The organism is Acetobacterium sp. (genome assembly GCF_030652775.1).
Lineage (GTDB): Bacteria > Bacillota > Clostridia > Eubacteriales > Eubacteriaceae > Acetobacterium.
This window is the reverse complement of sequence record NZ_JAUSPS010000083.1, coordinates 1-57,671: the sequence shown is the minus strand read 5'-3', so window position 1 is coordinate 57,671 and position 57,671 is coordinate 1. Positions and strand designations below refer to the sequence as shown.

The window sequence follows — 57,671 nt, the reverse complement described above, 5'->3', positions numbered from 1 at the left end:
GGATTGAATACGGTCGGGGTTCGCTTTCCGGATCACCCCATTGCCCAGGCATTTATTAAAATGGCGGGACGCCCGATCGCTGCACCCAGTGCCAATCGATCGGGCCGCCCCAGTCCCACCCAGGGAAAACATGTGCTTGAAGATCTGGACGGACGGGTCGACGGGATGATTTTATCGTCGGATGCCGAACTGGGTTTGGAGTCGACCGTTATTGACATGACGGTCGAACCGCCAGTGGTGTTAAGACCTGGAGACATCACGCTGGCCGAGCTGCGGGAGGTTTTGGGCAGGGTGGAGGTTTCTTCTAATGTAACTCAGAATGTGGTGCCGGAGAAGGTTTCGTCTCCGGGGATGAAATACACCCACTATTCACCAAAGGGTGAACTGGTGGTGGTTAAGGGAACGCCTGAAGAGATCCGTGAGAAAATCATCAGAGCGCTGTCTCATCACAAAGGTAAACCGATGACAATTGGGGTATTAGTCAGTGATGAAACGATGGACTTTTATCGGGAAGGCTTTATCATTTCGCTGGGAAGCCGGAATGATCCCAAAGAAATGTCGAAAAATCTCTTTTCCCGGCTGCGCACCTTTGATGAGCTTGGCGTTGAGAAAATATATGCAGAAGATATTCCGCTGAATAATGAAACATTAGCCTTAATCAACCGGCTCTATAAAGCAGCTGGTTATGCCTTTATATAAATAGGAAGGAAAACAAAGATGAAAATTGCGATTGGATCAGATCATGGTGGATTAGCATTAAAAGAAGTAATTAAGCCATTTTTGATAGAACAAGGACACGAGGTGGTTGACTTCGGAACCGGAACTACAGATTCCTGCGACTATCCCATTTATGGCCAACGGGTTGGGGAAGCGGTTAGCTTTGGCGACTGTGATCGGGGTATCGCTATTTGCGGAACGGGTTTGGGGATTTCGATGGCGGTTAACAAGGTGCCGGGAATCCGGGGGGCTTTGTGTACCAATGAATTTATGGCCGAAATGTCAAGAGAACATAACGATGCCAATGTATTGGTATTGGGCGCCCGAGTTTTAGGAGAGGGTCTGGCGATGCGGATTGTTGCGATCTGGCTGCAAACGGAGTTTGCTGGAGACCGCCACCAACGGCGTATTGATGGGATTACAGCGATCGAAAAAAAATATTCAAAATAGCAAAAAAACAGAATTGCTGTATATACAAGTCTATAGAATTGTGATACTATATGTAAAAGATTTCACGAGAAAAGATAAATATTAGTTTTTTCGTTTAGATTGTAGATTAATTAACAACATGGGTGACAAAAAAATATCGATTTACAACAAAAAAATATCAGAACAAAGGAGCATTAGATGAAACACTCAAAAGAGAATCCTTACAAATACCTGGCGATGATCTCTCAGATTGGAATTTCGGTGCTCATTCCGGTGGGGGCAATGATTTTCATCGGCAAAGTTCTGGATTACTATTTTCATACGGGAAACATGGTGGTGATTATTTTAGCCGTGCTGGGTGTCCTGGCGGGTTTGCGAAACATGTATGTGATCCCCCTGCGGATGAGTGAAAGAGCTCAGAAAATAGCGGCTGAAAATAAGACTGATGAAGAGCGAGCAGCTGAAAAAAAGCGGGCTCAAGAATATCGAGATCAGATCAAAAAGGAAAATGAAGATGATGAAAACGATGCAGATTTATAAGAAACTTTCTTTGGAAACCAGAATAATGATTGATGGTGGGCTTGTCAGCCTGGGTCTGATGCTGTTTAGTTTCCTGGCCAAAGATCCCCTGGCATTTGCGCTGGGTGTTATTTTTGGCGGCGCTTACAGTATCCTCAATTTCAGATTAATGCAATTAACCTTTGACAAAGCAATGAAAATGCCATCGGCGAGGGCTCAAAAATATGTTCAGACCAGATATTTTTTGAGATACTTAATAACCGGTGTTGTTATATATGTGGCAATTATTAATCCCTGGGTGAACATCATAGGTGTTTTGCTTGGGTTGGTTGCTGTAAAAATTTCAGTTTTAATCAATACAACAGTATCAAAAAAAAACGTCTTGATCAATGAGGCGTAAAAATTCAAAAACACAATAGGCGATTTAAAAATTTTAAAGCGCCTGGACAATGAGGTGAAAAAACAATGGAAGGCCCAAAAATTTATGGGGAACTCTTCGGACTCCCAATCACACAGACACTTGTGAACACCTGGATCATCATGGTGATGATTCTGGTTGTGTGTGCTATTTTAACAAAAAATATGCAAAAGCGTCCAGGAAAAGCCCAAGTCATTGCTGAAACCATTGTCACGGTAATGGATAATTTAGTCGCACAAACGATGGGAAAAGATAAGATGAGGTTTGCACCATACATGCTTGCTTTAATTATGTTTCTTGCGTTTGCGAACACTGCTGGAATCTACGGTCTGAGATCTCCGACAGCCGATTTAAATTGTACCGTTGGCCTGGCTTTGATGACATTTTTTATGACCCAGTTCTTTGGTTTGAAATCAAAGGGATTGGGAGGCTACCTCAAGGGTTACCTTGAGCCAATGCCGTTCTTGCTTCCAATTAATATAATTGGAGAATTGGCCAATCCGGTTTCCCTGTCTTTCCGTCTTTTCGGAAACTTATTGGGAGGCGGTATCATTATGGCACTACTGTATTCGGCGTTAGCAGGACTGTATTTCTTTCCTATCCTAATTCCAATTCCATTCCATTTCTACTTTGATATCTTCTCAGGATTATTGCAAAGCTTTATCTTTACAATGCTAACCATGGTGTTTGTTTCAATGGCTATGGATTAATGAGAGAGAAAGGGAGGAAACGGTATGATTGGTGATGCGAATATTGTAGATTTTTTATTGCAGTTTCTCGGTCAGTTTGATGGTATTGATGTAATTAAAGCATTTTCAGCCATTGGAGCGGGCACCGCAATGATCGCTGGAGTAGGACCTGGGATTGGCCAGGGATTTGCCGCCGGTAAAGGCGCAGAAGCTGTGGGAATTCGGCCCGATTCTCAAAGTGATATTATTCGAACAATGCTACTTGGGGCAGCAGTTGCTGAAACCACCGGTATTTATGGGCTAATCGTCGCATTGATTTTGCTCTTTGCGAATCCCTTTATGGGCTAGTCGTCGTATTGATTTATTCTTTACGAATCCCTTTTAAGGGAAGGAAATTTTTAGGAGGAACGTTTAATTATGGAAGGTTTAGATTTTATTAAAGCGTGTTCAGCCATTGGTGCTGGTATTGCGATGATCGCTGGGGTAGGACCTGGTATTGGTCAGGGTTTTGCTGCCGGTAAAGGTGCAGAAGCGGTTGGTCGTCAGCCTGAAGCACAAAGTGACATTGTTAGAACCATGCTTCTTGGTGCAGCGGTTGCTGAAACCACTGGTATTTATGGGTTGATTGTTGCATTGATCTTATTATTTGCAAACCCATTTCTTGGTTAATTAAAAATCAATTATAAATTTCGGTTGAAATTAGGAGGAACGTTTAATTATGGAAGGTTTAGATTTTATTAAAGCATGCTCAGCTATTGGCGCCGGTATTGCGATGATCGCTGGGGTAGGACCTGGTATTGGTCAGGGTTTTGCAGCTGGTAAAGGTGCAGAAGCGGTTGGTCGTCAGCCTGAAGCACAAAGTGACATCGTCAGAACCATGCTTTTAGGTGCAGCGGTTGCTGAAACCACTGGTATCTACGGTTTGATTGTTGCACTGATTTTACTCTTTGCCAATCCTTTTCTCGGTTAATAGGTGATTTTGTAATGAAATACGTTTATGCTTATGAATTAGAAAGGGGGCTATAACATTATGTTTGAATACGCAGGCTTAGTTGGTATTGACTTAAAACTCTTACTGGCAACAATCGTTAACTTTATTATTTTCTTTTTAATATTAAAACATTTCTTTTATGAAAAAGTTAAAGATATGATTGCAAAAAGACAAGAGGATGTTTCGGCTGAAATAGTAGGTGCTACCGAAAAAAATGCCGCAGCAGCAAAACTGAAACAGGAATATGAAACAATGTTGGCTGACATCCGTTCCAAAGAACGGGAGATCATTCGCGATGCAAATGTGGAAGCACAGGCTCAAAAACATGAAATTGTTGAAAAAGCTCATGCTGATGCAAAACTGGTTATGGAAAAAGCCATGGCTGAAATTGAAGTTGAAAAACGCAAAGCGATGAACGAAGTTAAATCCAATATCGTTGATCTGTCACTCTTTGCAGCTGAAAAAATTATTCACAAATCCATGGATCAAAAACAACATGAAGCCATGATTTTAGACTTTATCGATAAGGTAGGGGATGCTAAATGAGTTTAGTAGCGAAAAGATATGCCCAGGCCTTATTCGACACAGCCGTTGATAACAATCTTGTTGATGGAATGTACGATGAGTTTTCTTCGGTCATTGATCTTTTCAAGTCTGAAGCCAGATTAATGAATCTGATGTTAACCCCTTCAATGAACACTTCTGAAAAGAAGGGCGTTCTTGGCCGGGTTTTTGGAGACTCATATAATCAGTACTTGAGAAATTTTTTAAACATTCTTTTGGATAAAAATCGTTTTGAATTTCTGTTAGAAATTCATGAAACATTCAAACAATTGGTGTTGCCCTACAAAAATACCGTGGAAGCCCGGGTATTAACCGTGGTGCCCCTGGACGAAGCCCTGCGGGTCGCTTTGGAAGCAAAACTGGCCAAGCGTTTTGAGAAAAAGGTGATTCTTGAAAACGTCATCGATGAATCAATTCTTGGCGGTGCTGTCGTTTATGTAGGGGATCAGATTATTGATGGGAGCATCAAAAATCAGTTAAATCAAATGAAAACACAAATGAACAGTTTAAGACTACATTAAAAAGAGGTGAGTAAAGTTGAATCTCCGACCAGAGGAAATAAGTCAAATTATTAAAAATGAAATAGAGCGTTATGAAGATAAGCTTGAAGTCGTCGATGTCGGTACGGTCATTCAAGTTGGAGACGGGGTTGCCCGTGTTCATGGTCTTGAAAATGCTATGGCAGGCGAGCTTTTAGCTTTCCCTAACGAGGTTTACGGGATGGTACTTAATCTTGAAGAAGATAACGTTGGTTGTGTTCTTTTAGGTTATGATGATGACATCGTTGAAGGTGACATCGTTCGTTGTACCGGTCGTATTGTTGAAGTGCCAGTTGGCGAAGCCATGATTGGCCGTGTTGTCAATGCTTTGGGTTTCCCAATTGATGGAAAAGGCCCAATTGTTACGGATCACCGTCGTCCAGTTGAAGTTAAAGCACCTGGTGTTATCGAACGTGAATCGGTTAATCAACCAATTCAAACCGGTTATAAAGCGATTGACTCGATGATTCCGATTGGCCGTGGCCAACGTGAATTAATCATTGGCGACAGACAAACCGGGAAAACGGCATTAGCGATTGATACCATCATCAACCAAAAAGGTGAAGATGTTATCTGTATCTATGTAGCCATTGGCCAGAAAGAATCAACCGTTGCCCAGATCGTTGGACAATTGGAAGAAAACAATGCCATGGACTATACCATTATTCTTTCAGCTGGAGCTGCCCAATTGGCACCACTCCAATATTTAGCACCATACGCTGGGGTTACAATGGCTGAATATTTCATGAATGAACAACAAAAAGATGTATTAATCATTTATGATGATTTATCAAAACATGCGGTGGCTTACCGAGCCATGTCCCTGATCCTTCGTCGTCCGCCAGGACGTGAAGCTTACCCAGGCGACGTTTTCTACCTGCATTCACGGCTGTTAGAACGTGCCGCCAAGCTTAAAGCGGGTGGATCCATCACTGCTCTGCCAATCATTGAAACGCAGGCGGGTGACGTTTCGGCGTATATTCCAACCAATGTAATTTCGATTACAGATGGTCAGATCTTCCTTGAAGCCGAACTTTTCCGTTCAGGTATTCGTCCAGCGGTTAACCCCGGGATCTCGGTATCTCGAGTTGGGGGTTCTGCCCAGATCAAATCGATGAAAAAAGTCGCCGGACCACTTCGTATTGAGTACGCTCAGTATCGTGAGTTGGCATCTTTTGCTCAGTTTGGATCAGATCTTGATGATGCAACCAAGGCACAGTTGGCTAAAGGGGAACGGATCGTTGAAATCCTCAAACAGGATCAATATGATCCGATGAAGGTTGAAGAACAGGTTCTGATTCTTTTTGCGGCAACAAACGGCTTCCTGCTTGACATTGAAGTAAAAAATATCCGCGAATTCGAAAAAGGTCTAATGAAGTATGCTCAAAAGAATTACCCTGAAATCATGATTAAGGTTAAAGGGAAGGACGGCCTTTCAGATGAGGTTGTCGCAGCTTTTGCTGAATGTATTGAGGCTTATAAAAAAGTTTTCAGTAAATCTGTATAGATTGTCAGCGGAGGTGATTCTGAGTGGCAGAAAACGTACAAGATATTAAACGTCGGATAAAAAGTGTAAACAGTACAAAGCAAATCACCCATGCCATGGAACTGGTGGCTTCGGCCAAGCTGCGAAAAAGTCGTGAGCTGGCCGAAGGTCGTCGCCCTTATTTTGAGGCCATGATTGAAAGTATGGGACGCATTGTTGAAAAAAGTGGAAGCACCCGAAATGTTTTCATGAACCAGCGTGAAGTCAAAAAAGTAGCCTATATCATCATAACAGGTGATAAAGGCTTGGCTGGGGGCTACAATGTGAATGTTGCTAAACTGGTTGAGGATCACGTAGCGAATAAAGAAGATGCTGTAATTTATGCCGTGGGGTCTCGTGGTCGAGATCATTTCAGAAATCGCGACTACAATATCCAGGGTGAATATCTCGGTATTTCCGAACGACCAAACTTTTTTAATGCCAGAGAAGTGACATCAGTAGTGATGGAAGGGTTTAAAAATGGCGAATATGACGAAGTTTATATTGCCTATACCAAATTTATCTCAACCATTTCGCAACATGCTCACTTAATGAAACTGCTTCCCTTGAGTGTGGAAGATCTCAAACCAGCTAAAAAAGTAGAAGTTGTCGAAAACGAAGCAAAAAGCAAAGATTTGACGGTCATGCTTTATGAGCCTGAGCCGGAAGAACTGCTGGATTACCTGGTTCCGAACTTCGTCAGCAGCACCGTATATGGTTCGATGATTGAAAGTGCCGCCAGTGAACAAGGGGCCCGTCGTACCGCCATGGAATCGGCAACTACCAACGCCAATGAAATGATTGATGCGTTAACACTCAAGTTCAACCGGGTACGTCAAGCGGCAATTACCCAGGAAATTTCGGAAATTGTCAGCGGTGCTGAAGCATTAAAATAAACAAGTAAAAACTGGCGGCGTAGCCGGCCAGGACAGAATACTGACTAAATAATAGCGTGCAAATTAATTTGCACAAGGAGGTTATAGGGAATGGCCCAAAATATAGGGAAGGTTGTTCAGGTTATTGGACCAGTTGTCGATGTTAAATTTCAAAAAGACCAGCTGCCAAAATTGAACAACGCTGTTAATATTGAACTCAATGGACACACCCTGGTAATTGAGGTAGCTCAACAACTAGGGGATGACATTGTCAGATGTATTGCGATGGACTCCACAGACGGTCTGGTGCGAAACCAGGAAGCAGTGGATACCGGAGCATCGATTCAAGTGCCAGTAGGGAAAGCAACCCTTGGCAGAATGTTTAACGTTTTGGGTGAACCCATTGATGGAAAACCCTTTGATACAACCGGGGTGGTTATGCACCCGATCCATCGTCATCCACCATCTTTTGAAGAACAACAAACCCAACCAGAAATGTTTGAAACCGGAATCAAGGTTGTTGACCTGATCTGTCCTTACGTTCGAGGTGGTAAAATTGGTCTGTTCGGTGGTGCCGGTGTTGGTAAAACCGTACTGATCCAGGAATTAATTAATAATATCGCAACCCAGCATGGTGGTTTATCCGTTTTCGCTGGCGTTGGCGAACGGACCCGTGAAGGAAATGATCTTTACTACGAAATGATGGAGTCTGGGGTTATTGATAAAACATCCCTTTGCTTTGGTCAGATGAATGAACCCCCAGGAGCCAGAATGCGGATTGCGCTGACTGGACTGACCATGGCTGAATATTTCCGTGATCAGGAAGGCCAGGACGTGCTTCTTTTCATCGATAATATTTTCCGATTCACCCAGGCTGGTTCAGAAGTTTCTGCGCTATTGGGACGTATGCCTAGTGCGGTTGGTTACCAGCCAACACTGGCTACCGAAATGGGTGCCTTACAGGAACGTATTACGTCTACTAGTAAGGGTTCAATTACATCGGTTCAGGCTGTTTACGTACCTGCCGATGACTTAACTGACCCTGCTCCGGCGACTACTTTTGCCCATCTGGATGCCACTACAGTACTTAACCGTGCCATCACAGAAAAAGGTATTTACCCAGCGGTAGATCCACTGGATTCTACTTCTCGTATTCTTGATCCTAAAATTGTTGGACAGGAACATTACGAAACAGCCCGTGAAGTGCAGGAAATGTTACAGCGTTACAAGGAATTACAGGATATTATCGCAATTTTAGGGATGGACGAACTGTCTGATGCCGATAAAATTACAGTATCCCGAGCCCGTAAAATTGAACGTTTCCTTTCCCAACCATTTTTCGTTGCGGAACAATTTACCGGTACCGGTGGGGTTTATGTAACCATTGGCGAAACCATTAAGGGCTTCAAAGAAATCCTTGAAGGAAAACATGATGATTTACCAGAAAGTGCCTTCCTGATGGTCGGAACGATCGAAGACGCAGTTGCTAAAGCAAAAAAAATAAAAGGTTAGTTGAGGTGAGTTTTAATGGCTGAAACTTTCAGATTAAAAATCATTGCTCCAACCGGCATCTTTTTCGATGAAGATATTGAGCGCATTGTCATCCGGGGAACAGAAGGGGAGTTTGCTGTGCTTGCAGAGCATACACCGCTGACGACCACAGTAGCCATTGGTACCTTTAATATAATTTTTGGCGATAAAAAAAGTAAATGTGGCACCCTTTTAGGAGGCGTTGCCACCATTAATCCCAGAGAGACCATTATTTTAACCGATGCCGCTGAATGGCCGGAAGAAATTGATCTTAAACGAGCTCAAGAAGCAAAAGAGCGGGCTCTGCAGCGTATTAAGGATGAAAAATACGATACAGCCCGAGCTCAAGCAGCTTTGGAAAGAGCGATTGCGCGTATCAATTCAAAAGAAGGTTTATAATTCAAAGATTTATAGCTAATAATTTATAGTTGTAAATTTATATTTAATAAAAGAAAGCCGAGATTCATTATGAGTCGTGGCTTTCTTTTTTTATTGCGCTTTTTTGGGGCAAGTGTTTTAAAGACCCTTTTTCTGTGCTATAATTTAGGTTGAAAGTTAGGGACATTGTGTGTCAATCGATGAAGGATAAAATAAAGAGTGAACAGCGATGCGATGGGAATAAATTACAAAACCATTGCAAATGGAGGATAAGGAATGAATATTTGTATTATCGGACTGGGTATTCTAGGAATTACCTATGGTTCTATTTTGTCAGATTCGGATGTGAATGTCATCTGTGTCGACACTGACGAAGAAACAATCAATATGCTCACTGAGGGCGAATTGCCTATTTATGAGCCGGGTTTAAAAGCATTGGTCTCGACTTCAGTATCAACCGGCCGGTTATGCTTTAGTTCAAATATTCAAAATGCCATTAAAAAAAGTGAAATTATCTTTATTACCTGTGAAGTACCGACCAATGATGATGATTTTCCGGATCTTCGGTTTATGAAGCCGATTGCCCAAAGCATTGGCAATCATATCGAAGCCTATGTAACAGTGGTGATTAAATCCACCGTGCCGCCGGGAACCTGCCAGATCATCAGGCAAACGATCCAAACAACGCTCGATGATCGGGAGGTGGATATTCCCTTTGATGTCATCAGCAACCCGGATTTTGCCCGCAAAGGCTCAATGATCAAAGATTGTCTGGTGCCGGATATGGTGGTGATCGGCTCGGATTCGGTGGCAGCGGTGGAGCGCTTGAAAAGTGTTTATGACAGCCTTCATGTCCGCGAAGAAAACTATGTGATCACCGATCCGCAGAGTGCCGAAATGATCAAATATGGAGTGAATGCCTTTCTGGCCACGAAGCTTTCCTTTATCAACGAGATGGCTTTGCTTTGTGAAAATGCTAATGCTAACATCCTCGATGTTTCTAATGGTATGGGTCGTGACGAACGGATTGGGAAAGGCTATCTGGATGCCGGCCCAGGTTACGGTGGCAGTGACCTGCCCAAGGATTCCAAGGCCCTGGTGGAGATTGCCAAAGCCTATGGCGAGGATTTTATGGTGCTCAAAGGTGCAATCCAGGCCAATGAGAAACAAAAGAACAAAATGGTAGAAAAAATCAAACGGATTATGGGTAATCTGGAAGGGAAAACCATCGCCGTTTTAGGGCTGTCCTACAAACCGGAAACCACTGATATGCGGGAAGCCCCTTCGATCAATATTGTTAAGGGACTGGTAGCCGACGGCGCCAGAATCCAGATTTATTGTCCGGAAGGAACTCAGGAAGCCAAGTGGCGCTTGCACAATGAAAAGGATGAAATTAGCTACTGTCATGATGTCTATGAGGCGGCCCAGGATGCCGATGCCCTGGTGCTGATTACCAGCTGGCGGGAATTTAAGGGGATGGATCAGGAGCGGGTTCGCACTGCCATGAAGGATCGTTTTTTCTTTGATTTTAGAAATCTGTTTGGCGATGAACCACCAAAGGGCTTTATTTATTCAGGCCTGGGGATTCCAGAAAAGGAGATAAAATAAAATGAAAAAAGTTCGCAAAGCAGTTATTCCAGCGGCCGGGCTGGGCACCCGGTTTTTACCAATTACCAAGTCGACACCCAAAGAAATGCTGCCGATTGTTGATAAACCGACGATCCAATATATTATCGAAGAAATTGTGGCATCAGGGATCGAAGAGATACTCATTATCAATGGCCGCAACAAAGAAAGTATCATCAATCACTTTGATCGGGTGCCGGAACTGGAAGCCCTATTAAAAGCCGCTGGCAAAACTGAGGCGCTGGAGCAAGTGGAGGCCATCACAAAGATGGCGAAAATCTTCTCAGTGCGACAGAAAGAAGCCAAAGGTCTGGGACATGCAGTGCTTTGTGCCAAAGAATTTGTTGGTGATGAACCCTTTGCCGTGGTGCTGGGGGATGACATTGTTTATAATGATGAAAATCCGGCGCTGAAACAAATGATCGAGGTCTATGATACCTACGGGGCTTCTGTTATTGGGGTTCAGCAGGTTGCCCCGGATCAGGTCAATAAGTATGGCATCGTTTCCGGGGATGCGGTTGGCGAACGGGTGTATCAGGTCAATGATCTGGTTGAGAAGCCAGCTATCGGTACCGCCCCATCGACGATGGCAATTTTAGGCCGATATATCATTACCCCGGGAATATTTGAGGTGCTTGAGCATACCGGCAAGGGTTCCGGCGGGGAGATTCAACTCACCGATGGGCTCAAAACGCTAGCGGCCAGGGAAAAGATGTTTGCCTATGACTTTGTCGGTAAACGTTATGATGTGGGAGACAAGCTGGGCTTTCTCCAAGCCACCGTGGAGTATGGTTTAAGAGATAATAAGTTGGGTGCCGATTTTAAACGGTATTTAGAGACCTTATTCAATGATAAATAGTTTAGTCCGACTCGTTTGGGCAAGGGACTGACGCCGGCATGATTACCCTGAAAGGTTTGGAGAAAGGAACTATAATGGATTATAAAAAAGGATATCAAAACTGGCTAAATCAGCCGAAACTGGATGGAGTGCTCCGTCAGGAGTTGCTAGCCATCACCGATGAAAAAGAAATTGAAGACCGCTTTTATACCGACCTTGAGTTTGGAACCGGGGGAATGCGGGGGAAAATGGGTGCTGGCAACAACCGCATGAACATTTACACGGTGGCCAAGGTCACCTACGGTTTGGGAAAATATCTGCTGCGACAGGACATTCAGAACTGGGAAAAAGGTGTGGTCATTGCCTATGACTCCCGCCATAACTCCAGAAAATTTGCTGAAACGGCTGCTGGGGTGCTGGGCAAAATGGGGGTTGCGGCCTACCTGTTTGAAGAGTTACGGCCAACCCCGGAACTGTCTTTTGCGGTGCGGGAGCTGAAAGCTGCTGGCGGCATTGTTATTACCGCATCCCATAACCCCAAGGAATATAATGGCTACAAGGTTTATGGTCCGGATGGCGGCCAGATGGTGACAGCCTCGGCCGATGCCTTGATTGCCGAAATCGCCAGAATAACGGATATATTTGATATTCCGATTATGACATTAGCGGAAGGCCGCAATCAAAAAATCATTAAGATGGTCGGCGAAAAAATGGATAATGCCTTTACAGCAGCGGTGACATCCATTTGCATTCCCAATCCCAACAGTGAAGTGAAGGTGGTTTATACCCCGCTTCATGGTTCGGGCAATCAACCGGTACGTCGAGTCTTGGCAGAATTGGGTTATCAGCATGTGACAGTAGTAGCGGAACAGGAATTGCCGGATGGTGATTTTACCACGGCTCCCTATCCTAATCCAGAAGATCGTTCGGTATTTACCTTAGCCATGGCTCTGGCCGATGAATGCGGAGCGGATATTATTATCGGAACCGATCCGGATTGCGATCGGGTTGGGGTGGTTGGACGAAATAAAAAAGGTGATTTTGAAGTCTTTACCGGGAATCAAACCGGGGCGCTGCTGGTTGATTATTACCTGAAAACGCGAACTGATCTGCCGAAAAATAAGGTCGTTATTAAAACAATTGTCACCAGTGAACTGGGGGGGATTGTGGCAAAATCGCATGGCGCTAAAGTTTTAGATGTGTTGACGGGCTTTAAATATATCGGTGAATGCATGACTGATTTTGATAAAACCGGCGATTATACCTTTGCCTTTGGTTATGAAGAGAGTTATGGTTATCTGGCGGGCAACTACGCCCGTGATAAGGACGCCGTGGTGGCGTCAGCCCTGATTTGTGAGATGACCGACTATTATAAAAAACAGGGGATGAGTCTCTATGAAGCCCTGCAAAGCCTGTATGAAAAACATGGTTATTTTATTGAAGATGTGGTTGCCTTGACCCTTGAAGGCATTGCGGGAAAAACTAAAATCACCGCCATCATGGAAAAATTCAGAACGGTCAACTTCCCCGGTTTTGCCGATGCCAAACTGATTTGTTTCAATGACTATGAAGCAGGCATAAGTAATGATGTAACCGCTGGAACGAAAACAAAAATTGATCTGCCCAAATCAAATGTCCTGAAATTTGTTTTTGACGACTATTCCTGGTTTGCCTTGCGCCCCTCGGGGACAGAACCCAAGCTGAAGATATATTTCTCGGTAACCGGAAAAACCTGGGAAGAAGCAACGGCGAAAAAGGAACTGCTGAAAAAGCAGGTAACTGATTTAATCTAAGCTTTGACATTATCGGCAAAAGATAATAAGAACGAATTAATAAAAGGCGTTATCCCGTGAATTGGGATAACGCCTTTTTAGCGCAACGCATTAAAATCGAAGTGCTAATTAGTCGTTTCCGTGGAAGTGCCACCACCGGAGCTACTTTCTCCACTGGAACCAGAATCAGTAGTGGAACCGGAATCGGATGAGCCAGAATCACTTCCAGAATTAGAACCAGTACCGGAACCAGAGTCAGTTGAACCCGAACTGGAGTCAGAACCGGAAGAACTGTCCCCCGAACTGGAGGAGCCAGAACCAGAGGTGCCAGAGCTTTCTGAACTGGTACCAGATGATTCCGTATTTGAATCGGAAGAACCAGAATCATTGGAATAAGAACTATCGTTGCTGCTGTCACTCGGACTGGATTCGGTATAGGATGAGGATGAACCGGTACCAGCATAGTAGGCGATGGCATCACTGATTTCCTTCACACGGGCGGATGGAACGTAAGCCGTATAGGTGCTTGAACCAGCGCTGGTTCCCGAGGATATACTGGTGTTTGAACTGGTGGTTGGACTGCTGACATTGGTTCGATTCCCAGTGCTGGCAGTCGTACTGTCGGTACTGCTGCTATCTGTTGCCGTGGACGAACTTCCGCTGGCAGTGGTGGTGTCGGTGGTGGTTGTCTGAACCGGTCCGTAGATAAAGGCATGAAGGGCAACGACATTATCGGCAAGACTTTTAGGCACCACATAAGAAACGCTGTTGATCATGGCCGTTGTTACATAAGCATCGGTAGGAAGCCGGTACTCCAGAAACTGCTTGTCCGGAGATTCTAAAAACGCCTTGGCGTAGGTTGTCAGCTGATTGATCGATAGGGTGGTTTTAATATAGGGATAAACCTTGCTCAACAGGCTGATGCCGGTGGCCATATCGATGTTAAAAGCTTTGTCAGCGATTTGACCGACGACCTCCCGCTGCCGTTCGGTTCGATAAAAGTCATCATCACTAAAGCGGTTTCGGGCATAGGCCAGAGCCTGAACCCCGGTGATGGTTTGCACACCGGTTGTTTGCAGATAAGGATCAGATTTCTTGACTTTGTCATTCACGTCATCGATGTACTTATTCGTCCATTCCAGAACATCTTCATTTTGAACATTGACTTCAACTCCGCCCAGGGCATCAACCGTATCGACCATGGCGTCAAAATTGACGATCACATAGTCTTTAATGTTTAAATCAAAATTTTCGTTCAGGGTTTTAACGGCTAGTTCCGGTCCACCGTAAGAATAGGCCGCATTGATTTTATCAAGACTTTCATAGGTATCTTTGGTTTCAGGAATCTGGACCAATAAGTCACGCATCACCGAGGTAACCTTGATGTTTCCGTTTCTGAAGTCCATAGAGACAATCATAATGGTATCGGTACGATCACCCTCAATGTCGCTACGTCCGTCGACTCCAAAAACAGCGATATTGATGGTATCAATATCAAGATTATTATTAACTTTTAATTCAGCCTCATCCATTTTTGGTTCAGCAACCATTTCATTTATCTGGCTGATGGTATTAAAGCCATATACGAGTCCGGTGCCTATTAGAGAGACGATCAGAAATAGGATGACCAAAATTATTTTCTTTTTCATAAAGGTTCCTTTCGATTTACGATCTAAAATCATATCAACCAATAATAACATAAATATGCTTAAAAAAACATTGAATTATTGCGAATGATCAAATATAACAAGAGAAAAGATCTTTTCTGGCCGTTTGATAATCTTAAAAACCTGAAGGAATCTAGAAAAAAATAGACTTTTATAAGGATTTAAAGTATAATGACAATGAATTTTTATGGCTAAACAGCTTAAAAACAGCGAAAAACCAGGAAATAAAAACACAACAAGAACGATGAAATAAGGTGAAATATGAAAGTTTTATTAACCGGTTCAAACGGTCAGCTGGGTCGGGAATTAACCCGTCAGCTGCAGAAAAAAAAGATTGACTATGTGGGATATGACATTCCCGAATTTGACATTACCGATAAAGACAAAATGGTGGCAATTATTGCTAAAGAGCGGCCAACCGTGATCATCAATTGCGGAGCGCTGACCAATGTGGATGGCTGCGAAACCCAGAAAGAGTTGGCGATGGCGATTAATGCCGCAGGTCCAAAATATTTAGCGGAAATCGCCTGCGATCAAGATATTGTTTTAGTTCAGGTTTCTACTGATTATGTTTTTGACGGTGCCGGGATTACAATCGATGGAGCATTGCGGCCTTATCTGGAAACGGATCCCGTCGCTCCTAAAACAGTCTATGGTGAAAGTAAAGCGGCGGGGGAAAAAGCCGTTTCAGAGACAGTACCCAAGTATTTTATAGTCCGAACCGCCTGGCTGTATGGGGACGGTAATAACTTTGTTAAAACCATGCTGGAGCTGGCCTCAAAACATCCCAAACTGACGGTTGTCAATGATCAGGTGGGTTCGCCAACCAGTACCGTCGACCTGGCGGCAGCGATTATCGATTTGATCCAGACCGATCATTACGGATATTATCATGGCACCTGTGAAGGACAATGCAGCTGGTATGATTTTGCCGTCGAGATCTTCCGCTTATCAGGAATTGATATCCCCGTGGAACCGGTAACCTCAGAGCAATTTGTCAGACCGGCACCACGACCTAAATACTCAGTGCTTGAAAACAAAGCGTTAAACGATTTGAAGATGAACCATTTCAGACCCTGGCAGGCTTCCCTGGTAGAATATCTGGAAAATTTAAAATAAAAATAAAGAACTAAAAAGTAAGCAGGTCATGGCTTTGAGGCGAATCAGCGTTAAAGCCGACAACACTTTTGAAATGAGTAAACAATTTACAAGAGAAGAGGCAATTATGAAAGGTATTATTTTAGCCGGAGGTTCCGGCACACGGCTTTATCCGATCACCCGGGCGGTGTCCAAACAATTACTGCCCATTTATGACAAACCGATGATTTACTACCCGCTGGCAACCTTGATGCTGGCCGGGATTAAAGATATTCTAATTATTTCCACACCCCACGATCTTCCCATGTTTGAACGACTTTTTGGTTCAGGAGAAGAATTGGGGTTGAATTTTGTCTACGAAGAACAGGCAGCCCCCAATGGACTGGCAGAAGCTTTTATTATTGGCGAAAAATTTATTGGCGATGACAATGTTGCCCTAGTGTTAGGGGATAATATTTTCTACGGCCATGGCTTTACCGAGACCATCAGAAAAGCGGCTGAACTGCAAAGCGGGGCGGTTATTTTCGGCTACCCGGTGACGGATCCGGAACGATATGGAGTGGTTGAGTTTGCCAAAGATGGAACCGTGCTTTCGATCGAAGAAAAACCAGAAGTTCCAAAATCCAACTTTGCGGTACCAGGACTTTATTTTTATGATAATTCGGTGGTAGAAATTGCTAAAAATATCAAACCGTCGGAACGGGGAGAACTGGAAATTACCACTGTTAATGAAACCTATTTAGAACAGGGCAATTTAAAGGTAGAGTTGTTTGGTCGGGGAATGGCCTGGCTTGATACCGGAACCCATGATAGTTTAATAGAAGCCTCCAATTTTGTGGAGACGATCCAGAAAAGACAGGGTCTTTATGTCGCCTGCATTGAAGAAATTGCGTATTTGCGGGATTTCATCGATCAAGAGCAGCTTATAAAATTGGCGGAACCGCTGAAGAAAACAGCTTATGGCCAGTATCTGATCCAATGTGCTAAAGGCAAGTAGGTGGTATTATGGCAAAGATAAATGTAATCAAAACAAAAATTGACGGATTAGTAATCATTGAACCATCCGTTTTTGGCGACCATCGTGGTTATTTCATGGAAACCTACAATGAGGAAGAATTCCACAAAGCTGGTTTAACGATGCGGTTTGTGCAGGACAATGAGTCCAAATCTTGTAAGGGTGTTTTGCGAGGGCTTCATTTCCAGACCAAGTTTTCCCAGGGGAAATTGGTTCGGGCAACAAAGGGCGAGGTTTATGATGTCGCCGTAGATCTGCGAAATGGCTCACCGACTTATGGACAATGGGCCGGGGTGTTGTTAACGGAAGAAAACAAGACCATGTTTTATATTCCGGAAGGTTTTGCCCACGGCTTTTTAGTCGTTTCCGAGGAAGCGGTGTTTAACTACAAGTGCACCAATTTATACGCCCCGGAATATGATGGTGGAATTCGCTGGAATGACCCGGAAGTCGGGATTAAGTGGCCGCTTGAGACAATTGAAGAGGTTCTGCTTTCAGAAAAAGACGGACAACTGCCCTTTTTAAGTGAGATCAGCGAGACCTTAAGATTTGAATAGATCGTATTTATAGAGATAGAAGGAGTAATCATGAAAACAGTATTAGTCACCGGTGGTGCCGGATTTATTGGCTCAAACTTTGTAAAATATATGCTAAATCAGCACCCGGATTATAAAATAGTTAATGTCGATGTGTTAACCTACGCTGGAAATCTGGAAAATTTAACGGATATTGAAGACAATCCCAATTATGTTTTTGCTAAAGGGGATATTGTTGACCGTCCGTTTGTCAAAGATCTTTTTGATCAATACAATTTTGATACGGTGGTTAACTTTGCCGCTGAATCTCATGTCGATCGCAGCATTGAAGATCCAGAGATTTTTGTGCAAACTAATGTGATGGGAACCCTGGTTCTTTTGGATGAGGCGAAAAATCACTGGCAGACCGGAAAAGATGAAAGTGGCTACCCGACCTACCGAGCCGGGGTTCGATATCACCAGGTATCCACCGATGAGGTTTATGGTGCCCTGGGAAAAACCGGACTGTTTACCGAAGCGACGTTGATCGCTCCCAACAGCCCTTACTCTGCATCCAAGGCCAGTGCCGATCTGGTAGTTCGATCTTATGGACAAACCTTTAAACTGCCGGTGACGATCAGCCGCTGTTCCAATAATTACGGACCTTATCATTTCCCGGAAAAACTGATTCCGCTGATGATCTCCAATGTGGTGGCCTTAAAGAGCTTGCCAGTTTATGGCGATGGGATGCAGATCAGAGACTGGTTGCATGTTAAAGATCATTGCAGCGGCATTGATACCATCCTTGAAAAAGGGGTGGCTGGCGAAGTCTATAATATTGGTGGAAATAATGAAAAAGCCAATCTTGAGATTGTCAATTTAATTATTGAGGACGTCGGTGAAATGCTGCGCTCCGGTAAATATCAAATTGATAATGATGGCTCAAAAATCAGCAAAGATCTAATTATCTATGTCGAAGATCGACTGGGACATGACCGCCGTTACGCCATCGATAATACCAAAATAACCACCGAATTGGGTTGGGAACCAGCTTACACCTTCGAACAGGGGATTGCGGAAACCATTGAATGGTATCTTAACAATCAGGAATGGCTGGAGCAGGTAAAATCTGGTGATTATCAGCAGTATTATGAGAATATGTACGGAAAAAAATAAAACAGAAAAAGTAGAATAGATGTAAAAGAAAAAGCACAGTTTTTGTGCTTTTTCATTTAAGAATAAGAATGAGGTGTCAGTTTGTACTTGTTTAAAGATTTAATGGATTATATCAGAGATTTGTATACAAATCGGAAATTGATCCAGAAATTTTCGATCAATGATTTTAAGTCCCGGTACGCCGGGTCATTTTTGGGTGTTATGTGGGCGTTTATTCAGCCGACGGTAACCATTGCAGTATATTGGTTTGTGTTTGGTGTGGGATTAAAATCACCTCCCACAGGGGGTGTTCCTTTTATTTTATATCTCATCACCGGTATCATTGTCTGGTTTTTCTTTTCAGAGTCCCTTGTGAATGGAACGAATTGTTTTCGTGAATACAGCTACCTGGTTAAAAAGGTAACCTTTAATATTAAGATTTTGCCAACGGTAAAAATCATATCCTCTTTATACACCCATATTTTTTTCATTGGTTTTGCTTTAGTGATGTTATTTATTTACGGTCATTCATTGACACCTCACTTTTTACAAATTGGGTATTATTTATTCTGTTTAATTGTTTTTTTAACAGGAGTAACCTGGATAACTGCTTCACTACAACCATTTTTTACAGATATCCTACAATTTATTAATGTCGGGATGCAGGTTTTGTTCTGGGGAACACCAATTGTAGTACCCGTTGAAACATACCCGGAGAATCTATTATGGATTATGAAATTAAACCCTTTATATTACATTGTTCAGGGATATCGGGAAAGCTTTTTTGGAACCGGCTGGTTTTGGGAACATCCAGTCATGACAGCATACTTCTGGGGATTTTCATTTGTATTGCTATTAATCGGAATTGCAGTCTATCGAAAATTAAGACCGCATTTTGCTGATGTCTTATAGAAAAATGTTGATCACGGATCAGTGGAGGAAATTATGTCAGATGTGGCAATAAAAATAGAAGACGTTACAAAAATATATCAGCTTTATAAACGGCCGATGGATCGCTTGAAAGAATCCATGAGCCTGATACGAAAAAGAGAATACCATCAAAAGTTTTATGCCCTTAATAATATCAATCTGGAAATAAAAAAAGGTGAATCGATCGGCATTGTGGGTAAAAATGGATCAGGGAAGTCAACCTTGCTCAAGATCATTTCTGGTGTGCTAACCCAAAGCAAAGGCGATGTTTATGTCGATGGGAAAGTATCGGCTCTTCTGGAATTGGGAACCGGGTTCAACCCGGAATACACCGGAATCGAAAATATTTATGCCAATGGTCTGATCATGGGCTATAGTAAGGAAGAAATGGACGAACGGCTGGATGATATCGTCAATTTTGCTCAAATTGGCGAATATATTTATCAGCCGGTCAAAACCTATTCAAGTGGGATGTTTGCCCGACTGGCCTTTGCAACGGCCATTAATGTGGATCCAGAAATACTCATTGTCGATGAGGTTCTGGCCGTTGGTGATGCAAAATTCCAGATTAAATGTATCAATAAAATGGAAGAATTCAAAGCTTCGGGAAAAACCGTGCTCTTTGTTTCTCACACGCTGGAACAAATCAAACGGTTTTGTACCAAAGGGGTCTGGATCGATCATGGTGAAATGCGGATGTTTGATGAGGTTACCCATGTCATAGATATGTACGAAAGTGAAATGCTTAAAGAATCGATGGAACAGAAAGCCCTTGAGGAAGGAAATCCTGAGGCCCCAAAAATGGAAGTTGATGCCCATCTGGGAAAAATCATCGCCATGAGCTGTAATGCGGAAACATTAAATACGTTTGATGATTTCAGTGTTGATATTGAGTATGAGCTGTACGATGATCTTTCCAGCGAACCATTGGTAGGGGTGGCCTTTTATACCATCGACCGCCAGTATATCTTTGGACCAAATACCCATTTGGATGGTTTTAAGATTCCTAAAACAAAAGGAATCCATCGTGTCCGTTATGTGGTACCAAAGTTACCCTTACTGGGTGGAAAATATGAAGTGGACATCGGGCTTTTTGCAAATAAAAGCATTGTCAATCTGGACTACGAAACAGCGGCCTTTGTGATCTCGGTTGTGGCCGATTATTTCACCGAAGGTCTGGTTCATATGGAACATCAATGGGAAATAATAAAGGATTAGAGAAAGGTTATTGGGATGGAAAAGAAATCAGTTATTGAACAGGAAGAAATTAAATATTTCATCGACAAAATTGTCAAGGATGAAGCGAGTCAATGTGCCACTGTTCAGGGGTGGGCATTTAATACAAAAACCAAAGAGCCAGTCGATTTATTTTTATTGGGAAGAGAAGCAGCTGGGATTCAATTCAAACGGGATTTCAGAATTGACGTCAATAACAAGTATGCTTTGCCGGATGATGCCAAGATTGGCTTTATTATTGAGTTTGATGAAAAAACCTATGGCGAAAAGTTGAAGCTTAAATTAAAGGATAAAAACAATACTCGCATTGTGCCCATTAATTTAAAAAAGAACTATGATTATCTGAAACAGCCCAATCTGTTTAATGCCAAACGACTGGTCGGCATTACAACCCGAACCGTCGGGTATCTCGGTCGCAACGGACTGAAGAATACCATCCGCAAAATAAAGTTTGAACTCAAGTATAAAAACCAGGAAAACTATGATTTCTGGATTGATGTTCATGAAGATTTTGATGTCAAAACGGTCATGGAAGAAATAAAAAGTTTTTCCTATAATCCTAAGGTATCGATTGTTATGCCGGTGTATAATGTAGAAGAACAATGGCTCAGAGCCTGCATCGCTTCGGTTCGTAGTCAATATTACCAAAACTGGGAATTATGTATCGCCGATGATTGTTCCAGTGATACCCATATTAAACCCTTGCTGGAAGAGTTCAAAATGCTGGATTCGCGGATCAAGGTGGTCTATCGGGAAGAAAATGGTCATATTTCAGAGGCTTCCAATTCGGCTTTAGCCATTGCCACTGGGGAATTTGTGGGGCTATTGGATAATGATGATACCCTGGCAGATTTTGCTCTGTATGAAGTGGTCAAATTATTAAACGAACATCCGGAAGCGGATTTGATTTACAGCGATGAAGATAAGTTAAGCGAAGACAATAAACGCAGCCAACCATTTTTTAAAACCGACTGGGCGCCGGATATTCTCCTGGCAACCAATTATATCTGCCATTTTGGCGTTTATCGTAAAGCTATTATGGACGAAATCGGCGGCATCAGAAAAGGCTATGAAGGTGCTCAGGATTATGATCTGGTGCTTCGATTCACTGAGAAAACAGATCGAATTTTCCATATCCAGAAGATTTTGTATCACTGGCGGATGATTAGCAATTCTACTGCGGTCAATCCGGAGTCAAAAGGTTATGCTTTTGAAGCTGGGCTTAGGTCGCTTGAAGATGCCCTGGAAAGACGGGGGATCGAAGGTGCAGTTACCCACGGCGCCTTTCCTGGCGTTTATAATATTGAGTATGAAATTGTAAATAATGGTTTAGTCTCAGTGATTATTCCTACCCGGGATAATGCCACCGATCTAAAAGCCTGTATTGATTCGATTTTTGAGAAAACTATTTACGAAAAGTTTGAAATCATCGTCGCTGATAATGGTAGCGAAAAAGAAGAAACATTCAAATTATTTGAATACTATACTAAAAAATATCCGAATCAGTTTAAGGTAGTGCGGATTGATATCCCCTTCAATTTTTCAAAAATAAACAATTTGGCTGCTGAGGAATCAAAAGGCGAGTATCTACTTTTCCTGAATAATGATATCACCGTTATCACTAAAGGCTGGATGAAACGGATGGTCAGTTATGCTCAGCAGGAACATGTTGGCGCAGTCGGAGCAAAATTGTATTATTTCGATAACACCATCCAGCATGCTGGTGTTTTGTTGGGGATGGGCGGCGTCGCCGGACATGGACATGTCGGATATCCGCGCGGTGATTACGGTTATTTTGGTAAATTGGTCACAACGAATAACTATACCTCGGTTACGGCGGCCTGTATGATGGTGAAACGGGCAGATTTTGATCGGGTTAATGGGTTTGAAGAAAAATTGACGGTGGCTTTTAATGACGTCGATTTCTGTCTTAAACTCTACGAAGCGGGAAAATTCAATGTCTGGCTTCACAATGTGGAACTTTATCATTATGAATCAAAGTCACGGGGAGCCGAGGATACTTATTCCAAATATAAGCGTTTTAACAGCGAAATCAAATACATGAAGGATCATTGGTTGAAATACATCAAGAATGATCCCTACTATAACCGAAACCTAACGCGCGTTGATGGAAATTACGCAATTTGTGTGGATATCGTAGGTTATGTAAAAGGAAAAACCAAGGAAGATGAAGAGAATGAGATTTAACTTAATTAAGCAAGAGATGTAACGAAAAAATTGACGATGTAAAATATTTGTGATATTATCGCTACAACTATAAGTGTAATGACATCGGGATAAAATTTTAAAGAAAGGAGGAAAATAATGGAACATATTAAGAACAGAAGAAAGCAGATCGCTTTAGGGGTGATCGTAATCCTTACGCTATTTACTTTCTTTTCATATTTCAGTCAGACGGTTGATGCCGCCAGCACCACCGTCGTGGTTAATCCGGGACATTTGGATGGTGTTGATACCGGTGCAGTGAACAGCAGCAATGGGATTCGGGAGGTTGATCTTAATAATGCGCTGGCGATAAAGATTGTTTCGACGCTTAGAGCCAGTGGTTATAATGCAATGCTAAGCCACCCTGTTCCGGGCAATCCCGGATTACCAACGTTGCTACCAACCAGTCCGGTTTATTCGTCGTTTTCGACAACAATTTGTAATAAGGCAAATGAAATTGGCGCTGACTTACTAATCAGCGTCCATCACAATTCAGGCGGAGCGGCAGCAACTGGTTACGAACTTTATTGGAGCAGTTATCATCCGACGGTTGATAACAATGGGATTTACCAAAAATCCGGATTATGGGGCGATGGATCGACGGCTGATTTAGATGCGACACCGCCAACGATTGCCTTAAAATCTATGGAATTGGCCAATCTTTTCAATGAAAACTTTAAAAACCTGGGCTATGTCCCCAGCCGGAACAGAGTGATTGAACGGGATGATGCTTTCACCCGAAAAACGAGCATGCCTTCGGTGCTAATTGAAGCAGGTTTTGTTTCAAATTCAACTGAAGCAGAAAAGATGGCAGATGGATCCAATCAGCAAAAAATGGCCGAACAGGTTTTGGCAAGTGTTAACCAGCTTTTTGGTGCATCAACATCACCGATGACAGCCACCGGTTTTACCGCCACAGTTGATGGTGATAAAATTACGGCAACGGTTAAAGGGGTTTCGGCACCCAACGGATTACAGGCTATTTATATTCCAATATGGAGTGATGACTGTGGCCAGGATGATCTGAAGTGGTATACAGCAACTAAACAAAGTGATGGTAATTACAGTGTTACCATTGATGTTAAAGACCACGGCTATACCAACGGAGATTATCAATTACATTGTTACGGGGTGGATTCTTACGGTAAGTATACGTTCCTAGGCAATTCAACTGTAACTGTCACGGCATCATCACAGGAAAAAATGACAGCTGCGAGTGTAACCGGAACAGTAGTTGGAAACACAATTACGGCATCCATAAAAGGAATAGTAGCACCAAACGGAGTCACATCGATAACGGTACCAATTTGGAGTGAAACAGGCGAACAGGATGATCTGAAGTGGTATACTGCCACGAAAGAAAGTGATGGAAGTTACAAAGTAAGCGTTGATATCAAGGATCACAACTATGATGGTGGCGAATATAACATTCATGCTTATGGTAAAGACGATAATGGTGTAATGACATTACTTGGCGCAACAACGGCTACCGTAAAAATTGATACAATGAAAGCGACCAGTGTAACTGGAAACGTATCAGGGAGCAAAATTACAGCGACAGTAAAAGGTGTGACAGCACCAAATGGCATTACTGAAATGGTAATACCAATTTGGAGTGAAAATGGCGGTCAAGATGATTTAAAATGGTATTTGGCTACCAAGCAAACGGACGGTAGTTATAAAATCACCGTGGACATCAAGGATCATAATTATGATGGGGGAGCCTATCATATCCATGCTTATGGTAAAGATAATAATAACAAATTGACATTTGTGGGTGCCACAACCGTAAATATGATTGTCGAACCGATGACAGCAACCAGTGTGACAGCAAGTGTGTCTGGTAACAAAATTTCCACAATTATCAGTGGAATTAATGCACCCAGTGGGATTAATTCGATATTAGTGCCGATTTGGAGTGATGCCGGCGGGCAGGATGACTTGAAATGGTATACGGCTGAGAGAATGAGCAACGGCAACTACAGTGTAACCATTGATATCAAAGACCATAATTATTCAGGCGGAACCTATTTCATTCACGTTTATGGAAAAGACAATGGTGATAAAGTGACGTTTTTAGGTAACACATCAGTAAATGTTACAACAACACCAATGTCAGCAACTGCAGTAAACGCAACTGTGACCGAAAATATTATAACCGTAAGTGTCAGTGGTATTACGGCGCCAAATGGAATCAAGAGTATTCTGTTGCCAACCTGGAGTGATGTGAATGGTCAGGATGATCTAAAATGGTATTCAGCTACTAAACAAAGTGATGGTAGCTATCAGCTGGCGATTGATGCCAAAAATCATAATGGTGACAGCGGTACTTATTCAATCCATGCCTATGGCGAGGAAGCAGATGGACGGACAGTTTTTCTGGGCAATGCATCAGTGAGTGTTCGCTATGTGGAAACCCCGATTATGGGTTCAACCACCGTCACGGCTGCTCAATTGGTAGCCTACTACAGAAATACAGGAAGCGTATATCCTCAGATGTATACCGATCTTGGGGTGAATCTGGAGACCTTTGTTGATCTATATATCAGTGAGTGTAATGCTGAAGGCGTTCGAGCAGAGGTTGCCTTTGCTCAGGCAATGTTGGAAACTGGAAACCTTAGGTTTGGCGGCGACGTTAAACCCGCCCAGTTTAATTTTGCTGGATTAGGCGCTACTGGTGGGGTGCCGGGGTTTGACTTTGCGGCAAAATATGGCAGTAGTAGTATTGGCCTTCAAACCGGAATCCGAGGCCACGTGCAGCATTTAAAATGTTATGCCAGCAGTGCGGCGTTGAATCAAACCAAGGTTGATCCGAGATGGAATGATTCCCTGCGGTTAAGAGCCCTATCGGTTGAAGAACTGGCAGGAACCTGGGCCGCTGACACGACGTATGCAGGTAAGGTAAAGGCGATAATGAAAAAGTTTTAGTTGTTAGAGCGGCAGAGCTGAAGAAATTCAGCTCTGTTTTTTTATCAAAGTCTTGACGCCGGGAATGATTCAATGATAGGGTAGTGATAAATTGAAAGATTATCATAAGGGGAGAAAAAATGATAAAAAGCACGGATAAAAAAAGTTGGATAAAACCATTGGCCATTTGTGGGATACTCATTTTGCTTTTTTCATCGAGTCAAATCCTGGCACAGGAAGCAGACGAGTCAGATAATCTGGTTAAAGAAGAAGTTGTTATCAATCAACCGAAAATAAATGATCCCGCACTGGAATCTGACTTAACGCCAGATCAAGGGCAAGAGAATTCTGAAGCGGTAAAAGAGACGCCAGAAAATATGTCAGATTCAAAGACAAATGAAGACCCGAATTTGATAACGGATGATCAAAAGTCAGTCGAGGAATCAACAGAGATACTGGCAATTTCGCTGGATCTCAATAATATAAAAGTAATCGTTACACAAGTTGCCGAAAATAAAAATCAGTTTACCATCAGCACAGTCGACTACGCCGGAAAAACAGGGATCGGGAAGGTTTTGTTTCCAACCTGGACAGAGCGAAATGGTCAGGATGACCTGCGCTGGTATGAGGGAATGCGGGATAGTAATGGTGAATACAGCATAACAATCGATAATAAAGACCATGGATTTGAAACCGGAGCTTACCAGATCCATACCTACATTTATGGTCTGCAGGGAGAAACCTTAAAAGTTATAAATAACACCTTTGATCTCGCTGAATCTAAGCCAGCTATATCAACGTCTGAAGTTGCGAATAATAGTTACAAAGTAAATATCACAGGGATCAGCAACAATACGGGCATTATCAGTGTCGTTGTTCCAACCTGGACACAGGTCAACGGGCATGATGATCTGCGGTGGGAAACCGCCACATATGTGGGAAATGATACCTGGCAAGCCATCATTAATATTGGTGACTACAAACAAAGTTATGATACGTTTATCAGCCATGTCTATGTAATGGATAAAAATGGACAGCAGAAGTACGCAGGAGCCACAGAGAAGATTATTAAAAATCTATTTGCCGAGGATCCCTTGGAAGTATCGGCACAACAGGACGGTGACGGGTCGAAATTTGTGATCAGAACGGAAAACTGTAGTGGCAAGCCGGGGATAAAGCGTGTCGATTTTGCGGTTTGGACAAATCGGAATGGCCAAGATGAAATAAAATGGTATCAAGGGGTGCTAGGTGCCAATAGGGAGTACCAAACCGTTGTGGATATTGAAAACCATGGATTTGAAACAGGCCCCTTTACGATCCATACGTATCTTAGAGAAAATAGCGGAGAAGTTATTACTATTTCAGGATCTTCTTTTACGATGCCTAAGCTTAACCCGACCATTGAGTATGATAAGGCGGTACTCAACAATACCTTTAAAATGCGGATCAGAAACGTGGGAAATGAGAACGGGGTAGCGGGTATCATATTTCCGACCTGGAGCAGTTCAAATGGTCAGGATGATGCTAGGTGGGAATCGGCGACCTACATTGGAAATCATACCTGGGAAGCCACCATTAATCTGCAAAACTATAATATTATTGTCGATGAATTTATTTCTCACGCCTACCTGGTTGATAAAAACGGAAAAATGGTTTTTGCAAAGGACTCCAGTAGAAAAATTTTACAGAATACCGCTACTATTTATGGTTTTTTCAATTATCCGCTGGATAAAAATTACAAACCAAATCCCAGTGATCCTACCGATTGGTTTGGACCACGATGGGGCGACATCCACGAAGGCGTTGACATTCCGGCGCCCTATTATGCCGCCTGCTATGCGGTTGGCAATGGCATCGTAGAAAAGGCCGGCTATTTTATGGGTTATGGACGCTATGTCAGAATACGAACCACTGATCGCTATGGTGAAAGTGTTTCTTTCTTTTATGGTCACTTGCAGGAGATTAACGTAGCTGTGGGACAGCCGGTAGGCATGGGTCAAAAAATCGGATCAGTCGGAGGTTCCGGTTATAACGCTCAAAGAACTTATATCGACGATGCCTATGGCCCGCACCTACATTTTGGGGCAATCGCCAATGCCGACGATGCCTGCGTCAATCCAGAAATTTGGATTGATTTTCATAACTCTTACAGCAATGCAAATTGAGATTTTGATTGTGAACGAGACCGGGGAGAGCTCCTGGTCTCTTTTTGTTTAGTAAAGGATGATCCTGTGTTATAATGATACGGACTATTTATGGGAACAAAGGAAGGTTTTATGAAGTGTGACGTTTCAGTTATTATACCAAACTACAATGGGGAGAATTTTATCGCAAATTGCCTCGAAAGTATGATGATCCAAAGTTTTTGTGAGTTCGGACAGATGGAAATTATCGTCGTGGACGATTGTTCCACCGATGCCAGTGTCAATATCATAAAAGCATATAAAAATGTAACTTTGCTGGAAAATCCGGTTAATTCAGGTTTTGATAAGTCCGTTAATCAGGGGATTCTGGCAAGCCAGGGAAAATACTGTCTACTGTTAAATAATGATGTGGTAGCTGACCCAGATTTTGTAAAGTATTTATATCTACATATTGATGACAATCCCCGGGTGTTTTCCGTGAGTTCGAAAATGATTCGTTACTACGAACGAGATAAGCTGGATGACACCGGCGATTTTTATAATATTTTTGGCTGGGGGTATAAACGGGGTGATGGGCAATCGGTGAATTCCCATAATAAGCCAACGGCAATTTTCAGCACCTGTGCTGGAGCTGGAATTTATCGCCGAGCTGTTTTGAATGAGATCGGCTTATTTGATGAAGCCTTCTTTGCCTACATGGAGGACGTGGATATTTCATACCGGGGGTTAATTAACGGGTATAAAAATCGCTACGAACCGAAAGCCGTCTGTTACCATATTGGCAGCGCAACGACTGCAGAGGGACAAAAGTACAGCCCGTTCAAAGTACAGATTTCGGCGCGCAATAATATTTATGTGGTTTATAAAAACATGCCCTTTATGCAGTTACTTGTTAACAGTCCCTTTTTGTTGCTGGGGTTTTTAGTTAAGTATGCACTTTTTGCCAAAAGAGGCTTTGGCAAAGACTATGCTGCGGGAATTAAAGAAGGGCTGAAAAGCCATCGAAAAATAGCTAAGATACCCTTTCAGTTGAAAAATATGAGGCATTATTTTTTTATCGAAGCGCAATTAATATTAAACGTATTTCGATTCATTGAAAATAAAATAGGGAAGTAAAAACACTTTCTATTTCTACCCTTCCATATTTAAAGGGCGTATGGTAAAATATAATGTCTTTTGAAAGACAAAAAGGCTTAAGAAAGGCTAAAAATGGAATTATCAATTATCATTGTTAATTATAAAACTGAAGAGTTGACATCAAATTGTATTGATTCAATCATAAAAAGTAATACCAAAGGATTAAACTATGAAATCATTCTGGTGGATAATGCTTCGGAAGATGGCAGCATTGAAGCCATTGAAAAGCAGTTTCCAACCATAATAATTATAAAAAATAACGAAAACCTGGGCTTTTCAAAGGCCAACAATATCGGCATAAAAGCGTCGCAGGGTGAGTATATCCTCTTGCTGAATTCTGATACGATTGTTGATCTAAATACCTTAAAAGGTGCGATGGCATTTATCAAAGATCATAAACATATTGGCGCTCTTGGTTGTAAGGTGCTGCTGCCTTCAGGTAAGTTAGATCCCGCCTGTAAACGAAGCTTCCCCACGCCTTTGAATGGGCTTTATCACAGCCTTAATCTGGACACCGCATTTCCCGAAAGCACCCGTTTTGGAGCCTATAATCTGACTTATGTGGATGAGAACAAAACATGCGCGATTGATTGTATTATGGGGGCTTTTATGCTGGTGCCGAGGCGTGTCATTGATCAGGTTGGGATGCTGGATGAGGATTTTTTTATGTATGGAGAAGACGTTGATTGGTGTTATCGAATCAAGCAGGCCGGCTATCAGATCATGTATTACCCGGAAATGCGAATCTTTCATCATAAAAAAGCCAGCGGCATTGGCAAACGGAACCCCAAGGTTATTGCTGCATTTTATGATTCCATGACAATTTTTTACAATAAGCATTACCAAAATAAGTATAATCGTCTCACCCGGTGGTGTGTGATCAGCGGAACGACAATGATGAAAAAAATGGCACTGGTGAAAAATAATCGCCGAAAATAAAAATCAGATAAGGGAGACTAAGAATGATAAAAAGCAATCAGCGTTTTTTTAATTTTATATTGGTGTTATTTGATATGTGCGTTGTGACAGCTTCCCTTTTATTTGCCTGGTACATCCGGTTTGTCTCACCATTTTTTGACGATGGCGTCCGCACCATGAATTTAAGGTCTTATATTGAATTATTGGGCATCATTATCCCGCTTTATCTGATCCTTTTTGTTTTCTTCGGTCTCTATCAGCCCTATCGCAAACAGCGTTTTTTTAAAGAATGCCGAGAAATATTGTTTGCTAATATCATTGGCATTACAATTTTAATGTCAGCCTTGTTTACCATGAAAAGCATCCATTTTTCCCGATATATGTTGGGGATTTTCTTTGTCACTTCGACCATCATGATGATTGTGGAGCGGGGTTCGATTCGAAAGATACTGAGAATGGCCCGGGAACGGGGTTTTAATATCAAGTATATCATTATTGTCGGCGCTGGCAGCATTGGTCAGACCTTTGCCGCAAAAGTTGCCGGTGACCGTCAGCTAGGCTATAAGGTCACCGGGTATGTCGATGATTATTATCACAAAAGCGATAAGGAGGGGATTCCGATCCTCGGAAAAACCCGGGAAATGAATGAAATCCTCGAGGAATATCAGGTCGATGAAGTCATTATTGCGTTGCCGAATACCAGCTATAAACGGATCGATGAAGTCATCGATATTTGCGAATACCAGGGGATTAAAACCCAAATTATCCCTGACTATTTTCATTTGATTCAGGGAACAACCGCTTATTTTGATGAACTGGATGGGATTCCCCTGATTAATACCCGTTATATTCCCCTGGATCAGCCGTTGAACAAATGGATCAAGCGACTTATTGATATTAGTCTTTCGATTCTGATTATGATGCTGGTTTCGCCGATCATGCTGGTGACGGCAATTCTAGTTAAGCTGACCTCACCGGGACCGATTATATATAAGCAGATCCGGGTCGGAATGGGACGAAAAGAATTTTGGATTTACAAATTTAGATCGATGCGTTGTGATGCATCGATTCCTGGTGAACTGGGATGGACTACGGAGAACGATCCGCGAAAAACGAAGTTTGGAGCGTTTATCCGAAAAACCAGTATTGATGAATTGCCGCAGTTTTTCAATGTTCTCAAAGGGGATATGAGTATCGTTGGTCCCCGGCCCGAACGTCCCCATTATGTTACCCAGTTTCAACACGAGATCCCCAAATATATGATTAAACATCATGTCCGGCCGGGGATCACGGGTTGGGCTCAAGTGCAGGGGTGGCGGGGCGATACCTCGATCCATAAACGGATTGAGTGCGATATCGAATATATCGAAAAATGGACCATGTGGTTTGATGTCAAAGTATTTTTTATGACCTTTAAAGCCGTGTTTGAAAGTGGGTATTGAGACAATTAAAGCTTATTCATTGAAAAAGAGGGAAAGATGAAAAGAAACAAAAATGACATGATGAGACGGTTCAAATTGACAAAATTAACGGAATTTGTGCTTTCGAGTATTATGGATCGTTGGATTTATGCAATTATTGGTGGTGTAATATTTTTTCTTTTCTTATTTGTCTTTGGTGGAACGATCAATAAAGCACCCATAATAATAGCTTTAGCCTTCTTTCTCAGCATGATTGTTTTAATTTTCACGGGGCGGAAACTCCATTGGGATGCCTTAATAACGATAGTATCGTTTGGTTTGTTATTTTCGGTTATAACGCCGATACTGGATACCCCAGATGAAACGGCGCATTTAGCAAGGGCGATGTACCTAACAGAAGGGAAAGTCACTGTTAGTAATCTTGATTCTCAATTGCTGATCAGTGAAGATTATGATTTGTTGCATGATCAGCAGCAAAAGACGATTATTAAAAATGATTTAAATATTCACGATAGCAATGTTCAAAAAGTTGAGAGTAACGGGTTAAAGGCAACAAATGCGTATTCGTTTATATCATATCTACCTCAGGCGGTTGGGATTGGATTTGGCAGATTGGTCGATTTTAGTGTTCTTTGGTCTTTTTATCTCGGGAGAATGACAAATTTACTTATTTATGCAGTATTAATAAGTTTTGCGATTAAGCTCACTCCGGTATTTAAGAATTATTTTTTTGTCGTTGGAACCATACCAATGGGAGTATACATAGCAGCTTCCTATAATCAAGATGCCTTCGGGATCGGTATTATTTTTATAACGATTGCCTATTTTTTGCATTTGTTGTATAAAGATGAACATACAATCAAAATCCGGGACGTAGTAGTTTATACCGCTATGTGCATGTTGATTACCCTTTCAAAATTCCCATTTGTCTTATTAATTCTATTGCTGATGTTTATTCCGTCAGAAAAATTTGAAAAGAAAAGCACGCATAAAATGATTTTTTTAGCAATTCCGATAACCGCTATTTTCTCATTAATTTGGATGAAATCCTATTCGTCAATACCACATCCCTTTCTGCCTGAGGGAGTTAATATGAAGGAACAGATTAAGTTTTTAATTAGTACACCAATTGAAAATCTTCAATTATTTGTGCGAAATCTTCTTGAAGGGATTACCAACTACTTGATGTTATTCAATTTTGGATGGTTATCTTATAGCTCTAATGGGGTCGGATTCCTTTATTTGTTCTTTCTCGGTTCAGTTTCAATTTTTTTTCCAAGAGAACTGTTGCAAAAGTTAAGGACTCGTTTAGGAAGTTTTATTTTAATTCTAGGTATTTATACGGCGATCGAATTATCGATGTATTTAACATGGACCCCAGTTGGATCAACAATAATAAATGGAGTTCAAGGACGTTATTTTATAGGGTTTTTGCCCCTGATTCCGTTAGCTTTAAATATTGGGCCAGGATTTGATCAGCTTAGTAAAAGTCAAATAAAGCAATATTATGTGGTTACGACGATTATTCCAATATATTTTATCATTGTATCGTTAGCATTTACGCTAGGACAATACTACTCATAATTTTAAGTTGATTTTTTGTATTGTCGATAAAGTGAAAACAGAATCATCCAGAATTATAAATATTGTTTGAGGGGATAGTTAAGAAATGGAAAGAAGAAAGAGAACCGCAATACTTATTCCTTGCTATAATGAATCAAAAACTATCGAAAAGGTAATAAAGGATCATCAGGCAGTTATGCCGTATGCTGATATTTATGTTTACGACAACAATTCCAGTGATGGAACCGATGAAATTGCTCGAAAAGCTGGAGCGATTGTCCGGTACGAATATCGTCAGGGTAAAGGGAATGTTGTCAGATCGATGTTTCGCGACATTGATGCTGACTGTTATATTATGACCGATGGAGACGATACCTATCCCGCCGAATTTGCAGTAGAATTAGAAAAACAGATTTATGAAAAACGGGCAGATATGGCGATTGGCGATCGGTTATCATCAACCTATTTTGTAGAAAACAAACGCCCTTTTCACAATATTGGAAACGTGCTGGTTCGCAAATTAATCAATCTGTTATTTAAAGCAAAAGTAAAAGATATTATGACCGGTGCCCGGGGGTTCACCAGAGAATTCATAAAATCATTTCCGGTAACTGCAAAGGGCTTCGAAATTGAAACAGAAATGACAATTTTTGCCCTTGATAATAATTTTAAAATTGTTGAGGTGCCTATTGATTATCGGGACCGACCAGAAGGGAGTGAGTCAAAACTTAATACTTACTCTGATGGTTACAAGGTTTTAATGACCATCGGAACCTTGTTTAGAGATACGAAACCCTATCTGTTTTTTTCAATGGTTTCACTAATACTAATTTTAATCAGTGGCTTTTTTTTCACTCCCATTTTAATGAACTATTTTGAAACCGGAACTGTCGCCAAATATCCGACCTTAATTGTAGTCACGGCCTTATGGGTTATTGCCATTATCAGTTTTTTCAGCGGGGTAATTCTGCAAGTATTAAAAAAACAGCACCGACATAATTTCGAGCGACATTTAAATTTGTATAATGAGATTTGCAGGAGCAATTCAGATTTACCTGGGGAAAAATTTTCCAAGTGAAGAAACAACAAGAAATAAATGGTCATGGTTGAAAACTTAAATTCAAGTTTTGTTGAATAGAATACTTTTATAGGAGTTACGGAAAGGACTGTGTTATGGATAAATTGGCGATTGTTGTTCCCTGCTACAATGAAGAAGAAGTTATGGCGGAAACAATCAGTGTGTTAGTAAGTGTTATCGTGGACTTGATAAAGAAAAATAAGATAGCAGATAGTAGTTTTGTGCTTTTTGTCGACGATGGCAGTAAGGATAAAACATGGGAACTTATTGAGGAAGAATACGGAATCAATAAATATGTATGCGGACTAAAGCTGTCCCGGAACCGTGGTCATCAGAATGCCCTGCTGGCAGGGCTGGAGTACGCAAAAAACCTTGCAGATATTACCGTTTCGATCGATGCTGATTTACAGGACGATGTAGCAGTTATTGAAGAAATGGTAGACAAGTATCATGAAGGCTGTGAAGTTGTTTATGGAGTCCGGGATAATCGCGAAACGGACAGTATGTTTAAACGTAATTCGGCTCAAATTTTTTATAAATTGATGAAAAATTTGGGTGTGGAATCGGTTTACAATCATGCTGATTATCGTTTGATGAGTAAAAAAGCGATTGACGAATTAGGTCATTATCAGGAACAAAATTTATTTTTAAGAGGAATTATTCCATTAATCGGATATAAAACAGATTGTGTTTATTACAGCAGGGGAAAGCGGACGGCTGGTGAATCAAAATATCCGCTTAAAAAAATGATCAGTTTTGCCTGGGACGGAATTACCTCATTTAGCATCAAACCGATTACGATGATTTCTATTTTAGGCGGAGTTATTGCTTTTTTTAGTGGGGTATCAATTTTATATATCTTGATTGGGAAGTTGTTATATGGCCAAACGATTCAGGGATGGACATCAACAATGATTTCCATCTGGTTTCTCGGCGGGGTGCAACTGATGTCGATTGGAGTAATTGGAGAGTATATTGGTAAAACTTATATGGAGTCGAAAAGAAGACCAAGATATAATATTGAAACAACATTGAGCCAAAGCGATGAGAAAGCAAAATATGAAAAAAAATGATGGAAAAGTGATGATCCAGTTTATTAAATTTGGGATTGTCGGCGTTTCAAATACGTTGGTATCCTTAATTATATATTATGTTTTTATTTTCTTTGGGGCACACTATATCATAGCAAATACGGCAGGTTTTGTGTTGGGGACGCTCAATGCTTATTTTTGGAATAATAAGTTTGTATTTAAGCAAGAACAGACAGAAAAACGATCTCACGCAAAAACCGGAATGAAAGTGTTTATTGCCTATGGGATTACCTATGCATTAAGCACTGTTCTGCTTATTCTGTGGGTCGACGTTTTGGGGATCTCGCTAGGAATTGCGCCAATTATAAATGTCTGCGTGACAACACCGCTGAATTTTATTATGAATAAGTTATGGGCTTTTAATGAAAGGGAAAATGAATGATAGATAATAATTTTAGACATGTTTTTTCTGTAAGTGCTTACAAAGAATCACCATATCTTGATGAATGCTTAGAGTCTCTAAAAAAACAAAGGCAGCAAAGCGAGATTATAATTTGTACGTCTACGCCATGTGATTTTATCAAGAATATTGCCCAAAAATATGAGGTGCCATTATATATAAGAGAAGGTAAAAGCGATATTCGGGACGATTGGAATTTTGCTTATAATACTGCTGCTGGTGATTATGTTACCATTGCGCATCAGGATGACGTCTATGACCCGCTTTATACAGAAGAAATGTACAAAAAACTAAAAGATACTGATGATAGTATCATGTTTCTGACGGATTATATTCCATTAAAAAATGGAAATAAGGGTGACCGTGATATTAACAGTAAGATTAGAAGACTCTTGCGGATACCATTAAAAAGCCGGTTTTTATCAAAAAAGAAATGGGTGCGTAAACTGACATTAGCGTTTGGGAATTCCATTTGCTGCCCGTCAGTGACATATAATAAAGGTTCTCTCGGTGAAAATGTTTTTACCTCAGAGTATAAATTTAACATCGATTGGGACACCTTTTATAAGCTCTCACAAAAAGAAGGTTCATTTGCCTATGTGGATAAACCTTTGGTCTGGTATCGGATTCACGATGAGGCAACTAGCAAAGCCTTTATTGACAATCAATTGAGGCTCACAGAAGATACAAACATGTTTCGGCAGTTTTGGCCGGCGTGGATTGTAAAGTTATTGATGTTGTTTTATCGAAAAGCCTATGACACATATAGTTCCTAAGAGAGGTGAGCGCTATTAATAATAAGCATATGAATGATAATAATATTAATAAAAAAGCAGTTAAAATTGTTGCGGTTGCCTTATTGCTTCTTAGTGGCTGCTTTCTATTTCTTTTATTCATGAATGAAGGATGGATTGAAAAAATTGCTCTTGATAATATTACTCAGACCACAGATTTTGTTGTGGATATCAATACGCTTTATTTTGGCAAAGATTCAATCCATATTGAAGGCGTTTTCTATAAAGAAGGTGAGCCAATTAATCATTTTAATAATCGGGTGCTGCTCAAAGAAAAAGAGTCAAAAATGGTATATGTGCTGCCAACAGAGAGTTTTCCTAAAGAAGCGATTGTTGTTGAAGAGGATGAAATGAACTATCGTAACATTATGGCCGCAGCAAAGTCATGGGAATTGGATTTTGTTAATAAGGAATATGAAATTCTATTTCTTTACGAATCAAATGGCGTTCAATCTTATCAGGAAACTGGATATACGGTAACAAGCTGGGGTAATAAAAATGAAAAGTAAAATTTCGAAGAATACAATTTATTATTACTTACCCTTTTTTATTGTTGTGCTGGGGTATACTGTAGTTTTGTCAATAACACCGATTGTTGCAGATGATCTGGCTTTAATTAATAAATATGTTGGAATTACATGGTTCCAGGAGTGGAATAATATCTTGTTTGACTATTATAATTGGTCATCTCGAGTAATCATTAATGCGGCCATTCATATCTTTCTTGGTCATCGAAAGATTTACTGGGTTTTAGCAACAGGGGTATTAATATTTATGTTGCTAGTTGCACTAGATACTATTTTCAATCCAGAAAAAGATAAGAAAAAGAACCTTGCTATTATTCTGGTTTTCACTGTTTTTCCGTTTTATCTTTTAGCTGGTTCAGGATGGCGAGTCGGTACGATTTCTTATTTCTGGACAATCACCGCTGCGGTCATTGGTATGATTCCACTCGTGATGATAACAAGGGAAGAAAGAGTTCCGCTTCCGATATTAGTATTTTCAACGCTTTCGTTAATTTTTGCCGGAAATCTTGAACAATGTCTGGTCGTTCTGCTGGTGATATATAGCGCTTTTTTTTGTTACTTCTTCATTAATAAAAAATTGCAATGGGCGTTTTTGGTACAGTGCGTTACTTTATTAGCTAGTTTTGTGTTTATCTTGACAGCACCCGGAAACGGCGCAAGAGCACAAACAGAAAGTACTGTAAGATTTAAGGATTTTGAAATGCTTAGTCTTTTAGATAAGTTGGATTTAGGATTTGCGTCAACAATGCAGAAAATTATTTTTACTGGAAATACGGTTTTTTTAATCTTTACCATTCTATTAGCTATTTATATTGTTAGTAACTACCAATCTAAATTTTATCGTGTCATTGGAATAATACCGGTATCGGTTGGTTTGATTGTCGGATATGCCAAGACGTGGTTGTTAACGGAATATAATAACATATCAAATTTAGTGGGTGCAGTTCCACCAAATGGAATGATTACAGTGGATAATTATCTTTCGCTTTTTCCCTACGTAAAACTTGCTGTTTTTTTATTTACGGGGATAGCAATTATAATTGGTTTGTATCTGGTGTTTGGTAATACCTATAAAACCATTTTTGCTGAGGCGCTGTTATTTGGCGGTATCGCATCCAGAGTTATCCTTGGGTTTTCGCCGAGTATATGGGTTTCGGGAGATCGAACCTATGTCTTTTTGTACTTTTGTTTATTAATGATCAGCTTAATGATAATCAATCAGATCAAAAAAGGCAATCTCAAAAAGTCCTGGCAGGGTTCTTTGTTGCAGTATTCATTAGCGATTTTTGGTGCTTTGTCTATTTTGAACTTGTTGGCTTCAGTATAAAAAGGGATTACCTAAAGTCAGTGATTTAGAATTCTTTGATTCGATCCAGATGATTCAAGCAGGGGATTTAATCCAGGATGAATAAGGTATAGCAGAAAAGAATGCCTGAAAATAAGACTCAGATCGGGAGAATAATGAAATTTAAAAACTATTTATTTTTACATGCAAGTTTATTATTATATTCAATCGGATCGATTTTCTCGAAGATGGCCAGTAAAGAAGAATTTCTTTCCTTTGGATTTGTTCTTTATTACGGTTTGTTTTTACTAGTGTTGTTTGTGTATGCGCTGCTCTGGCAGCAGATCTTGAAGCGGTTTCCATTAACGGTGGCTTTTGCAAACAAAGCGATTACTATTTTGTGGGGAATTGTCTGGGGATATCTGTTTTTTGGAGAAGCATTGCGCTGGGGGATGTTGTTGGGTTCAGTGATTATTGTTTCAGGAATATATTTGGTGGTAAGCGATGATAAATAATGAATGGATTTACTATGCAATGTATCTTTTCTCGGTTTTAGTAGCATCTCTTTCACAAGTCATTCTGAAAAAAAGTGCGATGATTCATTATGAAAGTCGAATCAGAGAATATCTGAATGGGTATGTTATCATAGCCTATTTCTTTTTATTGAGCTCATCACTATTAACGACATTTTCCTATCGAGGGGTGCCACTGACCATGGGACCGGTTTTAGAATCGACCGGATACATTTATGTCGGAATTTTAGGAATGCTTATTTTAAAAGAAAAAATAAGTCGGCGTAAGATTATCGGAAATCTATTAATCGTTGGGGGCATATTAATTTATGCTTTTATTTAAGAAAACAAGAGTAGAATGATCGATAGTGTTTTGTTTGACCAAGTCATGAATACATAATTTTGGGAGGGTAGTGTGTGATTAAAGATGGACAATAATCATGTTCAAAAGAAAAGCATCAATCAGACATATGAAAGTTGGATGGGTTCTAAAAAAATAAACCGGATTCTTTTTTTTGCTTTACTAGTGCTTACATTTTCTTACATGGTGTTTTTAAATATGAAAACTCCCCTGATCGCCGATGATTTTGTCTATACCTTTATTTTTGGCACATCAATTCCGGTCATGACCCTTGGTGATATCGTTACTTCTCAGATCGCTTATTATACAACCTGGGGTGGTCGGGTTGCGGCAGAAGTATTGACTCAGACATTTATGTTTTTGGGAAAAGATGTTTTCAATATAGCCAATAGTTTTTGTTATATTATCTTTTGTCTGGCGGTTTATTTTCTGGCCGTTGGCCGAAGAATCCGTTTCGAATTATTATTGTTAACAACTGTCTTAATCTGGTTTTTCATCCCGATGTTTGGACAGACGGTGATGTGGTTAACGGGCTCGTGCAACTATTTGTGGTGCGGAACGATTATTTTATTAGCCATTCTCCCATTTCGCTTGTATCAAGAGAAACAGACGAAGTTATTAAACAGCATCTGGTTCGCCCTGGCGATGATTCCCTTATTTTTCATCAGTGGCATTACCAATGAAAACACGGCCGGGGCGATGATCTTGATTATGCTTATGTTTGGTGCGTTATATTTTAAAGAAAAAATCCAGATTCCGGCATTTGCCTATACCGGTTTATTTTTTGCAACCTGTGGATTTCTATCGATGATTTTCGCCCCTGGGAACAGTCTGCGGGTGGAGAATGAATCAGCGGTAGCTGAGGTAACCATGATGGTGGGATCAAATCCGATCATTACCCGGCTTTCATATTTTGCCTACAATCTCTATGCCCTGATGCCGTTGGTGATTTTGGCAGCCATCGCTTTTGTCATATTGAAAAATGAGAAAGACCGAAAAGCATTGGTGAATTTTGGGATTTTTACAGTGGCTGCAGCGGCAGCAATGCTGGTGATGCTTCTACCGCCAAAATTTCCGCCCCGAGCGATGTTTGGGCTGGCCGCATTTTTAATTATTGCGGTTGTTTATGCCTTTAGTCAACTTAAATTGACACCGGAACGGATCAGGAAATTTGTTTTAATTCCTGGCTGTGCGGTTCTGTTGTTCTATATTATGTCCTGGGGTTATGTGGGAGTAGACGCCATCACGGTCAACAAACAGTATATCGCCCGGGTTCAGATCATTGAGGAGCACAAAAACGAAGCTCTGATCCAGGTGCCGGAAATTGTGCCCTTATCCAGCCACAATGGTATGTACGGATTAAAGGATGTCCAATTGGATCCTAACCATTGGGTAAATCGCGCCCTGGCAGATTATTTTGGGGTTCCGAATATTGTTTTATTACCATAACGTGAGGGGGAAGTTTTGGATACATTTAAGTTAAAGATTGATAAATTAGTGCATTGGGATTATTTCCCAATGTTGGTTTTTGGATTGCTTATTTTGATTTTTCATTTTTTCGTCAGGCCCTCAGGGGATGATATAATCTATGGCACTGTTTTTTATCAGGAACCGGTGTTGACCTTTGTCCATGATGCCTATTATACTTGGAGTTCGCGTATTCTGATTATGCCCGTCGCCGCTTTTTTTGCCGGGAATCCATTCGGGCTTTTTTCGATTATGAATATCCTAACTTATCTGCTATTAGCGATCATGATTTCGAAACTTTTTGTTTATGAAAACAAACTTAAAACGAATTGGGTACTGGTCTTTCTTTTGATCTGCGTTCCTTTTGTTTCAATGATGACAACGGCAGGTTGGGTCGTGACAAGCATTCATTATTTATGGCCGCTGACTTTTTGCCTCGTTGCGATTTATCCGCTTAAGAAGCATTGCCTGGGTGAAGTCGTGCGATGGTATGAATACCCTATTTATTTTTTGACAGCCATATTTGCGATGAATATGGAAATTGTAGCAGCGATTTTAATGTCGCTTTATCTTATTTTTAGTTTGTATTTTATGTATAAAAAAAAGATTTCTATTTATGTAACACTGATGGCAATTATTTTTGTGGGGAATCTCGTTTTTATTTTTTTATGTCCGGGAAATGGAATCAGGGAAGTGTCCGAAATTGCCGCCAATTTCCCCGAATACGCAACATTTGGATTTTTACAGAAGTTAACGATTTCCGCAACCTCTCATGTGTTCAGTATTGACCAGAATTTTATTCTGATTGCAGTTATGGCGATGGCCGGTCTTTTTTCATGGCAAAAGTACAAATCCTGGGTGCCCAGAATAATTGGGATCAGTCCGTTTGTTTTTTGCGTGTTGATTAATATATTTCGGGTTATTGTTTTAAGTCCGAAATTTCATTTTCTGTTTGCTAAATTCACGGGAAATGCCATCGATAGTTGGGTCACCTATACGGGAATTGCAATGGGTTACTTAGGTTTTTACCATTATTTGGTATTTGCTTTCATGAGTGTCTTTGTCGTGATCCTTGCGTTGATGACTTACGTTTTATTTAAGGATTCAGATAAGTTGGGAATTGCGGTGTTGGTGATGGGGGCTTCAATTATGGCTCGAGTGGTGATGGGTTTTTCACCTACGGTTTACGAATCGGGAGCCCGGACATTTTTATTTCAGTATGTTACCATGGTGATCTTTGGGATATTGATGTATAGTGAATTCAATCCATTGATGACCGATGATAATCAAAAAAAACTCTTTCTATTGCTTGGTTTTATGGGGGTATTGGGCTATCTGGAATCATTTTTAAAAATAATATAAAGGGAAAACAAAAACCACCCCCACGCCGTAGGCCGAGAGAGTGGCTTTTTTATTAATATTTCGAATTTTCGTCGGAGGAATCATTGTAATAAGAGGATCCGTTGACGGCGTTTTTAATTTCATCACTAATATCGGTTGCGGTATCGGAGGGGGTATAGGTAGTTTCGTAAATAAACTGATAAAGTGCCTCAATGTTTTTAACCAAAGTATTTGGAATAACATAGGATACCCCATCTAACATATCCAGTGAAATCAGTTCATCGGTCGGGAATCGACTTTGTTCAATGTCTTTTGAAGGCATCAAGGCCAGGTTTGCGCCATACTTGATTATTTCCAAGGTGCTCAGGGAAGTTTCCACATAAGGCAAGGTGGCCATTACCAGATTATATTGCTCCTGAAGATTCAGATCAAGGGCTTTGGATAAGACCTGCTCAAAAACAACCCGCTGCCGTAGGGTTCGATCAAAGTCGCCATCCCCCACATAACGGACTCGGCAGTAGGCCAGAGCCTGCGATCCATCAACAATTTGCGATCCGGTTTCTTCCAGAAAGGGGGAACCGGTGGCAACTTTTTCATTAACGTCCACCAGGTATTCATTAACCCAGTCCAGCTCTTCTGCGGTTTCGATATCGATGGTGACCCCACCGACGGCATTAACCATCGAAACCATGGCACTGAAATCGATGGTGACGTAATCGGTGATGGTTGTATCAAAATTCTGATTGATCGTTTGAAGCGCCAAATCCGCCCCACCATAGGCGTAGGCGGCGTTCAGTTTATCATAACCGTATTTTTTGTCGATATAAATATAAGTATCGCGCATCAGCGAAGCGACCTTGACCTTGCTGTGTTCGTAATCAGCAGTTGCAACCATGATGGTATCAGTCCGATCGCCATCAACATCGTCCCGTCCGTCGACGCCGAAAACAGCAACATTGACAATCTTATGTTGTTTGGCAAAGCTGGCTGCTTCATCGCTGATTCCATATTTACTTAAATTTCCTTTCAGATCGCTGGTCACATTACCTAAGAAAAAAGCATTAACGGCAAAACCGGCAGCCATCAGAAAAATAATAATCAGTAATATGGTTCTCAGGAATTTTTTCATAAAGCCACCGGATTTTTTCTTTTTCCGCGGTAGCGGATCAGGAAGGATTACCGGCTTTGTTTTTTCCTTCCGAGAATTCGGTTGCGATCTCATTTCGGATTTAACAGTCTTTACCGGGTGCGTATCTTGTCTTAAGTTTTTATTAGACAATTTTTTTGATGATGGATTTCGTTTGTTTTCGATCACACTTTTTTTTCGATTATTCAAAATTTTACCTCATTTGGAAATCGTTCTATCGGCAAATGAAAAATTTGCGAATTTGCTGCAGAGACGGGATTTGTAAAGCTTTTTTCACGTCTTTAATTTGGAAATGAGTCCGAATCATTCTATTTTTTGACTTCTAGTTGGATATTATATCATATTTGTAAATATTTGTAAAAATAATATGAATAGAAAAAATAGCTGAGCTGTAAATCTTGTTATACATTTTAGGAAAACTTTGTTATAATAGAAAGCAAAGACTGATAGCAAGTATAGGAGTGGGGTTATTATGGCAAATGAACAGGAACTCAATAAAAAAAATGAGTACTTTGAATATGTTGAATCACGAATTGAAAATTTAGAAAAGCTGATTTTGAAAAAGGATGAAGAATTAAAATCACTGATCCTCAGAACCGTCCAAGGCGGTTCATCACAGCCAGGGAAAAACCTGCTCAGGGAGAAGTCACAGCTTCACGATCCAGGCAATTTCGAGCGCGTGTTTGAAGATCTGAAAGAAGAAGAAACCCGGTTTTTGAAAAACGATGGTGAGATTCCCAATTATAAGGCTGAGGAGCTCAATAATCAATTAGCCAATATCGAAAAACGGGAAAAAATGGTTCAGGATATGCTGGATTCATTGGGGACAGCTCTGGCTATTTTGAAAAAGCGTCACGAAGAAGTGAATCGAAAAGAAGCAACCCTGAATCGCGAGTATCAGAAGCTTCAGGAAATTGAAGCCTTGTATCGGAGCACCGAAGGTTTGGACGCATTGACTTCGACCTTTGGGCAGATTTCAATCGATGGCGGAAGTTCTCAAGAAAACGACAGAACCTCTCTAAATAAAGACAGCAAGGAGTGATTTGATGAAATTAAGTTTTGGTAAATGCTGGGGTTTGTTATTTTTTGATATTGTTGGCTTAGCGATCTCCGGTTATGCTTTTTTATTGGGATATCAGGTAATAATGACGCTTGCCAACGCAAATGCCTATATTATTCTGATGGGTTTTTTTGTCGGGATTAAGGCGATCGTCTTAGCCTTATACGATTTAAACAGGAACTTGCTACGCAAGAATATCCCCTTTATCGGTGGCGGAATTACAATTATCGGCAATGGCATTATTTTTGCGATGTGCTTCTTTCTGATACCAAATGTCCCGCTGACATTTTTTATCGGCTTAGCCATTGCTGACTTTCTGATTATCACTCTGTGCCATCTGTTATGGTGGGTTCTCATCGGTAAGGATGAAGATTATACAAAAGAACCGAAAACATCAGCAAAAGAAGAACGAGTGCCTAAGAAAGAAAATAAGAAAGCCGCTAAAAAAAACCTGAAAAATGAACAAAAACGAGAACCGGAAAAAGTGGATAAGAATCCGGGGAAAAAAGTGAAAAGTGAGAAAAAAACCTGGCTATCCCGGGATGATGAAGAAGAATCCGAGTATGATAGCATCTTTACCAGCCTGCTGGAAAATGAAAAAAGAGGACAGCAACGCTATGTGGAATCCCCGAAAGCCGATGCACCAAGAATTGTTGAAGAAGAAAAGCGCTATCAAACCAGCGATTTTCTCAATGAAATCAAGGAAAATTTAAAGAAAGAAAATAAAATACCGCTGGAGCCAACAGCAGTGCAAGATGGAGTGACGATGAAATCGGTGGCGCCGGAATTTACCCCATCACCGGTAAAAATACCAGCGGGATTACCACCCATGGAGTCAGTGCAGAAAAAAAAAGCCGGGATTGAATCAACGCCGTTAATGAATAATCAGCCAGTTGGGGAGACCATAATTCTACCAGCGCAGCTATCGGAAACGACAAATCCGATTTTACTGCAGAACAACAATGATCTTTTTGGTGATTTGCCAACGATTAAAGAGAAAAAACCGGATTTTCAAAAAATGGAGACTGCGAATTTAAGGGCATCTGAAATAACTGCATCGGAAATGGGTGACAATGAAGAAGGTTTTCTTTCGATAGAGCGTCGTCTTGGCTATCTGTTTCATGAAATTGAAAAATCCATGAAGGAAACCCAATATCTTCAAGGGGCAATCAGTAATTTTCAGAAGGAAGTGGAAAATTATGAGCCGATTGCCGGCGATGAAAAAATTGTTGCTGCCGGAAATTTGATTCGTGAAAAGCTGAAAATGATCATTGATAAACAATTCGTTGTGGATGAAGTGCTGGATGATCTTATTCGCCTATCCAAACTGATCAATAAACGGATCAATGATTTAGATGTTATTGAAGCGGGTCTGAACGAGCGCAAGATCGCATTGGATCAAAAAGACTTGCTATTGGTCGAAGCCCGAAACCGTAACCCAGTGGAGAAAGAAATAGAAATAATGCCAGAAGAAGTGGTGTTGGAAAATCTGGATTCCGAGTTCATCGTTGCCGAAGGTGATTATGAATCGATTCGGAAATATCTGACCGAAAATCAGGAAGAATAGAGCGGGATTAATTCAATTTACAACCCCCAAAAGAGTGGATAGAGGCGCTGGGCTTGTACGAGTCTGGCGCACACTGGAAATCGAAACATCGTATCATATCCCGATCAATCATTGGGGAAACATTAACCATCCTTTTGTTATAATCGATGGTTTTTTTTATTGCGAATTTTTAATAAAAATGATATACTGCTACCTGTATAAAAGTGGGTGTATTGGCTAAAGATACATCAAAACTTATTATTATTAGGAGGAAAAGAAATGAAAAAAATCACTAAGCTCGGTGTTTTGGTTATGGTAGCGGCGATGGTTTTATCACTTGCTGCTTGTTCCGGGGGAACAAAAACTAGCAGTGATACAAAGAAATATGTAATCGCTACAGATACAACATTCAAACCATTTGAGTATGAAAATGAAAAAGGTGAACGGGTTGGGATTGATATTGATCTTTTAGCAGCCATTGCTAAAGACCAGGGATTTGAATATGAATTGAAGGCCGTCGGTTTTGATGCTGCCTTAGGCGAAGTATCGACTGGCCAGTCTGATGGTATGATTGCCGGAATGAGTATTACCGATGAACGTAAAAAAACCTTTGACTTTTCTGATCCCTACTTTGATTCTGGTGTCGTTATGGCCGTTTCATCGTCAAACAATACAATCAAGACTTATGCCGATCTAAAAGGACAAAAAGTAGCAGTTAAAACTGGAACAGAAGGGTCAACCTTCGCCGATTCAATTAAAGATCAATATGGTTTTACAACGGCATCTTTCCCGGATTCAGCCAATATGTACGAAGATGTCAAAGCCGGAAATTCGGTAGCCCTGTTTGAAGACTATCCGGTCGTTGGGGATGCAATCGCCAGCGGAGTACCACTTAAAATGGTGACTGAGATGGAAAAAGGCAGTTCTTACGGATTTGCAGTTAAAGCTGGCGAAAATGCTGAACTAATCAAAATGTTTAATACCGGTTTAGCCAACTTAAAAGCCAATGGCGAGTATCAAAAAATTCTGGATACATATATCAAAAAATAATCTGTTAGCAACAATTTAACACGTTATTAATTTTGAAATCATCTGTCAGCAGCGATGCTACTGGCAGATGATTTCTCTAAGTTATCTAAAAGTGTTTACTTGCGTGATCCCTTGCGCGAGAGTAAAGACTGTTGGACAACTGGAAGCATAGAAGGAGGTTGACGTGAATATACTCACATTAGTTGTACAGTATTGGCCCCGTCTGATCGCAGGACTGGGTTTAACGATTCAAATCACAATCATTTCCCTTATTTTAGCAGGTATTTTAGGGATGGTTTTTGGGCTCTTATCGGTATCAAAAAGAAAAACCTTAAGAGCAATTGCCCTTGTTTATGTGGATATTGTCCGGGGGACACCATTGTTGGTCCAGGCATTTTTTATCTACTTCGGGATACCGATGGCTCTGGGGATTCAATTAGATCCGGTTGTTTCCGGGGTTATTACCTTAAGCCTGAATGCCGGCGGTTATCTGGCCGAGATTGTCCGCGGCGGAATTGAGTCGATCAGCAAAGGTCAGATGGAAGCTGCCCGAAGCCTGGGTTTACCCTACGGAATGGCAATGCGGAGTGTTATTTTGCCCCAGGCGATTCGCACCATGACCCCGGCTTTAATCAATCAGTGCATTATTACCTTAAAGGATACGTCGCTGCTGTCGGTAATCAGTGTGACCGAATTAACTCAAACCGGCCGGTTGATCATTGCCAATAATTACCGATCCTTTGAGGTATGGCTCATTGTTGCGGTGATGTACTTTGTTATTATTATGATCTTATCAAAGATTTCAAAACGAATTGAAAGGAAAATGTCTTATGGGAAAAGTAAAAATTAAAAATCTCAAAAAGAGTTTTGGTGATTTAGAAGTCCTGAAGGATATTAACCTGGAAGTCAAAGAACAGGAAGTAATCTGTATAATTGGGGCTTCCGGTTCGGGGAAAAGCACGCTTTTGCGCTGTATCAACGCCCTTGAAGATGCCAGCAGCGGTACCGTTGAGGTTGATGGAAATGATATTACCAGGGCCGATGGCAATATCAATAAATATCGACAGGATATTGGGATGGTCTTTCAGCAGTTTAATCTTTTCCCGCACATGACAGTTTTAAAAAATATTTCCTTTGCACCAGTAGCGCTCAAACTCAAAACAAAAGCAGAAGCCGAAGAAACGGCATTGAAACTGTTAAGACGGGTTGATCTGGAAGAAAAAGCCAATGTTTATCCAGAACAGTTATCCGGCGGGCAGCAGCAGCGGGTGGCCATTGCCCGGGCGCTGGCGATGAATCCGGATGTCATGCTTTTCGATGAGCCCACTTCAGCCCTGGATCCCGAAATGGTTGGGGAAGTTTTAAATGTAATGAAACAACTGGCAAAAGATGGCATGACCATGATCGTCGTTACCCATGAAATGGGATTTGCCCGAGAAGTGGCCGATCGGGTGATCTTTATTGATGAAGGTTTTATCGTCGAAGAAGGTCCTCCAAGTGAAATCTTCGGCAATCCCAAAAACCAGCGAACCATTAATTTCCTGAATAAGGTTTTATAGTAACCAATGTATTATTTTATCCGGTTAGCAGGACGTTAATCAATCCGTATCAATTAAACCATCTCGTGAGAGGTGGTTTTTTCTGGCTAGTGGTAATGATTTCACTTTCAGGGTATAATTGGGGATAGAATGCCAGAGAGGGGATTAAATAGCGATGATGATTAAAGAGCGGTTGATTGATTGGTTTGACGGGGTTAAAACAAGGGTAATGGAAAATAAACAGAGGACCGGAGCCCTGCTGTGTGCTCTTCTTGCGCTGATTGGTTTCTTTTTACCATTTATGAGTGCCAAGGCTGATGTATCGGTAGCGGGGATCATGAACAATAGTGTGGCAGTGATTAGTCCCGAATATGACATGATCAATTTTACCTTAAGTGATTTTGTCTGGCAGGAGCCGATTGACGAATTTGAGATCTATGGGGTGCCGCTGGGTAACCTCAAAATACTGGATCAGCCGGTACTGGAAATGCTTAGAAATCCACTGCCGGAAAAGGGTTACGTTAGCAGTGTAAATGAGGCTTTATCAAGCCCGGCGCTGGATTATCTGGTCGATCCCAAGGTTCAGGAAATTGTCGCTACCCGGTTTAGTAATGGGGCAAATATTAATGCCATTCTGGGTGACCTATGGACGATGATTCAAAGTGCCAGAAATATTGCGGCTAAGGTTAATGATGTGACCATTCAGGCCCGGCAATCGATGGATCAGGTTAACGCTGCGATGGCCACCGTTGATGGTTATAAAGCCACCGCCAATAGTGCAATTCTGATTCTATTTCTGGTTATCATTTGTTTGGTGGTGCTCATTTTATATAAACGGGCCAGTATCAAGCTGTCTATCTTTATTTCGGGATTATTATCGGCGTTGTTTATGGCCGTTGGGATTGGCACTGCGGTTGCTAACAATAAAATTAATGAGCAGCTTGCCAGTTTGGCAAGTCAGGTGAATAACGGCATTGTCGATGCGCTGAGAGCTATATTAACCGGAACATTTGGCGATGTGGGGACATTTATTGCCAATTATATCAGTGGCCAGGCTAATTTTGTGGTCATGGCCTTTACCCTGCAATTGGAAGCCGGGTATTGGATCACTCTGCTGGGTCTGTTGGGAACCTTGATACTACTGATATTGACTGACCGAAAAGAGCAACGGATCAAAGTGGAAGCGGAAATCCAAACCGAGCTGGACGAATCGGTTTTAGCTGAAGAAATTGATCAAGCGATTGAAGCCCAGAAAGACCTGCAGGCGGTGGCTTTATTAAACGAAGTCAGTGAAATGGCAGATGCGGACCAGATAGCAATGAGGGCTGAAATTAACAAGTAATTCATTCAATAACAATAATTCAAGATAGAAAAAAAGGATGATCTGCGGATCATCCTTTTTGCTTATTCGACTAATTGTGAGATCTTGATACTTTTAGTATGCTCAATCGGTTCCCAGATTTCAATCGGTTTAATGAAACATAAGACATTAATGGGAATCCAGGAGGCCAGATAAAACCAGAAAGAAAAAACCGAAATATTGTTAATCTGACGGATTTTTTTGCCTTCTAACCATAAAACCATGGCGGTAAAGACCACGCTGAAGATGACGCCGCCAATGGAAAAGAGAATCGCAAAGGTCAAAGCGTTGGACCAGACACTGGTGTTGACAAACAGCATCCCCAAAATGATAAAGGAACAAATGGTATAAATACAGGTTAGCACTTGCATAAAGGGGGCAACCAGAAACATCAGCATGTCCATGGCACAACGATTTTTATCCTTGATCACGGCATCGATGAGCTGCGGCGAATACTGATTGAAACACTGGATGGTACCAGTTGACCAACGTTTGCGCTGAGACCAGGATTGATCAAAGGTAATCGGATGTTCGTCGTAGGTAACCGCCTCGGGAACCCAGGCGACCCGGTAACCCTTAATGATGCATTGGGTGGTAAATTCGATATCTTCGGTCAGACTAAAAGTTTTGAAGCCTTCTTTTTTAATAACATCGGCATGCATCATAAATCCGGTTCCATTTAAGGTGGCGGACCAGCCCAATTTATGGCGAGCCAGGTTCATAAAACGATTCAAGGTCCAGTAAAACACCGATTGGCAACCGGAAATCCACGAATCTTCGGGATTCTTACTGTCCCGGTAACCCTGGGCAATTTTTTCGCCTGATTCAAGAACGTTGTTCATCGAGGTGATAAAATGCTTATCCACCAGGTTATCGGCATCAAAAACGCAGAAGGCATCATAGACATCATTTTCTTTAAAAATATAATCAAAGAACTGGGAAAGGGCGGCGCCCTTAGATTTGACTTCGGCGGTACAGGTCATAATCTTGGCACCATGCGCAAGCGCCACTTCTTTGGTATTATCGGTGCAATTATTGGGAATTACATACACATCCATTAATTCTTCCGGATAATCCTGCTGATGAAGGCTTTCGATGAGATTACCAATAACCGCAGCCTCATTTCGTGCGGCAACCACCACAGCAATGCGGTTTTTGGGAGGGGAGAGTACATATTTATTGTGTTTGGTATACCCAAATAGTCCGATACCTAAGTAATAGATACCATAAACAAAAAACGGGATGCCTAAAATAAATAGCAGAGTAAAAATTTGTGAAACCATCTCTATTTAATTTCTCCTTCATATTAAGTTATATCGATCGCTATCAAAGCCGGAAACAAATTGTGTTGTTCGGCTCAAGTAACTACCTGATATAGTATAAATGCTTTCTTTTCATGACACAACCACCAGGAATAGCCATTCGTGGTGGTTGTGTGAGTTTATGTATGTCGCATTTAAGTACCATCATTCTAACACGAAACAGAGTATTTATCAAGGATATGGGGTGTTTCCTGAAAACGAGACCATTGATATTTTAAGGTTGTTCAAAGGTTTGTATTGATTTTATATATTTATAAATCCTCTGAATTATCTTTAATCAGGCGGGTACGAGGCATTTCTGTTTTATGCATATTGGCAAAATAACCCCAGAGCATAATTAGTCCGATTGGCCAAATCAGGAGACTCCAAACAACCAACCACCATTTGGAATAATAAAACGGTTTTTTTTCAGTGCTATCCTCTGCTTCCATCATATCTAATTTATCTTCTAACATTGTCACGTCCTCCTTTTTTCTTTGTTGAACTATAGATACCCTAAAACTACGAAAAACAACAAAACTGGAAAAACTTAAAAAACTAAAGGGTTCATTTTAAATTCATATTGAATGTTTAAACTGGCTATAAAATAAAATCAATGGTTGGAGGATCGACGTGAAAAAAGGAAAAACAAAGCAGATTATTATTGGCTGTGTTGTTGGGGTGTTGGTAATTGCGGGAGGATTTGCGGGATATCAGGTTTTGGCAAATTCTGCAAAAGATCAGTTTACCGAGACATCGACGACAATGGGAAATATTGTCAATGACAATCGTTTTTCAGGGGTAATTGAGAGTCAATCCCGGGAAGATATCATGGCTTCCAGTGCCCTGGAAATAAGTGAATTCTATGTCAGTGAAGGAGAAATAATTGCCGAAGAGACTGATCTTTATGCACCGGTCTCGGGGGATATTGTCACCGCAACCGTTGCCGGGGAAGTTGCCGAGATTTATTATGATGAAGATGATACTGTGGCAGCCGGTGGGAAAATTATGGAGATTGTGGATTTTATTAACCTTCAGGTCAGTATCAAGGTCGACGAATATCAATTGTCAACTCTGGCAGTGGGAGCACCGGTTACCATCAATATCGATAGTATTGGGCGCAGTATTCAGGGATCGGTCAGCGAAATCAGTCGGGAAGCTAAAAACGAAAATGGAGTGGCTTATTTTACCGCCATCGTTGATTTTCAGGGAGATACACAGATTCGCATCGGTATGAATGCGGAAGTGGTCATCGTTAAGGAAAAAGCCGAAAATGCAGTGACAGTTCCGGTGGATGCCATTCAATTTGGGGCCGACAACGAGAGCTTTGTCCTGGTAAAAGGCGAGTCTGAAAATCCTCAGCAGCGTCCGGTAATCACCGGAATAACCGATGGTATCAATATTCAAATAACCGAAGGTCTTACCGAAAATGAGGTAGTTTTAATGCCCGTGATGACAACCACCGAATCATCAACATTTCAGCGACCGCAAACTGGTGGTGAACTCTAATGCCCGAAAAAATATTGGAAATGAAGAATCTCATCAAGACCTATATCATGGGTGATGAAGAGCAGGTGGTTTTAAAAGGAATTGATCTGGAAATCAATCGCGGCGATTTTCTTTCGGTACTAGGACCGTCCGGTTCGGGAAAATCCACCTTGATGAACATTATCGGCTGTCTGGATGTCCCCACCAGTGGGACCTATTATCTGTCCGGCGAATTAATTCGCGATCTCCCTGAGGTCGATCTTTCCCATATCCGCAACCGCGAAATCGGCTTTATTTTTCAGCAGTTTCAACTGTTGCCACGGTTATCAGCGCAGAAAAATGTGGAGCTGCCACTTATTTATGCCGGGGTGCCCGAGAAAGAACGGCAGGCCCGCAGTGCTCATATTCTGGAACGGGTGGGGCTGGCCGATAAAATGAACAACCGCCCCAATCAGTTATCGGGCGGCCAGCAGCAGCGGGTGGCCATTGCCAGAGCGCTGGTCACCGAGCCAACCATTCTGCTGGCCGATGAACCTACCGGAGCCCTGGATCAACAGACCGGTCAGCAGATTATGGCGCTCTTTAAAGAACTTTATCAGGAAGGAAAAACCATCGTGATGATCACCCATGATGCTGATGTGGCTAAAAACGGCAGCCGGATTGTCCGGATTGTCGATGGGAATCTCAGTGAGGGGGTGTACAATGCTTAAGGAAAGTATTAAAATGGCATTAGAAAATATCGTCAGCAATAAAATGCGATCCTTTCTCACGATGCTGGGCATCATTATCGGAGTGGGATCGGTGATTGCGCTGATCACCATTGTTTCGGGAGCCACCAGCACCGTCACCGATCAGGTAGCTTCTATGGGGGCTAATACAGTGACCGTCCAGGTTCAGGGAACACCATTGAAACAGGGGCTGACCCAAGGCGATGTCAACAAGATCGCTGAACTGTCAAACATCTCTGGGATTGCCCCAACCATTTCCGGTCAAACCTCCGTGGCCTTCGAGGGAAATACCATGGATGAGATTACCCTTCAGGGCAAGAATGACGTCTATTTTGAAAATACCGAAGATGTCATCTCATCCGGTCGAATCATTAAGTCCATTGACACCGAAAATGAAAGCCGGGTGGCGCTGATTGGAAATGACATTGTCAATGAACTCTATGTCGGCAAAAATCCCATTGGCCAGGAAATTAAAATCGGCGGCATTACCTATAACGTCATCGGGATCTTACAGGAATCGGACAGTTTTTCTTCCACGGATACCAACAGCTCAGTAATCATCCCCTATACCACCGCCATGGGCGTGGTGGGAGCCAAATACATTAACAGTATGACTGTCTATATTGCTGACGAGGCTCTAGCAGATACGACAACCCGGCAAATTGAAGGGGTTTTAACAAAAGCTTTTAATGGTGACGAAGATGGTTACACGATCGTCAACATGCAGAGTATCCTGGAGACCATTGAAGAAATGACCAGCATTCTGTCGATGATGCTGGCGGGGATCGCCTCGATCTCGCTGGTAGTCGGGGGGATTGGAATTATGAACATGATGCTGGTCTCGGTCACCGAACGCACCAGCGAAATCGGCTTGCGCAAGGCGTTGGGAGCAGAGCCGAAACAGATTCAGCTCCAATTCTTAATTGAATCGGTGGTACTCTGTCTGATTGGCGGGATCATTGGCTTTATCCTCGGGGTCAGCCTGGCCTGGGTGGTGGCCAATCTGATCGGAACCAGTTTTGCCCTGACTGCCTCCACCGTTTTATTAGCGATTGGCTTTTCCGCCGCCATCGGTGTGGTTTTTGGTTTTATGCCGGCCCGCAAGGCTTCCCGACTCAACCCCATTGATGCGCTGCGAAGTGTTTAGGAGAGAAAACAGGAGAATGAAATGTTCAGTATTTTAATCTGCGAAGATGATAACCACATACGCCGCCTGTTTCGGGATACTCTGGAAAAAGAAGGCTACTCAGTTTTTGAAGCAATCGACGGCGTTATGGCGCTGGACGAGCTGGGGAAAAATCATATCGACCTGTTGATCACTGATGTGATGATGCCCCATATGGATGGGCACGTATTGACCAAAACCCTGAGGGATGGGGGCTTAGAGCTCCCGATCCTGATGATTACCGCCAGGGAAAGCATCGATGATAAAAAAACTGGTTTTAAAGCCGGAACGGATGATTATATGGTCAAGCCGGTGGATATGGATGAGATGCTGCTGCGGATTTTTGCCTTATTGCGCCGAGCCAAGATAGCCAATGAACAACGGCTGGTGGTGGGAAAAACGATTCTGAACTATGAAGCTTTAACATTGAGTATCGGAGATGAAACGACTACCCTGCCCAAAAAAGAGTTTCTGCTGCTGTTTAAACTGCTGTCGGCACCCAACCGGATTTTTACCCGAGCCCAAATTATGGATGAAATCTGGGGGTATGAAAGTGAAAGTGATCACCGCACTGTGGATGTCCATATCAAACGGTTACGGGAAAAACTGGAAAACAACCGGGATTTTGAAATTATCACCGTCAAAGGCCTGGGCTATAAAGTCCGGGTTTTATAGCCCGGCATGAGGAGTCATATGAAAAATAAAATTCTTCATTCAATCTACACAAAATTTCTGGTAACCTTTTTAGGGGCGCTTTTTTTCTCATCCACCTTAACTTTTGGGGTGATTTATTGGTCCCAGTTGGGAAATGTTCTCGATCAAATCCGGGTGGAGTTGGTCAACCAGGCTCAGGCAGTGCAGACCCTGAATCAGGAACAGTTGAGTGATGGTGCCATCACTGGCTTATATACCCAGGGCATTGTGGTGTCCCGGATCTATGCCAGTCTGGATGAAGTCGGGGCAGTACTGTCTGAGGATGAACGGGCAAAACTTGAACAGGGCGAGATTGTTTATCTGAATGCCCACCAGTCCCACGACTTTCCGATGGCGCTGGGAAAACTGACCGAAGGTTACGTCGTTACCATGCCAAATCTGGAAAAAAATCAAATCGTCGGCTTTATGAACCTCCAGCGCACGACCATGCTGCTAACCTTGCTAATTGGCTCGGTGCTGATTGTTATTGCCGTAGCGATGATTGCCAAACCGATTAAAGCTGTTTCCGAAGCCACCAAAAAAGTAGCCGATGGTGATTTTGATATCAGACTGAAGGTCACTGGAAAAGATGAGCTGGCGGTGTTGGCTCAAAATTTCAACATCATGACCGCCGCACTGTCACGAAATGACTATATCCATCGGGATTTTGTCAGCAATGTTTCCCATGAGTTTAAAACTCCGATCGCCTCCATTAAAGGATTTGGTAAGCTCCTGAAAGATCCTGATATATCAGAAACCCAGCGGCAGGAATATATCGATATTATTGTCGATGAAAGCGACCGGCTCTGGAAACTGTCTTCTAATGTGTTAAAACTATCAGAATTGGAGAATGGCGTTTTGGGGCTGAAGAAAGAAGCCTTTGCGCTGGATGAATCCATCCGGCGGGTGGTGCTGCTGCTGCAGGAAAAGTGGGAAGCTAAAAATATCGATCTGGATATCCAGTTGGATGAAATTACCTACAAGGGTGATCAGGAACTGATGGCCCAGGTTATTATCAATCTATTGACCAATGCTATTCACCATAGCCCGGTCGATGGCGAAATCAGGATTGATCTCCACGCCACCTCCAAAGAAATTACAATATCAATAGCCGATACCGGAAAGGGGATTTCCAGGGCGGATCAGGAAAAAATCTTTGATCGCTTTTACAAAGCCGATCAATCCCGCAGTACCCCCGGTACCGGGTTGGGACTTACCATATCCCAACGCATCGTCAGTCTTCACGGCGGAACCATTGCCGTGGAAAGTGAGCTGGAAAAGGGCAGTAGCTTTTTTGTCAGACTGCCCCAATAAAAAATATCAAACAAGTCAATCATCCGTCCTGGGGTAAAAAGTTAAGACCGCGTTCCTGTTAAAAACATACCTCATCATGGCCGGGGATTGGTTTTTTTGTGTTGGTAATAGCTTTTAAAATCGCCGTTGTTTTAGATTATCTATGGATTTTGTTATAAATTACATTGAAGTTGTCGGCAAAATAATATATCATGAAATCATGACTATTATTATTTATACCAAAACAAAAGGATGTTAGCAGATATGACAATGTATGATTCGCTTATTATTTTATATTCCATCGGACTAGTTATTTCAATCATTTGCATCATTGGTGTAGCTCTTCAAAAACCTTCCGATGAGCAGAAACTGATGCTGCTTATTTCCTTTTTTGCTTTTTTAATATCATTAGGATACTGGTTTGGCATCCAGTCCAATTCGGTAGAAGCCATTATTATGGCTTATAAACTGATGTACCTCGGTGGGTGTAGCATTTATTTTCTGTTCGTCTTATTTTTCGTCCGCTATTATAAAATAAAAGCACCAAAACTTTTTTTCCCTATTTTTGGTCTGCTCTGCATCTTGCTTACCGGTGCAACCCTGATGATCGATCAGCATCACTGGTTTTATCAAAGTTATACCTTTGCCTATGAAACCGGCGTCCCCGTGCTTATCAAAGAATACGGAATTCTTCATACTGTCTATATGGTGATGGAAGCCGCCGTTGCCCTAGGTCTTATCATCATCGTTATTTATCAGAGCAGCAAACGGAAAGACAAGGAAAAGTGGGAACCTTTTTTGTTGGTGGCAGTGCCTTTAATTCCAGCAGCAATTCATATTGGTCGATTATACCTACCAACCCAAATAGACCTGGCATCCATCGGTATTTTGATTTCGGAGCTCTTATTGATTGTGCTGATCTATCGGTTGAAGATCTATGACATAAACGATACCGCCAAACAGTTGATCATCGATTCCATGGATTGGAGTGATATCATAAAAGTGCAGTCCCAAATTGCAAGGAAATGAGGTAAAATAGAAAGAAAAAAGGACTGATAAATTATGAAAAAAGCATACAGCGCAGAAGAACGCTTTGAAGCGTTAAAACTGGCAAGTGAAATTGGA

56 protein-coding genes (1 of these 56 running past the window's edge) are annotated in these 57,671 nt (G+C 41.6%); 52 read left to right on the top strand and 4 right to left on the bottom strand.

Annotated elements, in window-relative coordinates:
* From Q7J41_RS15335 to Q7J41_RS15255, 17 genes are all read left to right on the top strand, one after another.
* On the top strand, positions 1–699 hold the 3' portion of the coding sequence (locus Q7J41_RS15335; RefSeq protein ID WP_304889309.1) for an L-threonylcarbamoyladenylate synthase. Its footprint begins 348 nt before the window's first position; 699 of the gene's 1,047 nt are visible here — the last part of the coding sequence; its start codon lies beyond the left edge, outside the window; the stop codon is at positions 697–699.
* 18 nt (positions 700–717) lie between these two features.
* Positions 718–1,167 (top strand): ribose 5-phosphate isomerase B, encoded by a 450-nt coding sequence (gene rpiB, locus Q7J41_RS15330; protein ID WP_304889308.1) that lies wholly within the window; start codon positions 718–720, stop codon positions 1,165–1,167.
* Between the two features lie 177 nt (positions 1,168–1,344).
* A complete protein-coding gene (locus Q7J41_RS15325) occupies positions 1,345–1,686 on the top strand; it encodes an AtpZ/AtpI family protein (RefSeq protein WP_304889307.1) in 342 nt (113 codons plus the stop codon).
* Positions 1,661–2,065, top strand: a complete 405-nt coding sequence (locus Q7J41_RS15320; protein ID WP_304889306.1) for an ATP synthase subunit I — start codon at positions 1,661–1,663, stop codon at positions 2,063–2,065. The genes Q7J41_RS15325 and Q7J41_RS15320 overlap by 26 nt, the downstream gene beginning before the upstream one ends.
* A 65-nt stretch (positions 2,066–2,130) precedes the next feature.
* Positions 2,131–2,793, top strand: a complete 663-nt coding sequence (gene atpB / locus Q7J41_RS15315) for a F0F1 ATP synthase subunit A (RefSeq protein ID WP_304889305.1) — start codon at positions 2,131–2,133, stop codon at positions 2,791–2,793.
* A gap of 24 nt (positions 2,794–2,817) precedes the next feature.
* Complete coding sequence (gene atpE, locus Q7J41_RS15310; RefSeq protein ID WP_026393411.1) at positions 2,818–3,120, top strand: ATP synthase F0 subunit C; 303 nt, start codon at positions 2,818–2,820, stop codon at positions 3,118–3,120.
* 69 nt (positions 3,121–3,189) lie between these two features.
* Positions 3,190–3,441, top strand: a complete 252-nt coding sequence (gene atpE / locus Q7J41_RS15305; protein ID WP_026393412.1) for an ATP synthase F0 subunit C — start codon at positions 3,190–3,192, stop codon at positions 3,439–3,441.
* A gap of 49 nt (positions 3,442–3,490) precedes the next feature.
* Positions 3,491–3,742, top strand: a complete 252-nt coding sequence (atpE, locus tag Q7J41_RS15300) for an ATP synthase F0 subunit C (RefSeq protein ID WP_026393412.1) — start codon at positions 3,491–3,493, stop codon at positions 3,740–3,742.
* Between the two features lie 60 nt (positions 3,743–3,802).
* The gene (atpF, locus tag Q7J41_RS15295) at positions 3,803–4,309 is read left to right on the top strand and encodes a F0F1 ATP synthase subunit B (RefSeq protein ID WP_304889304.1); all 507 of its coding nucleotides are present in this window, start codon (positions 3,803–3,805) and stop codon (positions 4,307–4,309) included.
* Positions 4,306–4,848, top strand: coding sequence for a F0F1 ATP synthase subunit delta (locus tag Q7J41_RS15290; RefSeq protein WP_304889303.1), 543 nt, complete (start codon positions 4,306–4,308; stop codon positions 4,846–4,848). The genes atpF and Q7J41_RS15290 overlap by 4 nt, the downstream gene beginning before the upstream one ends.
* Before the next feature lie 16 nt (positions 4,849–4,864).
* On the top strand, positions 4,865–6,373 hold the full coding sequence (atpA, locus tag Q7J41_RS15285; RefSeq protein ID WP_304889302.1) for a F0F1 ATP synthase subunit alpha: 1,509 nt from the start codon (positions 4,865–4,867) through the stop codon (positions 6,371–6,373).
* Between the two features lie 23 nt (positions 6,374–6,396).
* Positions 6,397–7,287 (top strand): ATP synthase F1 subunit gamma, encoded by an 891-nt coding sequence (gene atpG, locus Q7J41_RS15280; protein WP_304889301.1) that lies wholly within the window; start codon positions 6,397–6,399, stop codon positions 7,285–7,287.
* A gap of 90 nt (positions 7,288–7,377) precedes the next feature.
* Complete coding sequence (atpD, locus tag Q7J41_RS15275) at positions 7,378–8,778, top strand: F0F1 ATP synthase subunit beta (protein WP_304889300.1); 1,401 nt, start codon at positions 7,378–7,380, stop codon at positions 8,776–8,778.
* A gap of 15 nt (positions 8,779–8,793) precedes the next feature.
* Positions 8,794–9,195 carry an ATP synthase F1 subunit epsilon gene (gene atpC, locus Q7J41_RS15270; RefSeq protein ID WP_304889299.1) on the top strand — a complete coding sequence of 134 codons (402 nt, stop codon included), beginning with the start codon at positions 8,794–8,796 and terminating at the stop codon, positions 9,193–9,195.
* Between the two features lie 255 nt (positions 9,196–9,450).
* The gene (locus Q7J41_RS15265) at positions 9,451–10,782 is read left to right on the top strand and encodes a UDP-glucose/GDP-mannose dehydrogenase family protein (RefSeq protein WP_304889298.1); all 1,332 of its coding nucleotides are present in this window, start codon (positions 9,451–9,453) and stop codon (positions 10,780–10,782) included.
* Position 10,783: 1 nt separating this feature from the next.
* The gene (gene galU / locus Q7J41_RS15260) at positions 10,784–11,659 is read left to right on the top strand and encodes a UTP--glucose-1-phosphate uridylyltransferase GalU (protein WP_304889297.1); all 876 of its coding nucleotides are present in this window, start codon (positions 10,784–10,786) and stop codon (positions 11,657–11,659) included.
* Positions 11,660–11,733: 74 nt separating this feature from the next.
* A complete protein-coding gene (locus Q7J41_RS15255; protein ID WP_304889296.1) occupies positions 11,734–13,431 on the top strand; it encodes a phospho-sugar mutase in 1,698 nt (565 codons plus the stop codon).
* A gap of 104 nt (positions 13,432–13,535) precedes the next feature.
* On the opposite strand, the gene Q7J41_RS15250 is transcribed toward Q7J41_RS15255, so the two are convergent.
* Positions 13,536–15,059, bottom strand: coding sequence for an LCP family protein (locus Q7J41_RS15250; protein WP_304889295.1), 1,524 nt, complete (start codon positions 15,057–15,059; stop codon positions 13,536–13,538).
* Between the two features lie 279 nt (positions 15,060–15,338).
* On the opposite strand from Q7J41_RS15250, the gene rfbD reads away from it, so the two are divergent.
* The 23 genes from rfbD to Q7J41_RS15135 all read left to right on the top strand — a co-directional run bounded on the left by rfbD (position 15,339) and on the right by Q7J41_RS15135 (position 42,219).
* Entirely contained in the window at positions 15,339–16,196 is an 858-nt protein-coding gene (rfbD, locus tag Q7J41_RS15245; protein ID WP_304889294.1) for a dTDP-4-dehydrorhamnose reductase, read from the top strand.
* 106 nt (positions 16,197–16,302) lie between these two features.
* Positions 16,303–17,172, top strand: coding sequence for a glucose-1-phosphate thymidylyltransferase RfbA (rfbA, locus tag Q7J41_RS15240; RefSeq protein ID WP_304889293.1), 870 nt, complete (start codon positions 16,303–16,305; stop codon positions 17,170–17,172).
* A gap of 8 nt (positions 17,173–17,180) precedes the next feature.
* Entirely contained in the window at positions 17,181–17,747 is a 567-nt protein-coding gene (rfbC, locus tag Q7J41_RS15235) for a dTDP-4-dehydrorhamnose 3,5-epimerase (protein ID WP_304889292.1), read from the top strand.
* Between the two features lie 30 nt (positions 17,748–17,777).
* Positions 17,778–18,881: a dTDP-glucose 4,6-dehydratase gene (rfbB, locus tag Q7J41_RS15230; RefSeq protein ID WP_304889291.1), complete on the top strand. Its 1,104-nt coding sequence runs from the start codon at positions 17,778–17,780 to the stop codon at positions 18,879–18,881.
* A 102-nt stretch (positions 18,882–18,983) separates the two neighbouring features.
* A complete protein-coding gene (locus tag Q7J41_RS15225; RefSeq protein WP_304889316.1) occupies positions 18,984–19,772 on the top strand; it encodes an ABC transporter permease in 789 nt (262 codons plus the stop codon).
* 33 nt (positions 19,773–19,805) lie between these two features.
* Positions 19,806–21,008, top strand: coding sequence for an ABC transporter ATP-binding protein (locus Q7J41_RS15220; RefSeq protein ID WP_304889290.1), 1,203 nt, complete (start codon positions 19,806–19,808; stop codon positions 21,006–21,008).
* A 15-nt stretch (positions 21,009–21,023) separates the two neighbouring features.
* Positions 21,024–23,234 (top strand): glycosyltransferase family 2 protein, encoded by a 2,211-nt coding sequence (locus Q7J41_RS15215; protein WP_304889289.1) that lies wholly within the window; start codon positions 21,024–21,026, stop codon positions 23,232–23,234.
* A 117-nt stretch (positions 23,235–23,351) separates the two neighbouring features.
* Entirely contained in the window at positions 23,352–26,180 is a 2,829-nt protein-coding gene (locus tag Q7J41_RS15210; protein WP_304889288.1) for a GBS Bsp-like repeat-containing protein, read from the top strand.
* A 119-nt stretch (positions 26,181–26,299) separates the two neighbouring features.
* Positions 26,300–28,324 carry a GBS Bsp-like repeat-containing protein gene (locus Q7J41_RS15205; protein WP_304889287.1) on the top strand — a complete coding sequence of 675 codons (2,025 nt, stop codon included), beginning with the start codon at positions 26,300–26,302 and terminating at the stop codon, positions 28,322–28,324.
* Positions 28,325–28,435: 111 nt separating this feature from the next.
* On the top strand, positions 28,436–29,419 hold the full coding sequence (locus Q7J41_RS15200; protein ID WP_304889286.1) for a glycosyltransferase family 2 protein: 984 nt from the start codon (positions 28,436–28,438) through the stop codon (positions 29,417–29,419).
* A gap of 93 nt (positions 29,420–29,512) precedes the next feature.
* Positions 29,513–30,379, top strand: a complete 867-nt coding sequence (locus Q7J41_RS15195) for a glycosyltransferase family 2 protein (protein ID WP_304889285.1) — start codon at positions 29,513–29,515, stop codon at positions 30,377–30,379.
* Positions 30,380–30,402: 23 nt separating this feature from the next.
* Positions 30,403–31,800 (top strand): undecaprenyl-phosphate glucose phosphotransferase, encoded by a 1,398-nt coding sequence (locus tag Q7J41_RS15190; protein WP_304889284.1) that lies wholly within the window; start codon positions 30,403–30,405, stop codon positions 31,798–31,800.
* A 36-nt stretch (positions 31,801–31,836) separates the two neighbouring features.
* Entirely contained in the window at positions 31,837–33,363 is a 1,527-nt protein-coding gene (locus Q7J41_RS15185) for a DUF2142 domain-containing protein (RefSeq protein ID WP_304889283.1), read from the top strand.
* A gap of 85 nt (positions 33,364–33,448) precedes the next feature.
* Positions 33,449–34,420, top strand: a complete 972-nt coding sequence (locus Q7J41_RS15180) for a glycosyltransferase family 2 protein (RefSeq protein ID WP_304889282.1) — start codon at positions 33,449–33,451, stop codon at positions 34,418–34,420.
* Between the two features lie 95 nt (positions 34,421–34,515).
* The gene (locus Q7J41_RS15175) at positions 34,516–35,493 is read left to right on the top strand and encodes a glycosyltransferase family 2 protein (protein WP_304889281.1); all 978 of its coding nucleotides are present in this window, start codon (positions 34,516–34,518) and stop codon (positions 35,491–35,493) included.
* Positions 35,480–35,893, top strand: coding sequence for a GtrA family protein (locus tag Q7J41_RS15170; RefSeq protein WP_304889280.1), 414 nt, complete (start codon positions 35,480–35,482; stop codon positions 35,891–35,893). The genes Q7J41_RS15175 and Q7J41_RS15170 overlap by 14 nt, the downstream gene beginning before the upstream one ends.
* Entirely contained in the window at positions 35,890–36,687 is a 798-nt protein-coding gene (locus Q7J41_RS15165; RefSeq protein ID WP_304889279.1) for a glycosyltransferase, read from the top strand. Before Q7J41_RS15170 ends, Q7J41_RS15165 begins: the two co-directional genes overlap by 4 nt.
* A gap of 29 nt (positions 36,688–36,716) precedes the next feature.
* Positions 36,717–37,214: a hypothetical protein gene (locus Q7J41_RS15160; protein WP_304889278.1), complete on the top strand. Its 498-nt coding sequence runs from the start codon at positions 36,717–36,719 to the stop codon at positions 37,212–37,214.
* On the top strand, positions 37,204–38,559 hold the full coding sequence (locus Q7J41_RS15155; protein ID WP_304889277.1) for a DUF6056 family protein: 1,356 nt from the start codon (positions 37,204–37,206) through the stop codon (positions 38,557–38,559). Before Q7J41_RS15160 ends, Q7J41_RS15155 begins: the two co-directional genes overlap by 11 nt.
* Positions 38,560–38,693: 134 nt before the next feature.
* Positions 38,694–39,032, top strand: a complete 339-nt coding sequence (locus tag Q7J41_RS15150; RefSeq protein WP_304889276.1) for an EamA family transporter — start codon at positions 38,694–38,696, stop codon at positions 39,030–39,032.
* On the top strand, positions 39,022–39,372 hold the full coding sequence (locus Q7J41_RS15145) for an EamA family transporter (RefSeq protein ID WP_304889275.1): 351 nt from the start codon (positions 39,022–39,024) through the stop codon (positions 39,370–39,372). The genes Q7J41_RS15150 and Q7J41_RS15145 overlap by 11 nt, the downstream gene beginning before the upstream one ends.
* A gap of 84 nt (positions 39,373–39,456) precedes the next feature.
* Complete coding sequence (locus Q7J41_RS15140; RefSeq protein WP_370651027.1) at positions 39,457–40,839, top strand: DUF6056 family protein; 1,383 nt, start codon at positions 39,457–39,459, stop codon at positions 40,837–40,839.
* Between the two features lie 15 nt (positions 40,840–40,854).
* Positions 40,855–42,219, top strand: a complete 1,365-nt coding sequence (locus Q7J41_RS15135) for a DUF6056 family protein (RefSeq protein WP_304889274.1) — start codon at positions 40,855–40,857, stop codon at positions 42,217–42,219.
* Between the two features lie 52 nt (positions 42,220–42,271).
* On the opposite strand, the gene Q7J41_RS15130 is transcribed toward Q7J41_RS15135, so the two are convergent.
* Positions 42,272–43,327, bottom strand: coding sequence for an LCP family protein (locus Q7J41_RS15130; protein ID WP_304889273.1), 1,056 nt, complete (start codon positions 43,325–43,327; stop codon positions 42,272–42,274).
* Between the two features lie 490 nt (positions 43,328–43,817).
* On the opposite strand from Q7J41_RS15130, the gene Q7J41_RS15125 reads away from it, so the two are divergent.
* The 6 genes from Q7J41_RS15125 to Q7J41_RS15100 all read left to right on the top strand — a co-directional run bounded on the left by Q7J41_RS15125 (position 43,818) and on the right by Q7J41_RS15100 (position 49,860).
* The gene (locus tag Q7J41_RS15125; protein WP_304889272.1) at positions 43,818–44,387 is read left to right on the top strand and encodes a hypothetical protein; all 570 of its coding nucleotides are present in this window, start codon (positions 43,818–43,820) and stop codon (positions 44,385–44,387) included.
* A gap of 4 nt (positions 44,388–44,391) precedes the next feature.
* Positions 44,392–45,972, top strand: coding sequence for a hypothetical protein (locus Q7J41_RS15120; RefSeq protein WP_304889271.1), 1,581 nt, complete (start codon positions 44,392–44,394; stop codon positions 45,970–45,972).
* A 258-nt stretch (positions 45,973–46,230) separates the two neighbouring features.
* Positions 46,231–47,001, top strand: a complete 771-nt coding sequence (locus Q7J41_RS15115) for a transporter substrate-binding domain-containing protein (RefSeq protein WP_304889270.1) — start codon at positions 46,231–46,233, stop codon at positions 46,999–47,001.
* A 163-nt stretch (positions 47,002–47,164) separates the two neighbouring features.
* Positions 47,165–47,830, top strand: a complete 666-nt coding sequence (locus tag Q7J41_RS15110; RefSeq protein WP_304889269.1) for an amino acid ABC transporter permease — start codon at positions 47,165–47,167, stop codon at positions 47,828–47,830.
* A complete protein-coding gene (locus Q7J41_RS15105) occupies positions 47,811–48,539 on the top strand; it encodes an amino acid ABC transporter ATP-binding protein (RefSeq protein WP_304889268.1) in 729 nt (242 codons plus the stop codon). Before Q7J41_RS15110 ends, Q7J41_RS15105 begins: the two co-directional genes overlap by 20 nt.
* A 154-nt stretch (positions 48,540–48,693) precedes the next feature.
* Complete coding sequence (locus Q7J41_RS15100) at positions 48,694–49,860, top strand: hypothetical protein (RefSeq protein ID WP_304889267.1); 1,167 nt, start codon at positions 48,694–48,696, stop codon at positions 49,858–49,860.
* 62 nt (positions 49,861–49,922) lie between these two features.
* Here the strand turns inward: Q7J41_RS15100 and Q7J41_RS15095 are convergent, their stop codons facing one another.
* Both Q7J41_RS15095 and Q7J41_RS15090 read right to left on the bottom strand, forming a co-directional pair.
* Positions 49,923–51,161, bottom strand: coding sequence for a glycosyltransferase family 2 protein (locus Q7J41_RS15095; RefSeq protein ID WP_304889266.1), 1,239 nt, complete (start codon positions 51,159–51,161; stop codon positions 49,923–49,925).
* A 290-nt stretch (positions 51,162–51,451) separates the two neighbouring features.
* Complete coding sequence (locus tag Q7J41_RS15090; RefSeq protein ID WP_304889265.1) at positions 51,452–51,655, bottom strand: hypothetical protein; 204 nt, start codon at positions 51,653–51,655, stop codon at positions 51,452–51,454.
* 157 nt (positions 51,656–51,812) lie between these two features.
* Here Q7J41_RS15090 and Q7J41_RS15085 point away from each other — a divergent pair, with 157 nt between their 5' ends.
* The 6 genes from Q7J41_RS15085 (at position 51,813) to Q7J41_RS15060 (ending at position 57,575) form a co-directional block, all read left to right on the top strand.
* Positions 51,813–52,688, top strand: a complete 876-nt coding sequence (locus Q7J41_RS15085; RefSeq protein WP_304889264.1) for an efflux RND transporter periplasmic adaptor subunit — start codon at positions 51,813–51,815, stop codon at positions 52,686–52,688.
* A complete protein-coding gene (locus Q7J41_RS15080; RefSeq protein ID WP_304889263.1) occupies positions 52,688–53,377 on the top strand; it encodes an ABC transporter ATP-binding protein in 690 nt (229 codons plus the stop codon). The genes Q7J41_RS15085 and Q7J41_RS15080 overlap by 1 nt, the downstream gene beginning before the upstream one ends.
* On the top strand, positions 53,370–54,542 hold the full coding sequence (locus Q7J41_RS15075; protein ID WP_304889262.1) for an ABC transporter permease: 1,173 nt from the start codon (positions 53,370–53,372) through the stop codon (positions 54,540–54,542). Before Q7J41_RS15080 ends, Q7J41_RS15075 begins: the two co-directional genes overlap by 8 nt.
* Before the next feature lie 21 nt (positions 54,543–54,563).
* Positions 54,564–55,235 carry a response regulator transcription factor gene (locus tag Q7J41_RS15070; RefSeq protein ID WP_304889261.1) on the top strand — a complete coding sequence of 224 codons (672 nt, stop codon included), beginning with the start codon at positions 54,564–54,566 and terminating at the stop codon, positions 55,233–55,235.
* A gap of 18 nt (positions 55,236–55,253) precedes the next feature.
* A complete protein-coding gene (locus Q7J41_RS15065) occupies positions 55,254–56,567 on the top strand; it encodes a HAMP domain-containing sensor histidine kinase (RefSeq protein ID WP_304889260.1) in 1,314 nt (437 codons plus the stop codon).
* Positions 56,568–56,810: 243 nt separating this feature from the next.
* Positions 56,811–57,575 (top strand): histidine kinase N-terminal 7TM domain-containing protein, encoded by a 765-nt coding sequence (locus Q7J41_RS15060; protein ID WP_304889259.1) that lies wholly within the window; start codon positions 56,811–56,813, stop codon positions 57,573–57,575.
* Positions 57,576–57,671: the final 96 nt, after the last annotated feature.

Coding starts and splice junctions, on each gene's coding strand:
- Q7J41_RS15100 (WP_304889267.1), top strand. CDS start 48,694: ATGATGATTAAAGAGCGGTTGATTGATTGGTTTGACGGGGTTAAAACA.
- Q7J41_RS15170 (WP_304889280.1), top strand. CDS start 35,480: ATGAAAAAAAATGATGGAAAAGTGATGATCCAGTTTATTAAATTTGGG.
- Q7J41_RS15080 (WP_304889263.1), top strand. CDS start 52,688: ATGCCCGAAAAAATATTGGAAATGAAGAATCTCATCAAGACCTATATC.
- Q7J41_RS15125 (WP_304889272.1), top strand. CDS start 43,818: ATGGCAAATGAACAGGAACTCAATAAAAAAAATGAGTACTTTGAATAT.
- Q7J41_RS15120 (WP_304889271.1), top strand. CDS start 44,392: ATGAAATTAAGTTTTGGTAAATGCTGGGGTTTGTTATTTTTTGATATT.
- Q7J41_RS15165 (WP_304889279.1), top strand. CDS start 35,890: ATGATAGATAATAATTTTAGACATGTTTTTTCTGTAAGTGCTTACAAA.
- Q7J41_RS15065 (WP_304889260.1), top strand. CDS start 55,254: ATGAAAAATAAAATTCTTCATTCAATCTACACAAAATTTCTGGTAACC.
- atpE (WP_026393412.1), top strand. CDS start 3,491: ATGGAAGGTTTAGATTTTATTAAAGCATGCTCAGCTATTGGCGCCGGT.
- Q7J41_RS15075 (WP_304889262.1), top strand. CDS start 53,370: ATGCTTAAGGAAAGTATTAAAATGGCATTAGAAAATATCGTCAGCAAT.
- Q7J41_RS15155 (WP_304889277.1), top strand. CDS start 37,204: ATGAAAAGTAAAATTTCGAAGAATACAATTTATTATTACTTACCCTTT.
- atpE (WP_026393411.1), top strand. CDS start 2,818: ATGATTGGTGATGCGAATATTGTAGATTTTTTATTGCAGTTTCTCGGT.
- galU (WP_304889297.1), top strand. CDS start 10,784: ATGAAAAAAGTTCGCAAAGCAGTTATTCCAGCGGCCGGGCTGGGCACC.
- atpC (WP_304889299.1), top strand. CDS start 8,794: ATGGCTGAAACTTTCAGATTAAAAATCATTGCTCCAACCGGCATCTTT.
- atpF (WP_304889304.1), top strand. CDS start 3,803: ATGTTTGAATACGCAGGCTTAGTTGGTATTGACTTAAAACTCTTACTG.
- Q7J41_RS15180 (WP_304889282.1), top strand. CDS start 33,449: ATGGAAAGAAGAAAGAGAACCGCAATACTTATTCCTTGCTATAATGAA.
- atpD (WP_304889300.1), top strand. CDS start 7,378: ATGGCCCAAAATATAGGGAAGGTTGTTCAGGTTATTGGACCAGTTGTC.
- Q7J41_RS15190 (WP_304889284.1), top strand. CDS start 30,403: ATGATAAAAAGCAATCAGCGTTTTTTTAATTTTATATTGGTGTTATTT.
- Q7J41_RS15130 (WP_304889273.1), bottom strand. CDS start 43,327: ATGAAAAAATTCCTGAGAACCATATTACTGATTATTATTTTTCTGATG.
- Q7J41_RS15115 (WP_304889270.1), top strand. CDS start 46,231: ATGAAAAAAATCACTAAGCTCGGTGTTTTGGTTATGGTAGCGGCGATG.
- Q7J41_RS15095 (WP_304889266.1), bottom strand. CDS start 51,161: ATGGTTTCACAAATTTTTACTCTGCTATTTATTTTAGGCATCCCGTTT.
- atpB (WP_304889305.1), top strand. CDS start 2,131: ATGGAAGGCCCAAAAATTTATGGGGAACTCTTCGGACTCCCAATCACA.
- Q7J41_RS15250 (WP_304889295.1), bottom strand. CDS start 15,059: ATGAAAAAGAAAATAATTTTGGTCATCCTATTTCTGATCGTCTCTCTA.
- Q7J41_RS15195 (WP_304889285.1), top strand. CDS start 29,513: ATGGAATTATCAATTATCATTGTTAATTATAAAACTGAAGAGTTGACA.
- Q7J41_RS15090 (WP_304889265.1), bottom strand. CDS start 51,655: ATGTTAGAAGATAAATTAGATATGATGGAAGCAGAGGATAGCACTGAA.
- Q7J41_RS15160 (WP_304889278.1), top strand. CDS start 36,717: ATGAATGATAATAATATTAATAAAAAAGCAGTTAAAATTGTTGCGGTT.
- rfbD (WP_304889294.1), top strand. CDS start 15,339: ATGAAAGTTTTATTAACCGGTTCAAACGGTCAGCTGGGTCGGGAATTA.
- Q7J41_RS15105 (WP_304889268.1), top strand. CDS start 47,811: ATGGGAAAAGTAAAAATTAAAAATCTCAAAAAGAGTTTTGGTGATTTA.
- Q7J41_RS15205 (WP_304889287.1), top strand. CDS start 26,300: ATGATAAAAAGCACGGATAAAAAAAGTTGGATAAAACCATTGGCCATT.
- Q7J41_RS15290 (WP_304889303.1), top strand. CDS start 4,306: ATGAGTTTAGTAGCGAAAAGATATGCCCAGGCCTTATTCGACACAGCC.
- Q7J41_RS15325 (WP_304889307.1), top strand. CDS start 1,345: ATGAAACACTCAAAAGAGAATCCTTACAAATACCTGGCGATGATCTCT.
- Q7J41_RS15175 (WP_304889281.1), top strand. CDS start 34,516: ATGGATAAATTGGCGATTGTTGTTCCCTGCTACAATGAAGAAGAAGTT.
- Q7J41_RS15320 (WP_304889306.1), top strand. CDS start 1,661: ATGATGAAAACGATGCAGATTTATAAGAAACTTTCTTTGGAAACCAGA.
- Q7J41_RS15200 (WP_304889286.1), top strand. CDS start 28,436: ATGAAGTGTGACGTTTCAGTTATTATACCAAACTACAATGGGGAGAAT.
- Q7J41_RS15060 (WP_304889259.1), top strand. CDS start 56,811: ATGACAATGTATGATTCGCTTATTATTTTATATTCCATCGGACTAGTT.
- rpiB (WP_304889308.1), top strand. CDS start 718: ATGAAAATTGCGATTGGATCAGATCATGGTGGATTAGCATTAAAAGAA.
- Q7J41_RS15070 (WP_304889261.1), top strand. CDS start 54,564: ATGTTCAGTATTTTAATCTGCGAAGATGATAACCACATACGCCGCCTG.
- Q7J41_RS15210 (WP_304889288.1), top strand. CDS start 23,352: ATGGAACATATTAAGAACAGAAGAAAGCAGATCGCTTTAGGGGTGATC.
- Q7J41_RS15225 (WP_304889316.1), top strand. CDS start 18,984: ATGGATTATATCAGAGATTTGTATACAAATCGGAAATTGATCCAGAAA.
- Q7J41_RS15255 (WP_304889296.1), top strand. CDS start 11,734: ATGGATTATAAAAAAGGATATCAAAACTGGCTAAATCAGCCGAAACTG.
- Q7J41_RS15140 (WP_370651027.1), top strand. CDS start 39,457: ATGGACAATAATCATGTTCAAAAGAAAAGCATCAATCAGACATATGAA.
- Q7J41_RS15185 (WP_304889283.1), top strand. CDS start 31,837: ATGAAAAGAAACAAAAATGACATGATGAGACGGTTCAAATTGACAAAA.
- rfbB (WP_304889291.1), top strand. CDS start 17,778: ATGAAAACAGTATTAGTCACCGGTGGTGCCGGATTTATTGGCTCAAAC.
- Q7J41_RS15265 (WP_304889298.1), top strand. CDS start 9,451: ATGAATATTTGTATTATCGGACTGGGTATTCTAGGAATTACCTATGGT.
- Q7J41_RS15220 (WP_304889290.1), top strand. CDS start 19,806: ATGTCAGATGTGGCAATAAAAATAGAAGACGTTACAAAAATATATCAG.
- atpE (WP_026393412.1), top strand. CDS start 3,190: ATGGAAGGTTTAGATTTTATTAAAGCGTGTTCAGCCATTGGTGCTGGT.
- Q7J41_RS15145 (WP_304889275.1), top strand. CDS start 39,022: ATGATAAATAATGAATGGATTTACTATGCAATGTATCTTTTCTCGGTT.
- Q7J41_RS15215 (WP_304889289.1), top strand. CDS start 21,024: ATGGAAAAGAAATCAGTTATTGAACAGGAAGAAATTAAATATTTCATC.
- rfbC (WP_304889292.1), top strand. CDS start 17,181: ATGGCAAAGATAAATGTAATCAAAACAAAAATTGACGGATTAGTAATC.
- Q7J41_RS15150 (WP_304889276.1), top strand. CDS start 38,694: ATGAAATTTAAAAACTATTTATTTTTACATGCAAGTTTATTATTATAT.
- rfbA (WP_304889293.1), top strand. CDS start 16,303: ATGAAAGGTATTATTTTAGCCGGAGGTTCCGGCACACGGCTTTATCCG.